Origin of the sequence: Serratia sp. NPDC078593, from assembly GCF_050268245.1 — a bacterium.
Taxonomy (GTDB): Bacteria; Pseudomonadota; Gammaproteobacteria; order Enterobacterales; family Enterobacteriaceae; genus JBNNGK01.
Window position 1 is genome coordinate 1 of record NZ_JBNNGK010000004.1, and the last position, 57671, is coordinate 57671.

Annotated in this window: 51 protein-coding genes (1 of these 51 running past the window's edge); 36 read left to right on the top strand and 15 right to left on the bottom strand. The window is 51.3% G+C overall.

Annotated elements, in window-relative coordinates; genetic code table 11:
* The first annotated feature begins 408 nt into the window (after nucleotides 1-408).
* Both ACQKDS_RS05695 and mdtD read left to right on the top strand, forming a co-directional pair.
* On the top strand, nucleotides 409-1098 hold the full coding sequence (locus tag ACQKDS_RS05695; RefSeq protein ID WP_399667116.1) for a FadR/GntR family transcriptional regulator: 690 nt from the start codon (nucleotides 409-411) through the stop codon (nucleotides 1096-1098).
* A gap of 53 nt (nucleotides 1099-1151) precedes the next feature.
* Nucleotides 1152-2570, top strand: coding sequence for a multidrug transporter subunit MdtD (gene mdtD, locus ACQKDS_RS05700; RefSeq protein ID WP_399667119.1), 1419 nt, complete (start codon nucleotides 1152-1154; stop codon nucleotides 2568-2570).
* Here the strand turns inward: mdtD and rbsR are convergent.
* The 7 genes from rbsR to kup all read right to left on the bottom strand — a co-directional run bounded on the left by rbsR (nucleotide 2567) and on the right by kup (nucleotide 10491).
* Nucleotides 2567-3568 carry a ribose operon transcriptional repressor RbsR gene (rbsR, locus tag ACQKDS_RS05705; protein WP_399667122.1) on the bottom strand — a complete coding sequence of 334 codons (1002 nt, stop codon included), beginning with the start codon at nucleotides 3566-3568 and terminating at the stop codon, nucleotides 2567-2569. The genes mdtD and rbsR overlap by 4 nt on opposite strands.
* Before the next feature lie 5 nt (nucleotides 3569-3573).
* Nucleotides 3574-4500, bottom strand: coding sequence for a ribokinase (rbsK, locus tag ACQKDS_RS05710; protein WP_399667125.1), 927 nt, complete (start codon nucleotides 4498-4500; stop codon nucleotides 3574-3576).
* Between the two features lie 70 nt (nucleotides 4501-4570).
* Nucleotides 4571-5458 (bottom strand): ribose ABC transporter substrate-binding protein RbsB, encoded by an 888-nt coding sequence (gene rbsB, locus ACQKDS_RS05715; protein ID WP_399667128.1) that lies wholly within the window; start codon nucleotides 5456-5458, stop codon nucleotides 4571-4573.
* Nucleotides 5459-5481: 23 nt separating this feature from the next.
* Nucleotides 5482-6450: a ribose ABC transporter permease gene (rbsC, locus tag ACQKDS_RS05720; protein ID WP_399667131.1), complete on the bottom strand. Its 969-nt coding sequence runs from the start codon at nucleotides 6448-6450 to the stop codon at nucleotides 5482-5484.
* Nucleotides 6447-7955 (bottom strand): ribose ABC transporter ATP-binding protein RbsA, encoded by a 1509-nt coding sequence (gene rbsA / locus ACQKDS_RS05725; protein WP_399667134.1) that lies wholly within the window; start codon nucleotides 7953-7955, stop codon nucleotides 6447-6449. The genes rbsC and rbsA overlap by 4 nt, the downstream gene beginning before the upstream one ends.
* Before the next feature lie 7 nt (nucleotides 7956-7962).
* Nucleotides 7963-8382 (bottom strand): D-ribose pyranase, encoded by a 420-nt coding sequence (gene rbsD / locus ACQKDS_RS05730; protein ID WP_399667137.1) that lies wholly within the window; start codon nucleotides 8380-8382, stop codon nucleotides 7963-7965.
* A 240-nt stretch (nucleotides 8383-8622) separates the two neighbouring features.
* Nucleotides 8623-10491, bottom strand: a complete 1869-nt coding sequence (gene kup / locus ACQKDS_RS05735; RefSeq protein WP_399667951.1) for a low affinity potassium transporter Kup — start codon at nucleotides 10489-10491, stop codon at nucleotides 8623-8625.
* Nucleotides 10492-10774: 283 nt separating this feature from the next.
* On the opposite strand from kup, the gene ravA reads away from it, so the two are divergent.
* Together ravA and viaA are read left to right on the top strand one after the other, a co-directional pair.
* On the top strand, nucleotides 10775-12283 hold the full coding sequence (ravA, locus tag ACQKDS_RS05740) for an ATPase RavA (protein WP_399667140.1): 1509 nt from the start codon (nucleotides 10775-10777) through the stop codon (nucleotides 12281-12283).
* 2 nt (nucleotides 12284-12285) lie between these two features.
* A complete protein-coding gene (gene viaA / locus ACQKDS_RS05745) occupies nucleotides 12286-13749 on the top strand; it encodes an ATPase RavA stimulator ViaA (protein WP_399667143.1) in 1464 nt (487 codons plus the stop codon).
* A gap of 3 nt (nucleotides 13750-13752) precedes the next feature.
* Here the strand turns inward: viaA and asnA are convergent, their stop codons facing one another.
* Nucleotides 13753-14745, bottom strand: a complete 993-nt coding sequence (asnA, locus tag ACQKDS_RS05750) for an aspartate--ammonia ligase (protein WP_399667146.1) — start codon at nucleotides 14743-14745, stop codon at nucleotides 13753-13755.
* 154 nt (nucleotides 14746-14899) lie between these two features.
* Between asnA and asnC the strand changes: the two genes are divergently transcribed.
* From asnC to glmS, 15 genes are all read left to right on the top strand, one after another.
* On the top strand, nucleotides 14900-15361 hold the full coding sequence (asnC, locus tag ACQKDS_RS05755; protein WP_399667149.1) for a transcriptional regulator AsnC: 462 nt from the start codon (nucleotides 14900-14902) through the stop codon (nucleotides 15359-15361).
* Between the two features lie 96 nt (nucleotides 15362-15457).
* On the top strand, nucleotides 15458-15898 hold the full coding sequence (mioC, locus tag ACQKDS_RS05760; protein WP_399667152.1) for an FMN-binding protein MioC: 441 nt from the start codon (nucleotides 15458-15460) through the stop codon (nucleotides 15896-15898).
* A gap of 381 nt (nucleotides 15899-16279) precedes the next feature.
* Nucleotides 16280-18169: a tRNA uridine-5-carboxymethylaminomethyl(34) synthesis enzyme MnmG gene (gene mnmG / locus ACQKDS_RS05765; protein ID WP_399667155.1), complete on the top strand. Its 1890-nt coding sequence runs from the start codon at nucleotides 16280-16282 to the stop codon at nucleotides 18167-18169.
* Nucleotides 18170-18306: 137 nt separating this feature from the next.
* Nucleotides 18307-18927, top strand: a complete 621-nt coding sequence (rsmG, locus tag ACQKDS_RS05770; protein WP_399667158.1) for a 16S rRNA (guanine(527)-N(7))-methyltransferase RsmG — start codon at nucleotides 18307-18309, stop codon at nucleotides 18925-18927.
* A 638-nt stretch (nucleotides 18928-19565) separates the two neighbouring features.
* Nucleotides 19566-19949, top strand: a complete 384-nt coding sequence (atpI, locus tag ACQKDS_RS05775; protein WP_399667161.1) for a F0F1 ATP synthase subunit I — start codon at nucleotides 19566-19568, stop codon at nucleotides 19947-19949.
* Between the two features lie 21 nt (nucleotides 19950-19970).
* The gene (gene atpB / locus ACQKDS_RS05780) at nucleotides 19971-20747 is read left to right on the top strand and encodes a F0F1 ATP synthase subunit A (RefSeq protein WP_399667164.1); all 777 of its coding nucleotides are present in this window, start codon (nucleotides 19971-19973) and stop codon (nucleotides 20745-20747) included.
* Between the two features lie 49 nt (nucleotides 20748-20796).
* Complete coding sequence (gene atpE / locus ACQKDS_RS05785; RefSeq protein WP_004093904.1) at nucleotides 20797-21036, top strand: F0F1 ATP synthase subunit C; 240 nt, start codon at nucleotides 20797-20799, stop codon at nucleotides 21034-21036.
* A 57-nt stretch (nucleotides 21037-21093) separates the two neighbouring features.
* On the top strand, nucleotides 21094-21564 hold the full coding sequence (gene atpF / locus ACQKDS_RS05790; protein ID WP_004933804.1) for a F0F1 ATP synthase subunit B: 471 nt from the start codon (nucleotides 21094-21096) through the stop codon (nucleotides 21562-21564).
* Between the two features lie 14 nt (nucleotides 21565-21578).
* The gene (atpH, locus tag ACQKDS_RS05795) at nucleotides 21579-22112 is read left to right on the top strand and encodes a F0F1 ATP synthase subunit delta (RefSeq protein ID WP_399667167.1); all 534 of its coding nucleotides are present in this window, start codon (nucleotides 21579-21581) and stop codon (nucleotides 22110-22112) included.
* 12 nt (nucleotides 22113-22124) lie between these two features.
* Nucleotides 22125-23666 carry a F0F1 ATP synthase subunit alpha gene (gene atpA / locus ACQKDS_RS05800; RefSeq protein ID WP_399667170.1) on the top strand — a complete coding sequence of 514 codons (1542 nt, stop codon included), beginning with the start codon at nucleotides 22125-22127 and terminating at the stop codon, nucleotides 23664-23666.
* Nucleotides 23667-23724: 58 nt separating this feature from the next.
* Nucleotides 23725-24588, top strand: a complete 864-nt coding sequence (gene atpG / locus ACQKDS_RS05805; RefSeq protein WP_399667173.1) for a F0F1 ATP synthase subunit gamma — start codon at nucleotides 23725-23727, stop codon at nucleotides 24586-24588.
* A 96-nt stretch (nucleotides 24589-24684) separates the two neighbouring features.
* Nucleotides 24685-26067: a F0F1 ATP synthase subunit beta gene (atpD, locus tag ACQKDS_RS05810; protein WP_399667175.1), complete on the top strand. Its 1383-nt coding sequence runs from the start codon at nucleotides 24685-24687 to the stop codon at nucleotides 26065-26067.
* A 20-nt stretch (nucleotides 26068-26087) separates the two neighbouring features.
* Nucleotides 26088-26507, top strand: coding sequence for a F0F1 ATP synthase subunit epsilon (locus tag ACQKDS_RS05815; RefSeq protein ID WP_399667178.1), 420 nt, complete (start codon nucleotides 26088-26090; stop codon nucleotides 26505-26507).
* A gap of 277 nt (nucleotides 26508-26784) precedes the next feature.
* Nucleotides 26785-28155 carry a bifunctional UDP-N-acetylglucosamine diphosphorylase/glucosamine-1-phosphate N-acetyltransferase GlmU gene (gene glmU / locus ACQKDS_RS05820; RefSeq protein WP_399667181.1) on the top strand — a complete coding sequence of 457 codons (1371 nt, stop codon included), beginning with the start codon at nucleotides 26785-26787 and terminating at the stop codon, nucleotides 28153-28155.
* A 215-nt stretch (nucleotides 28156-28370) separates the two neighbouring features.
* Nucleotides 28371-30200 carry a glutamine--fructose-6-phosphate transaminase (isomerizing) gene (gene glmS, locus ACQKDS_RS05825; protein ID WP_399667184.1) on the top strand — a complete coding sequence of 610 codons (1830 nt, stop codon included), beginning with the start codon at nucleotides 28371-28373 and terminating at the stop codon, nucleotides 30198-30200.
* A 46-nt stretch (nucleotides 30201-30246) separates the two neighbouring features.
* Here the strand turns inward: glmS and ACQKDS_RS05830 are convergent, their stop codons facing one another.
* Nucleotides 30247-30552, bottom strand: a complete 306-nt coding sequence (locus tag ACQKDS_RS05830; protein ID WP_427622597.1) for a hypothetical protein — start codon at nucleotides 30550-30552, stop codon at nucleotides 30247-30249.
* A 401-nt stretch (nucleotides 30553-30953) separates the two neighbouring features.
* On the opposite strand from ACQKDS_RS05830, the gene ACQKDS_RS05835 reads away from it, so the two are divergent.
* The gene (locus tag ACQKDS_RS05835; RefSeq protein ID WP_399667189.1) at nucleotides 30954-32006 is read left to right on the top strand and encodes a hypothetical protein; all 1053 of its coding nucleotides are present in this window, start codon (nucleotides 30954-30956) and stop codon (nucleotides 32004-32006) included.
* On the opposite strand, the gene ACQKDS_RS05840 is transcribed toward ACQKDS_RS05835, so the two are convergent.
* The 6 genes from ACQKDS_RS05840 to ACQKDS_RS05865 are packed head-to-tail and all read right to left on the bottom strand — an operon-like array spanning nucleotide 31994 to nucleotide 37717.
* Nucleotides 31994-33427 (bottom strand): amidase, encoded by a 1434-nt coding sequence (locus tag ACQKDS_RS05840; RefSeq protein ID WP_399667192.1) that lies wholly within the window; start codon nucleotides 33425-33427, stop codon nucleotides 31994-31996. The two genes, ACQKDS_RS05835 and ACQKDS_RS05840, sit on opposite strands and share 13 nt — an antisense overlap.
* Nucleotides 33420-33629 carry a hypothetical protein gene (locus tag ACQKDS_RS05845; protein WP_399667195.1) on the bottom strand — a complete coding sequence of 70 codons (210 nt, stop codon included), beginning with the start codon at nucleotides 33627-33629 and terminating at the stop codon, nucleotides 33420-33422. The genes ACQKDS_RS05840 and ACQKDS_RS05845 overlap by 8 nt, the downstream gene beginning before the upstream one ends.
* The gene (locus tag ACQKDS_RS05850; RefSeq protein WP_399667198.1) at nucleotides 33619-35253 is read right to left on the bottom strand and encodes a M28 family peptidase; all 1635 of its coding nucleotides are present in this window, start codon (nucleotides 35251-35253) and stop codon (nucleotides 33619-33621) included. The genes ACQKDS_RS05845 and ACQKDS_RS05850 overlap by 11 nt, the downstream gene beginning before the upstream one ends.
* Before the next feature lie 12 nt (nucleotides 35254-35265).
* A complete protein-coding gene (locus ACQKDS_RS05855) occupies nucleotides 35266-36438 on the bottom strand; it encodes an MFS transporter (protein WP_399667201.1) in 1173 nt (390 codons plus the stop codon).
* Nucleotides 36435-36773 carry a hypothetical protein gene (locus ACQKDS_RS05860; protein ID WP_399667204.1) on the bottom strand — a complete coding sequence of 113 codons (339 nt, stop codon included), beginning with the start codon at nucleotides 36771-36773 and terminating at the stop codon, nucleotides 36435-36437. The genes ACQKDS_RS05855 and ACQKDS_RS05860 overlap by 4 nt, the downstream gene beginning before the upstream one ends.
* Complete coding sequence (locus ACQKDS_RS05865; protein ID WP_399667206.1) at nucleotides 36758-37717, bottom strand: hypothetical protein; 960 nt, start codon at nucleotides 37715-37717, stop codon at nucleotides 36758-36760. Before ACQKDS_RS05865 ends, ACQKDS_RS05860 begins: the two co-directional genes overlap by 16 nt.
* An 870-nt stretch (nucleotides 37718-38587) precedes the next feature.
* Here ACQKDS_RS05865 and ACQKDS_RS05870 point away from each other — a divergent pair.
* The 16 genes from ACQKDS_RS05870 to ACQKDS_RS05945 form a co-directional block, all read left to right on the top strand.
* Entirely contained in the window at nucleotides 38588-38797 is a 210-nt protein-coding gene (locus ACQKDS_RS05870) for a hypothetical protein (protein WP_399667209.1), read from the top strand.
* 208 nt (nucleotides 38798-39005) lie between these two features.
* Entirely contained in the window at nucleotides 39006-40274 is a 1269-nt protein-coding gene (locus tag ACQKDS_RS05875; RefSeq protein ID WP_399667212.1) for a hypothetical protein, read from the top strand.
* Nucleotides 40275-40332: 58 nt separating this feature from the next.
* Complete coding sequence (locus ACQKDS_RS05880) at nucleotides 40333-40986, top strand: dTMP kinase (protein ID WP_399667215.1); 654 nt, start codon at nucleotides 40333-40335, stop codon at nucleotides 40984-40986.
* A 53-nt stretch (nucleotides 40987-41039) separates the two neighbouring features.
* Nucleotides 41040-41972: a putative PEP-binding protein gene (locus ACQKDS_RS05885; protein ID WP_399667218.1), complete on the top strand. Its 933-nt coding sequence runs from the start codon at nucleotides 41040-41042 to the stop codon at nucleotides 41970-41972.
* A gap of 23 nt (nucleotides 41973-41995) precedes the next feature.
* A complete protein-coding gene (locus ACQKDS_RS05890; protein ID WP_399667221.1) occupies nucleotides 41996-44143 on the top strand; it encodes an FAD/NAD(P)-binding protein in 2148 nt (715 codons plus the stop codon).
* Entirely contained in the window at nucleotides 44140-45189 is a 1050-nt protein-coding gene (locus ACQKDS_RS05895; protein ID WP_399667224.1) for an alkaline phosphatase family protein, read from the top strand. The genes ACQKDS_RS05890 and ACQKDS_RS05895 overlap by 4 nt, the downstream gene beginning before the upstream one ends.
* Nucleotides 45183-46250 carry an aminotransferase class I/II-fold pyridoxal phosphate-dependent enzyme gene (locus tag ACQKDS_RS05900; protein WP_399667227.1) on the top strand — a complete coding sequence of 356 codons (1068 nt, stop codon included), beginning with the start codon at nucleotides 45183-45185 and terminating at the stop codon, nucleotides 46248-46250. The genes ACQKDS_RS05895 and ACQKDS_RS05900 overlap by 7 nt, the downstream gene beginning before the upstream one ends.
* A gap of 14 nt (nucleotides 46251-46264) precedes the next feature.
* On the top strand, nucleotides 46265-47491 hold the full coding sequence (locus tag ACQKDS_RS05905; protein WP_399667231.1) for a nucleotidyltransferase family protein: 1227 nt from the start codon (nucleotides 46265-46267) through the stop codon (nucleotides 47489-47491).
* Entirely contained in the window at nucleotides 47484-48806 is a 1323-nt protein-coding gene (locus tag ACQKDS_RS05910; RefSeq protein WP_399667233.1) for an LLM class flavin-dependent oxidoreductase, read from the top strand. The genes ACQKDS_RS05905 and ACQKDS_RS05910 overlap by 8 nt, the downstream gene beginning before the upstream one ends.
* Before the next feature lie 45 nt (nucleotides 48807-48851).
* Complete coding sequence (locus ACQKDS_RS05915; RefSeq protein WP_399667236.1) at nucleotides 48852-49517, top strand: O-methyltransferase; 666 nt, start codon at nucleotides 48852-48854, stop codon at nucleotides 49515-49517.
* 271 nt (nucleotides 49518-49788) lie between these two features.
* Nucleotides 49789-50829, top strand: a complete 1041-nt coding sequence (pstS, locus tag ACQKDS_RS05920) for a phosphate ABC transporter substrate-binding protein PstS (RefSeq protein ID WP_399667239.1) — start codon at nucleotides 49789-49791, stop codon at nucleotides 50827-50829.
* An 81-nt stretch (nucleotides 50830-50910) separates the two neighbouring features.
* Entirely contained in the window at nucleotides 50911-51867 is a 957-nt protein-coding gene (gene pstC / locus ACQKDS_RS05925; RefSeq protein ID WP_399667242.1) for a phosphate ABC transporter permease PstC, read from the top strand.
* A gap of 10 nt (nucleotides 51868-51877) precedes the next feature.
* Entirely contained in the window at nucleotides 51878-52759 is an 882-nt protein-coding gene (pstA, locus tag ACQKDS_RS05930) for a phosphate ABC transporter permease PstA (RefSeq protein ID WP_371902056.1), read from the top strand.
* Nucleotides 52760-52813: 54 nt separating this feature from the next.
* The gene (gene pstB / locus ACQKDS_RS05935) at nucleotides 52814-53584 is read left to right on the top strand and encodes a phosphate ABC transporter ATP-binding protein PstB (RefSeq protein WP_399667954.1); all 771 of its coding nucleotides are present in this window, start codon (nucleotides 52814-52816) and stop codon (nucleotides 53582-53584) included.
* A 12-nt stretch (nucleotides 53585-53596) separates the two neighbouring features.
* Nucleotides 53597-54337 (top strand): phosphate signaling complex protein PhoU, encoded by a 741-nt coding sequence (gene phoU / locus ACQKDS_RS05940; protein ID WP_399667245.1) that lies wholly within the window; start codon nucleotides 53597-53599, stop codon nucleotides 54335-54337.
* A 1736-nt stretch (nucleotides 54338-56073) separates the two neighbouring features.
* Nucleotides 56074-57671: the 5' portion of a polyurethane esterase gene (locus ACQKDS_RS05945; protein ID WP_399667248.1), read on the top strand. The gene runs 247 nt beyond the window's last position; only the first 1598 of its 1845 coding nucleotides appear in the window; the start codon lies at nucleotides 56074-56076; its stop codon lies off the right edge, out of view.

Genomic DNA, 57671 nt, shown 5'->3' on the forward strand with positions numbered 1-57671 from the left:
ACTCTTCAAGACTTGATATTTTTTTGCATCCGAGGATGCTGGATATCGTCTTGTGAGTGCCCACACAGATTGTCTGATAAATTGTTAAAGAGCAGCACCGGAGATAAAACTCATCGGTGCGGGCTGCGTATACTACGCTTTTCGCCCTGGGAGTCAAGCGTTTATTTCGCTTTCTTCCCGCTAACCCAGCGACTTGTCAGTCGTTGTTCCCGGTCAGTGGAGGCGCATTATAGGGAGTTCTCAGAACGTCGCAACCCCTAATTTCAAAAAAGTTTTCAACCGCGTTTTTTTTCGACAAAAGCGACAAAAAAGCACGTTTTTCCGTCAATTTTTCCCTGCAATAGCCACTATCGTGGTCACACAGTAGAGTAAAATGACAATAACGATGTAAGCCAAGGATCCGCAGCCATGCAATTTAACGCCCAACAACAGGCCGCCCAGCGTAATCTTTCTTATCTGTTAGCGGAGAAACTCGGCCAACAAATACTTTCAGGCGACTACGCCGCTGGGAGTATCCTACCTGGTGAGATGGAATTGGCGGAGACATTTGGCGTCAGCCGTACCGCAGTGCGTGAAGCAGTGAAGATACTGGCAGCAAAAGGCATGTTGCTCCCCCGCCCCCGAATAGGCACACGGGTGATGCCAAGAAGCCAATGGAACTTCCTCGACCAAGAATTGCTAACGTGGTGGATGACACGCGAAAACTTTGATCACGTCATGCAGCACTTTCTTATCCTACGTACATCATTAGAACCACAAGCCTGTTCATTGGCAGCAGTACATGCAGATGAACAACAGAAGGCACGATTAGAATCATTAATGGCTGAAATGCGTACCTTACATAAAGAATTCGATCGCGAACGCTGGATCATGGTGGATACCCAATTCCACCAACTGATTTATGAAGCCAGCGGTAATCCATTCCTGTCGTCGTTCGCCAATCTGTTCAGTTCGGTGTATCAAAGTTATTTCCGTGCGATTACCGGCAACGAGGTGATTAAGCTGCAACAGCATCAGGCCATTGTAGACGCAATCTTAGCCTGCGAGAGCAATGCCGCATTTACGGCATGCCAGACTTTGTTAAAAGGAAAAGACTAGCCTTCTCTCTATATAGAAGAACAACAATGTCCGATGATTAACCAGGAACCATAATGATAAAATCTGCGCGCAGTATGGCAGGGCTACCTTGGATCGCCGCAATGGCGTTCTTTATGCAGGCGTTGGACGCCACTATTCTTAACACAGCCTTACCGGCAATTGCCCATAGCCTTGATCGTTCACCACTGGCGATGCAATCCGCGGTCATCAGCTACACCTTGACCGTCGCAATGCTGATCCCGGTCAGCGGATGGTTGGCAGACCGCTACGGCACGCGGCGAGTATTCATTTTTGCCGTCTCGTTATTTACTCTCGGCTCATTATTGTGTGCGCTATCCCCAAGTCTAAGTTTCTTGGTGACCTCCCGCGTTGTGCAAGGTATTGGTGGGGCAATGATGATGCCGGTGGCTCGTCTGGCATTGTTACGCGCTTATCCACGCAGTGAACTATTACCGGTACTCAACTTCGTGACCATGCCGGGCTTGGTTGGCCCGATACTAGGGCCACTGCTAGGGGGGTGGTTGGTAACCTACGCCACCTGGCATTGGATATTCCTGATCAACATTCCTATCGGTCTGCTCGGTATCTTTTACGCACGTAAATACATGCCAGACTTCACTACACCGAAGCGGTCTTTCGATTTTTTTGGCTTTATATTGTTTGGCCTCAGTCTGGTATTGATTTCAACTGGGCTCGAGTTATTCGGTGAGCGCGTACTGGCCAGCTACATTTCACTGGGCGTATTGTTGAGCGGGTTTGCAGTACTGTTCGGTTATATCGCCCATGCCCGCCGTCATCCCCAACCGCTGATAGGATTAGATCTGTTCAAAACCCGCACCTTCTCGGTCGGGATTGCCGGAAACGTGGCTTCGCGGCTTGGTACCGGCAGCGTTCCGTTTCTAATGCCGCTAATGCTACAGGTCGGTTTTGGCTATACGGCGATTATTGCGGGCTGCATGATGGCCCCGACAGCTATTGGGGCGATGATGGCAAAATCCACCGTAACGCAGGTACTACGGTGGTTTGGATACCGTAAGACGTTGATCAGTATCACCGTTGTGATCGGTTTACTGATCGCCCAGTTCGCCCTGCAAAGCCCTGGGATGCCACTGTGGTTGATGATTATTCCATTATTTGTGTTAGGGATGGCAATGTCGACCCAGTTTACTGCCATGAATACTATCAGTTTGGCCGATCTGAATGACACCAATGCCAGTTCTGGCAACAGCGTGTTAGCCGTCACTCAGCAACTTTCTATCAGTTTTGGCGTGGCGGTCAGCGCTGCTGTACTGCGTTTCTATGATTCACTGTCGATCGGCACCATGATAGACCACTTCCACTATACCTTTATTACGATGGGCATCATCACTACGGTATCGGCACTGGTGTTCATCTTGCTACGTAAAACTGACGGAAATAATCTGATCAGCGGCAAAGAAAAACGGGCAAAAACAACCCAAAAGACCGGTTAACGCCAGCCGACCGATGCACGATCCACCAGCTCTGGCGTCAGCACTAAGATTTGTGCATCACGTTCCGGGTGTTGTAGGCGATGGATTAACGCATCTATCGCCAGCTCCCCCAATGAATCTTTGGGTTGGTGGATAGTACTCAGCGGCGGTGCCAGATATTTCGCTAGCTCGATATCATCATAGCCCACCACAGCCATATCCTGCGGTACCTTGAGACCCGCCTGGAACAGCGCTTGGTAAACGCCCACGGCAACCGCATCATTACCCGCAAATACGGCATGTGGCGGTTCATCCAGCGCCAAGAGTTGCTGCATCGCACGCACCCCGCCTTCAAACTCAAAATCGCAGTGCACTTCATACCCCGAAGGAATCACTAACCCCGCGCGCTGCATTGCGCGTCGATAACCGTCTAAACGATGCCGTGCGGTGGTTTTATCCTGTGGCCCGGCAATGCAGGCAATATGCCGATAACCGCGCGTAATTAAATGTTCGGTAGCCATTTCGCCACCCAGCAGCGAGTTATCCTGAATAATATCATTGGCCCCTTCAAACGGAGCCCAATCCATCATCACAATCGGCAGTGAAGGGTAACGGCTCAGCGAGTCCTGCGACGGTCGATGATTTTCAGTGCACATCAGCAGTAACCCATCGACACGTTTTTGCAATAGCGTTTCCATACTACGATTCATCCGTGCCGCATCTTCTTCGGTATTGCACAATATCAAACTGTACCCACGCTCATAGCAACTACGCTCAACGCCGCGCACCACTTCCGCGTAAAACGGGTTGTTACTCGCGGTGACCAGCATACCAATGGTGCGCGTTTCCTTTATTTTCAGGCTGCGAGCCAATGCGGAAGGCGCATAGTTGAGTTGTTCAACGGCCGCCATGACTTTGTTACGCACGCTGTCGCTGACAAAACGGTTGTTATTAATGACGTGTGAAACCGTAGAGGTTGAAACACCCGCCAAGCGGGCGACATCTTTCATGGTGGCCAAAAACATTACTCCTGCTGTTGCAAGAAGGCATCGATCTCTTCACGCCAAGGCACCGAAGGCTGTGCACCAGGGCGCGTTACAGCGATGGCCGCTGCCGCATGGGCGAAACGCACCGCTTCGTTCATTACTTTTCCTTCCAACAGCGCCGTCAACAACGCCCCGTTGAAAGTATCGCCCGCCGCGATGGTATCAACCGCTTTGACCTTAAAGCCGGGTACCAATTTGCCTTCACCGTTTTCACTCAGCCAAACCCCACGGCTGCCAAGCGTAATCAGCACCGTTTCGATACCTTTATCATGCAACGTCTTGGCAGCACGGGCGGCATCCGCATCATTATTCACCGCGATGCCGGTTAAACGCTGCGCTTCGGTTTCATTTGGCGTAATCATATTAACCATCGCCAACAGCTCATCCGGTAACGCCCGGGCAGGAGCCGGGTTAAGGATCACTCGGGTATGATGCTGTTTCGCCAACCGCGCAGCGGCGATCACGGTTTCTAACGGCGATTCCAACTGCATTAGCAATGCATCTGCATCGATCACCGTTTGCTGATAGCGCGCCAAATACTGCGGCGTGACCGCCGCGTTGGCACCAGCATCAATACCAATGACGTTCTCCCCGTCACCATTGACGAAAATCAACGCGACACCGGTCGTCGTATTACTGATGGCTTCTATCGAATGGGTATCAATGCGATCGGTGGTCAATTGCTGGCGAATACGCTTGCCAATATCGTCTGCACCTACGCAAGCGATAAAGGCAATATCCGCACCGCTGCGCCCTGCGGCAACAGCCTGGTTAGCACCTTTCCCGCCAAATGCCACCTTATACTGCTTCCCGATCACCGTTTCACCCGGGCGGGGAAATTGTTCAATATTAAGGATGTGGTCAGCATTGATGCTGCCCAAAACCACCAGTTTTCCTGTATCCATCGCATTGTTTCCTACTTTATTAATATCACGCCATGGTAAACGCCCTGTTCCGATGGCGTGAATAACGCGCTTATTGAGTGACCAGTTTCAGGTCTACCGGAATAGTCGCCGCGACATTCTCGCCTTTCAACACCTTATCGGCAGTTTCTACACCGATGACACCGATCTGATCGGGACGCTGCGCTACCGTTGCCGCCAGCTTACCCCTTTCAACCGCTTTCACACCGTCTGCGGTACCATCAAATCCGACCACCACTACGTCATTTTTACCGGCAGTTTGCAAAGCACGCATTGCGCCAAGCGCCATCTCATCATTCTGAGCGAAAACAGCCTGTACATTCGGATGCGCAGTCAGTAAGTTCTGCATCACGTTTAACCCTTTAGTACGATCGAAATCTGCCGGCTGGCTGGCTAACAGCGTGAATTTATTCTGCTCTAGCGACTGTTTGAAGCCTTCACCCCGCTCACGCGCAGCCGACGTGCCGGCAATGCCCTCCAGTTGGATCACTTTGGCATCGGACCCTACCGTTTTAGCGATAAAATCACCGGCCATTTTGCCACCGGCACGGTTGTCGGAAGCAATGTGGCTGATAACCTTACCCTTAGCGGCGATGCGATCTAGGGTGATCACCGGGATGTTAGCCTGGTTAGCCATTTTGATGGCATTACCCACCGCATCGGAATCGGTTGGGTTAATGAGCAACAGTTTTGGAGATTGCACCATCAAATCCTGCACGTTAGCCAACTCTTTAGCCGGGTTGTTCTGAGAATCCAGCACCACCAGGTTATAACCCAGTTTATTGGCTTCCTGCTGCGCGCCCTCTTTCATTGAAACGAAGAACGGATTATTCAGCGTGGAAACCACCAGCGCGATGGTGTCTTTAGCCAACGCATTGGCACTCAGAGTCGCGCTCAGCGCAAACGCGGATGCCAGAACTGCCAGTTTTTTCATTTTCATGGTCGTGATTCCTGTAGGGGAGGTTACTTGTTACTTTTATTGTCTACCAGCACCGCCAGCAGTATGACTACCGCTTTCACGATCATTTGGTAGTAGGAAGAAACACCCATTAAATTCAGGCCGTTATTCAAAAATCCAAGGATTAATGCGCCGATTAGCGTGCCGACGATGCGCCCTTTACCACCCGCCAGACTGGTGCCGCCCAATACTACAGCGGCGATGGCATCTAATTCGTAGCCAGTACCCGCAGTAGGTTGCGCAGAGGACAGGCGTGCCACTTCGATCACGCCAGCCAACGCCGCCAATAGGCCGCACAGCGAATACACGATGATTTTGACACGATCGACGCGAATACCTGACAGACGCGTCGCCGCTTCATTGCCGCCGAGGGCATAAATATAGCGGCCCAAGCGCGTATGGTGCAGCATGTACCACGCGGCAATAAACACGATCGCCATAATCCAGATAGGCGTTGGCACCCCCAAAGGGCGGCCAATGCCGAACCAACCAAAGGTATCAGCCACATCGGTGAAGCCGGTATTGACCGGGCTGCCATTGGTGTAAACCATTGTCACCCCGCGTAGCAACAGCATCATCACCAATGTTGCGATGAACGCCTGTACTTTACCTTTGGCGACAATCACACCGGTGGTAGCACCAATGGCCGCCCCCAATGCCAGCGCAGCCGCTACCGCGACCACCGCATTCACTTCAAAGCCAACGATAGAAGCAGCAACCGCACCGGTTAGCGCCAACAGTGAGCCCACCGACAGATCGATACCGGACGTTAGGATCACCAACGTCATGCCGACCGCCATAATGGCGTTCACCGAGGTTTGTTGCAGAATATTGAACAGGTTATTTACGGTGAAGAAATTGGGGCTCATGGTAGAAACCACGGCAATCAGCACCAGTAGCGCAATCAGCGACTTTTGCTCTAACAGCCATTCTTTACTGAACCAGCGCTTAGCCGCGATAGTGTTTGAACTCATACTGATAACTCCTCACCGTATTGCTTACCGACGGCCGCAGCCATCAACGCTTCCTGAGTGGCCTGTTCAACCGTGAATTCTCCGCTGAGATGGCCTTCATGCATCACCACGATGCGGTCACTCATGCCCATCACCTCTGGCATTTCCGATGACACCAAAATGATGCTGAGCCCTTCCTGTTTGAACTGGTTAATTAACTGGTAAATTTCCTTCTTGGCGCCAACATCCACACCGCGCGTTGGCTCGTCGAGGATCAGCACTTTCGGCCGCGTCATCAACCCACGGGCAATCGCCACTTTTTGCTGATTACCGCCGGAAAGCAGGCCAATAGGCTGATCCATTGATGGGGTTTTTACATTGAATAATCGAATGAAATCGCCCACGGCTAGCTGTTCTGCCGCATGTTTCAATCCTCCGCCAGCGCGGCTGAAATAACGCAGTGCGGTAAGCGACATGTTTTCCTTCACCGACATGCCCAACACCAAGCCATCGCGCTTACGGTCTTCTGAGATATAAACGATGCCATTTGCCAGACCGTCCTGCGGTGAATGTGTCACCACATCACGACCGTCCAGTTTAACGGTGCCGCTGCTACGCGGTGCCGCACCGTACAGAATCTTCATCAGTTCAGTACGTCCAGCGCCCATCAGGCCTGAAACGCCCAGAATTTCACCCCGATATAGGGTAAAACTGACGTCATGCACGCCGGGGCCAGAAACATGGCTCACCTGCAAACGCTTTTCGCCACGCGGCAGATTCAGGCGTGGATACTGCTCTTCCAATTTACGGCCGACCATCATTTCTATCAGCGAATCTTCCTGCAGTTCACTGACTGGCCGCTCAGCAATAAACTGCCCGTCACGAAATACCGTGACATCATCGCAAATCTCAAAAATTTCTTTCAGGCGGTGCGAAATATAGACAATACCGCGCCCTTCCGCTTTCAGTTCATTAATCACTTTAAACAGTGAGGCGGTTTCAGTGTCGGTCAAGGCATCCGTCGGTTCATCCATGATGATGACCTGTGATTCAAAGCTCAGCACCTTCGCGATCTCAACCATTTGCTGATCGCCGATCGACAGTTCACCCACCAGCCGATGGCTGCTGTATCGCAGATTGAGCCGCATCAACAGTTTGTCAGCTTCGGCGTACATTCTCTTCCAGTCGATACGACCAAAGCGGTTAACAAATTCACGACCTAGAAAAATGTTTTCCGCGATAGTTAACTGTGGGATTAAGTTCAACTCTTGGTGAATGATACCGATGCCCGCTTCCTGCGACGCTTTTGGCCCATTGAAAGCCACCTCTTTGCCCAGAAAGTGCTGACTACCGGCGTCTTTATTGTAAATACCGGTGAGTACTTTCATCATGGTGGATTTCCCTGCGCCGTTCTCACCCACCAGCGCCATCACCCTGCCGGGATAAACGCTAAGTGCAGCACCCGACAGCGCTTTAACGCCGGGAAAGGCTTTATCAATTCCTTTCAGTTGCAATAAAGGTTGCATAAGTGCCTCAGAAAGTTACGCCTGCACACAGAATCACGTTCGCGTAAGGCGAACACTCGCCACTGCGGATGACGGCTCGGCTGTGTTCGGTTTGCGCCTTAAATTCACCGTGGCTGATATAGCGCACGCTGATAGTATTTCCCTGGAGTTGGCCAAGTTGAGTCAGTTGAGCCAGCAAGGCGTGATGGAGCGATGGATTTTGTTTGACGATTTCTTCCGCCAAGATCGCGCTTTCTACCTGCATTTCTTGCGTTACCGCGGCCAACACTTGCAAAAATGTCGGTACACCTTGAGTCACCGCCAAGTCGATACGCGGGGTGTTCGCCGGGATAGGTAACCCCGCATCACAAACGGTAATTTGGTCGGTATGGCCAAGCCGGGAAACCAGCGCAGAAATATCAGCATTCAGCAGCACGCCTTTTTTCATTCTTTTTCACTCCATTCGCCACATCAGTAGCGAAACGTTTCGCTACTGGTTGAGTGTAAAAAATCGACAGCGGAAGGCAACGAAGAGATAGTGGAAATGTGATCGCTATCGAAACGTTTCGCTCACATTTAATTAAAGACACAAATAAAAAAGGCCCTGCCATATTGAGCAAAGCCTGTTAGTAGGGAAGGAATGACGATGGTGTAAGCCACCGCAGAGCCGGATAAAACGTTACCGCGGCTATATCTCGACCTGAGTTCCCAATTCGATCACCCTGTTGGGCGGGATTTCGAACTGATCCGGCGCGCGCAGCGCATTCCGGCTCAGCGCAATGAACAGTTTGCCCCGTAACAACAAATACCATGGTCGTTTAGCCAGCATCAGCGATTCATGTGACATAAAGAATGACGTTTCTATCATTCGGCAAGGTAATCCTTCTAAGCCGCAGCGGTGGAAGACTTCCTCTACGTTCGGCGTTTCACGCCAGCCATAGCTGGCCACCACGCGCCAGAAGGTTGGTGACAACTGTTCAATCGTCACCCGGCGCACATTGTGCACATACGGCGCATCCTCCGTACGTAACGTCAGCAACACGACACGCTCATGCAGAACTTTATTGTGCTTAAGGTTATGCAACAGGGCAAAAGGAATCACATTAATGGCGCGGGACATGAACACCGCCGTGCCTGGCACCCGTACCGGAGGCGATTTTTCTAATGACGCGATGAGCGCCTCAAGCGAATTGCCGTGTTCGTGCATTCTGCGCAACAGGCGGAAACGTTCGCTCTTCCAGGTGGTCATCACAATGAACATCAACAGGCCAATGCTGAGCGGCAACCAACCGCCAGAGAACAATTTCAACCCGTTAGCGACAAACATCGGCACATCAATACACAGCAGCAGCGCTAAAATACCGATCGCCAACAGGCGGTTCCAATGCCAGTTTTTTATTGCCACGAAAGTCACCAGAATGCTGGTGATCACCATGGTGCCGGTGACCGCAATGCCATAAGCCGCCGCCAGGTTACTGGAATGTTCAAAACTGATAATCACCAACACCACGGCGATATATAACAACCAGTTAACCACCGGAATATAGATCTGACCGGATTCCATTTCCGAAGTATGAATGATGCGCATCGGTGACAAATATCCCAAACGCACCGCTTGACGCGTCAGTGAGAACACGCCAGAAATCACCGCCTGCGAGGCAATCACCGTCGCCAGCGTCGCCAAAATCAATAATGGCACTAACGCCCAATCCGGTGCCAGCAGGAAAAAGGGGTTCTTGATGGCTTCAGGGTTCTTTAACAACAACGCCCCCTGACCAAAATAGTTCAACACCAATGAAGGCAACACCACGGTGAACCAAGCCAGGCGAATAGGGAATTTACCGAAATGCCCCATATCGGCGTATAACGCCTCCACGCCAGTAATCGACAGCACCACCGCCCCTAAGGCAAAAAATGAGACTTTCTTGTATTCAATAAAGAAATTTAGCGCCCATTGCGGATTCAACGCCTGCAACACTTCTGGGTTGCCGATAATACTGCGAATGCCCAGCAACGCCATGGTGAGGAACCAAATCAACATCACCGGCGCAAACAGTTTTCCGACGCTGCCGGTTCCCTTTTTTTGAATAATGAACAGTAGGGTCAGAACCAATATCGATAAGGGAACAATGAACGGATCCAGCGAGGGTGCGGCTATTTCCAAACCTTCAATCGCCGACATTACCGAAATAGCCGGCGTGATCACCACCTCACCATAAAAGAAGCTGCCACCGATCAGACCGAGTATCACCAAGACAGCGGTGGAACGCGACGATGTATTACGCCCGGCTAACGACATCAGCGTTAAGATTCCGCCTTCGCCCGCGTTATCGGCCCGCATCACATAGGTGAGGTATTTCAGCGAGACGATAATCACCAACATCCAAAAAATCAGCGACAGGAAACCGAACACCACATCAGGGCGGACATCAAAACCATAATGACCAGAGAAACATTCTCGGAGGGTATAAAGCGGGCTGGTGCCAATATCACCATACACTACGCCAATGGCGGCTAATGTCACCGCCGATAGGGATTGCTTACGTTCTGTGCTCATCATTCGTTTCTTTAGCTAGAACAGCCGTTAGCGATGCATCCGCATCAGCCAGAAGATACGGGTTCCAAGATCCGTTACGTCCACTAAAAGGCGCACAGTATGCATGAATTATACGACCTGCCTACTCTTTAATATGCATCGAAAAAAATACAAAATGTAAACGGACAACGCTGTTGAACATAGAAAAATACGACTAATCAATAAGCTATCACTTTAAAAAAAGATGGTTTATTGTCGCCTTCTCAAACAACATTGGCTAACTCTCGGACAACACGGCAAAACTATGGCGTCTTCATCACATTTGGCAGAACGAATTTCCCGTCTCAGCAGTGCGCTGGAGAGCGGCCTTTATGAACGGCAAGAAGCGATTCGCCTGTGCCTGCTGGCCGCGCTCAGCGGCGAGAGCGTATTCCTGCTCGGTCCACCGGGCATCGCCAAGAGTTTAATCGCTCGCCGTTTGAAATTTGCCTTTCGCAACGCGCGATCATTTGAATATTTGATGACACGTTTCTCCACCCCTGAAGAGGTCTTCGGCCCGCTGTCGATCCAAGCGTTAAAAGATGAAGGCCGCTATCAGCGCCTGGTTACCGGTTACTTGCCGGACGCAGAAATCGTGTTTTTAGATGAAATCTGGAAGGCGGGCCCAGCAATCCTCAATACCTTACTAACCGCCATTAATGAACGCCGCTTTCGTAACGGTAACAGCGAAGAGCCGATTCCGCTGCGCCTGCTGGTCACCGCATCCAATGAACTGCCAGAAGATGACAGTAGCCTGGAAGCACTGTATGACCGCATGCTGATCCGTCTGTGGTTGGACAAAGTGCAGGACAAACAAAATTTTCGTTCGCTGCTGACCAACCGTCAGTCTGAAAGCAACAATCCGGTGCCCGAAGCGCTCAGTATCAGCGATGACGAGTTCCATCAGTGGCAATCCCAGATCGACAACGTAGCGCTCCCCGAACACTGCTTTGATCTGATTTTCCAATTGCGCCAACGGTTAGACGCGCTGGAACAGGCACCGTATGTCTCTGACCGACGTTGGAAAAAATCCCTCCGCCTGTTGCAAGCCTGTGCGTTCTTTAGCGGGCGTGATGCCATTGCCCCCATCGATCTGATGCTGTTAAAAGACTGCTTGTGGCATGATTTGACCTCGCTGAAACTGATGCAGCAGCAAGTCGACCAGTTATTAACGGAACAGGCTTACCAGCAGCAAACCCTGTTGCTTCAGCTACAACAAATTCATACCCGCTGGATGCAACACCAACAGCAGCAAAGCGACCGCCAAGCCATTCGTCTGATCAAAAAAGGCGGCATGTTCAACCGTAAACCTCACTATGCGTTAGCCGAACCGCTTAGCGGCGCCACGCAAACGCTATTGCTGCAAAAACCACTGCAACTGCATGATATTCAAGTTAACCATATTAGTATCGACAGCAGCGCTCTGGAAAATTGGTTACAAAAGGGCGGCAATGTACGTGCCAAGCTGAACGGTATCGGCTTTGCTCAACCCATCGATCTGGACGTAGATGAGCAATTGCACCTAGCCGTGTTAGATATTAGCCGTCAACCTTCACTGCTGGCCCTGCCCGGTAAACAGACACACGCCACACCGCCAGAACTGCTCGAGGATATGGAAACGCTGGCACTGCGCTTAGCAGAACAACGGCGGTTATTCAGCCAACATCAGCCGTGTCTATTTACCCCCGCAGCCGGGCTGGCAAAAATTGAGGCCAGCCTGTTACAAGTGGCAGAGCAAATAAAACAGCAACAACAACAGATGCGCGGCCAATAACCATGCTCAGTCTGGAAACGCTCGATCTGTTGCTGGCGATCACCGAAGGTGAGCTGATCGAGGAAATGATCGTCGCCATGTTGGCGGCGCCGCAACTGTCAGTGTTCTTCAAAAAATTCCCGGCCATTCGCCGCGCATTGGATCGCGATCTTCCCCGCTGGAAGCTGCAATTAAAAGAGCGCATCCATCAGGCGATGGTGCCGCCGTCGCTGGCACAGGAGTTTTATCGCTACCAGCAGTGCCAACTGGAAACTAATAGCCAGTTTTACCATAACCTCAATGATACCCTGGAACTACTGAATCAACTGGTTTCCCCCTTCTACGAACAAGCGTGCAAGCTGGTGGACGCAGCCGACTTACCCCACCATCCGCTCGACGACAGTTTCCAGACGTTATTTTTGCAGCGCTGGCGTATCAGCCTGACGCTGCAAGCTACCCTGCTACATCATCAGTTATTAGAACAAGAACGCGAACAGTTGATGGCCGAATTACAGGAGCGTTTAGCCTTAAGCGGCGCGCTGGAGCCGGTGTTGGCTGAAAACGACACGGCGGCTGGACGGTTATGGGACATGAGCAAAGGGCAGTTGCAGCGCGGTGATTATCAACGGCTGGTGGAATACGGCAACTTTCTACAAACGCAGCCAGAGCTAAAAAAGCTGGCGCAACAGTTGGGGCGCAGCTACGAAGCCAAAACGGTGCCGCAGCAGGATGCGGTGCCAGAGCCGTTCCGAGTGATGGTGAAAGTGCCTGCCACCCTGCCAGAAGAGGTCAACGGCGTGCATCAAAGCGATGATATCCTGCGCTTGTTGCCCGCTGAACTGGCGACGCTGGGTATCGACGAATTAGAATTCGAGTTTTATCGCCGTTTATTGGAAAAGCGCTTACTGAGCTACCGTTTGCAAGGCGATGCTTGGCATGAAAAGGTGGTCATACGTCAGGTCACGCATCAACAGCAGGATCAACAGCCGCGCGGGCCGTTTATCGTCTGTGTCGATACCTCCGGTTCGATGGGGGGATTCAACGAACAGTGCGCCAAAGCGTTTTGTTTAGCACTGTTACGCATTGCTCTCGCTGATAATCGACGCTGTTATATCATGCTGTTCGCTAACCAAATCGTGCATTATGAATTGACCGCTGCCAGCGGGATTGAACAGGCGGTACGTTTCCTCGGCCAGCATTTTCGTGGCGGTACCGATCTGGCCGCCTGCCTGAGTGCAACGGTAGGGAAAATGGCTGAAAGCGGCTGGTTTGACGCCGACGCGGTGATTATTTCCGACTTTATTGCCCAGCGGTTGCCCGAAGAGGTGATAAAAAAGGTGAAACAGCAGCAGCAAAGCCACCAACAACGTTTTCATGCAGTGGCAATGTCAGCCTATGGCAAACCCGGCATCATGCGCATTTTCGATCACATCTGGCGTTTTGATACCGGGTTAAAAAGCCGTTTAATGCGCCGCTGGCGGCGCTAGACATTACAGTAAGCCGTCAACCGTCGCGCTTATCTCCGGTGACCATACGCCACATTGCACTTGGCCAATATGCGACAATTGCAGTAACAGCATCACTAAACGCGACTGACCAATGCCGCCACCAATGGTTTGCGGCATTTCACCGCGCAGCAAAGATTGATGCCACTCCAACGTGAGACGCTCCTGATCATCCGTCAGTGCCAATTGGCGTTTCAGCGTATCGGCATCCACGCGAATGCCCATCGAAGAAAGCTCGAAAGCATCTTCCAATACCGGGTTCCACACCACGATATCGCCGTTCAAGCCAAGCAGCCCATCGGCAGCCGGGGTTGTCCAGTCATCATAATCCGGCGCGCGAACATCATGCGCTTTTCCATGTGACAATTTACCGCCAATACCAATCAGGAACACTGCGCCCAGTTCTTTAGCAATTGCCCGTTCACGCCCTTTAGCATCTAACTCAGGGAAACGCTGTAACAGGGCTTCGCTGTGAACAAAATGAATCTGCTCTGGCAGGAACGGTGCCAGACCATATTCACGGCTCACCGCCGCTTCCGTTGCTTTCATCGCGCTATAAATGCTGCGAACGGTGCTTTTCAGGTAGTCCAGGCTACGTTCACCGTCGCCCATCACCCGCTCCCAATCCCATTGATCGACATACACCGAATGGATCGGTGTTAGACGATCTTCATCTGGGCGCAACGCTTTCATATGCGTATACAAACCTTCACCGGCGCTAAAATCGTGGCACCCTAGGGTTTTACGCTTCCATTTTGCCAGTGAGTGCACAACTTCAAACGTCGCGTCGGGCAGGGTTTTTACTTTAACCTGCACCGCTTTTTCGCTGCCAGAGAGGTTATCTTGCGTTCCATCCCCCAAACGACTGAGGATCGGTGCCTGTACTTCTATCAAACCCAGTTGCTGTTCCAACTGGTGGGAAAAGAAGGATTTCACGAAGCTGATTTGTTGTTGTTTTTGGATAAACTGTTTTTTCATTGCCGTATCTCTCAAAACCTGTCTCTGTTGCTGATGATTAAGCAACAAAAACACCGTCGAACTCAATATGTATTCAACAATATTGCCTTTTGAATTTTAATCATTCATTTTTATGCGGTGAAAATTGTATAAAACATAATTAACAGGGGATTATATGGCAGATATTTATCAGATCGACAATCTCGATCGCGGCATCCTCAATGCCTTAATGGCAAATGCACGCACGGCCTATGCCGAATTGGCAAAAACGTTCGCCGTTAGCCCGGGAACCATCCACGTGCGGGTGGAAAAGATGAAACAGGCAGGCATCATCACCGGCGCACGTGTCGACGTGAACCCAAAACGGCTGGGTTACGACGTGTGCTGCTTTATTGGCATTATTTTAAAGAGTGCTAAAGACTATCCTTCCGCCCTGCAAAAGCTCGAAAGCCTGGAAGAAGTGGTCGAGGCCTATTACACCACAGGCCATTACAGCGTGTTCATCAAAGTCATGTGTCGCTCAATAGACGCGTTGCAACAGGTACTTATCAACAAGATCCAAACGATTGATGAAATCCAGTCAACAGAAACGCTGATCTCTCTGCAAAACCCCATCATGCGTACCATCACGCCATAGCGTACTATTTACTATACCCATATTATCCACAGGTAGATCCCAGCCGATTCACAGCGTACAATGCAGCCTCTTTGGAAAGGTTGGGATCATTCATTCATGGCAGACATTACTCTGATCAGTGGCAGTACGCTTGGCAGTGCTGAATATGTAGCTGAACATTTGGCTGAAAAACTGGAAGACGCCGGTTTTTCTACCGACATGCTGCATGGCCCTGAGTTGGATGAATTAACGCTGTCCGGGCGCTGGCTGGTGGTGTGCTCAACCCACGGCGCAGGCGAAGTCCCGGATAATTTACTGCCGCTACTGGAACAAATTAGCGAGCAGCAACCCGATCTCTCCCAAGTACAGTTCGGTGCCGTCGGTTTGGGCAGTTCCGAATACGACACCTTCTGTGGTGCGATCAAACAGGTCGACGATCTTTTCGTGTCTCGTGGCGCTAAAAAGATCGGTGATCGCCTTGAGATCGACGTGACCAAACATGAAATTCCCGAGGATCCGGCAGAAGAATGGGTCAAGAATTGGATTAATTTACTCTAATTCGTACAAAGATCGTGCGAACGATTGTGTATAAGTAGGCTTAAAAGCAGGGTAAAAGCGGTAGTTATCCCAATAACAACGGCTGTACGCTTTTCAGGCTGTGTATAAGTCGCCATTTAGATCCCAGCTTATAAGCATCAGGATCACCGATCATTCACAGCTATCGATCCTTCCTAATTTCCTGATCTCCATCGTGAATAATCACTTATCCACAGAAGATCGCGATCCTAATAAGAGATCTAATAAAGAGATCTTTAAATAAAAAAGATCTTCTTTTAATTACCGACGATCCTCGCCACTTGGTCGATCGTCTAAACTTGAGTAGAATCCCTGACCCCAGGGCAAACACGATCGTTCGCAAGTACTTCGAGGTGAAGTTCCATGTTTTATCCAGAGCAATTTGACGTCATCATCATCGGTGGTGGCCATGCAGGTACCGAAGCCGCTATGGCTGCGGCACGTATGGGGCGTCAGACTTTATTACTGACACACAATATCGATACGCTGGGGCAGATGTCATGTAACCCGGCAATTGGCGGTATTGGTAAAGGGCATCTGGTTAAGGAAATTGATGCACTTGGCGGCCTGATGGCCACGGCGATCGATCATGCCGGCATTCAGTTTAGGATACTAAACGCCAGTAAGGGCCCTGCGGTACGTGCGACTCGCGCTCAAGCTGACCGTGTACTGTATCGCCAAGCGGTACGTACCGCACTGGAAAGCCAACCAAATCTGACTCTCTTCCAACAGCCAGTTGAAGATCTGATCGTCGAAAACGATCGTGTCGTTGGTGCTGTCACCCAAATGGGACTTAAGTTCCGTGCCAAAGCGGTGGTGCTGACCGTAGGAACATTCCTCGATGGCAAGATCCATATTGGTTTAGAAAATTACAGCGGTGGCCGTGCTGGCGATCCCCCTTCAATTTCGTTGTCACAGCGTTTGCGTGAACTGCCGCTACGCGTTAACCGCTTAAAGACCGGTACACCACCGCGGATTGATGCACGAACTATCGATTTTAGCGTATTGGCTGAGCAACACGGTGATACCCCCGTGCCGGTATTCTCGTTCATGGGAAATGCCAGCCAGCACCCGCAGCAAATACCGTGTTACATCACACACACCAATGAAAAAACCCATGATGTAATTCGTAATAATCTCGATCGTAGCCCGATGTATGCCGGGATCATCGAAGGGATCGGCCCACGTTACTGCCCTTCGATCGAAGATAAAGTGATGCGCTTTGCCGATCGTAATGCGCATCAGATCTTCCTGGAGCCGGAAGGTTTGACCAGCAATGAAGTGTATCCAAACGGTATCTCTACCAGTTTGCCGTTTGACGTGCAGATGCAAATCGTCCGTTCGATGGAAGGGATGCAAAATGCACGTATTGTGCGGCCTGGTTACGCTATCGAATATGATTTCTTCGATCCGCGTGATTTGAAACCCACGCTGGAAAGTAAATTCATTCAAGGCTTGTTCTTCGCAGGCCAAATTAACGGCACCACCGGTTATGAAGAAGCCGCCGCACAAGGCTTGTTGGCGGGTCTTAATGCCGGGCGGTATGCCAATGAAGACGAAGGTTGGTCGCCGCGCCGCGATCAGGCCTATCTTGGCGTATTGGTCGACGATCTCAGCACCTTGGGTACCAAAGAGCCGTACCGTATGTTCACTTCACGGGCGGAATACCGCTTGATGCTGCGTGAAGATAATGCCGATCTGCGCTTGACGGAGAAAGGCCGCGAGCTGGGATTGGTGGACGATGTACGTTGGGCGCGTTATAGCGAAAAACTGGAAACGATCGAGCGTGAACGTCAACGTCTGCGTGATATCTGGATGCACCCGAATTCTGACAACGTTGCTCAAGTGAACAGCCTGCTCAAAGCGCCGCTGTCGCGTGAGGCCAATGGTGAGGAACTGTTGCGCCGCCCTGAAATGGACTACGCCTCATTGACCACCGTTGAGGCTTTTTCGCCGCCGCTGGCGGATGTACAAGCAGCCGAACAGGTTGAGATTCAAGTCAAATATGAAGGGTATATCAGCCGTCAGCAAGACGAAATCGACAAGCAACAGCGGAATGAAAATACCGTACTGCCGTTGGATCTGGACTATCGTCAAGTTTCAGGTCTGTCGAACGAAGTGATTGCCAAGCTTAACGATCACAAACCGAATTCAATCGGCCAAGCATCGCGCATTTCCGGCGTTACGCCTGCGGCGATATCCATTTTGTTAGTATGGTTGAAAAAACAGGGATTGCTGCGCCGCAGCGCATAAATCGACATGTTCAGTGGCTGTTTGCCTAACGGATAGACAAATGGCCGCTGACAACATTTTCAGCCTGAACTATCATAGTCACCCCGTTTAGCCAGCCCGAATTGCGGGCTGATTCGCGCCCGTCAGAGGACTCCGTTGTGGATAAAAAGTTAGACTCGCTGCTGGCTGCAGCTGGTATTTCGCTTCCCGATCGCCAAAAGCAGCAGTTGCTGGGCTATGTCGGCATGCTGGACAAGTGGAACAAGGCTTACAACCTGACCTCAGTGCGCGATCCACAACAAATGCTGATCCGCCATATTCTCGACAGCATCGTGGTCAATCCTCACCTGACTGGCCAGCGTTTTATTGATGTGGGTACCGGGCCGGGGTTACCTGGCATTCCCTTAGCCATCGTACGGCCAGAGGCTCACTTTACGCTGCTCGATAGCTTGGGCAAGCGCGTCCGCTTTTTGCGTCAGGTGCAGCACGAGTTGGGGCTGACCAATATTGAGCCCGTACAAAGCCGCGTTGAAGTCTTCCCGGCAGTTCCGCCTTTTGACGGTGTTATTAGCCGCGCCTTTGCATCGCTCCAGGATATGTTGGCCTGGTGCCATCATTTGCCGGCGAAAGGGCAGGGGCGTTTCTATGCGTTGAAGGGCGTGCGCCCAGATGAAGAGTTGGCGCAGTTACCTGATGGCATTACGCTGGAGTCTGTGGTGCGTTTGCAGGTGCCAGAACTGGAAGGCGAGCGTCATTTAGTGGTGCTTAAGGCAAACTAAGTTTGTTTTTGATCAAATAGGCGCTATTTAAATAGTAATAACAATGCAAAAATTAACACGCTAATCAATTGGCTGCTTTTTTTAGTTACATTACTTTTTATTAACACAAATTCGTGTGCTAATTCGCGACAATAGCGTAAATATAACGTGAAATAGTCACGTTGGTTATCATGTGCAAACGATGCAATATTGCTGCAAGTGTTAAATACCTGTAGTTATATTCTTCCCAGGGATGTCAATAAAAGGTTTTTACCCGGTATACGGATTGTTTTTGAACAGTTAACGCGTAATGTTTTGATTTATAATATTTTTTGATCGCTCTATTAGCTAAAGACGCCACAAGTGACGATACGCTATAAATCAATAGTGATCATTATTGTGATCGAAGGCACGTTTCGCGGCGCAACGCTGGAATAATCAGACAATAAATCAGGTCGATTATTCCGACCGTTTTCTTGTGAAAATAGCCCAAAATGGGGAAATTTAAATAATTGTTCACCTTTTCGCTACTTATCGATTGAATTCGTTGTTGTGCACCGTATAATTTGCTCGTTTTTTGCTGCTTGACTCAGCACAGTAAAAACAGTTGTATACGTCACTCAGCATACTCCCTCAGGGGTACGGAGAGAACAAACGTCATGTCTGTGTCCCTTTACAGCGGGAAAGTCGCACGTAAATTACTGTTTTGGCAGTTGATGACTTTTGTTCTGATCGGCGCTGCTTTCCTGTTGAAAAACGTGGAATGGAGCGTGTCGGCATTAATGGGCGGTCTTGCCGCTTGGTTGCCGAGTGCAATGTTTATGCTGTTTGCCTTGCGCCATCAGGCTCAGACGCCAGCGCCCGGACGGGTTGCCTGGTCGTTCGCTATCGGCGAGGGGCTAAAGGTCGTGATCACCATCGTTTTGTTGATTGTGGCGCTTGGGGTGTTCAAAGCGGAGTTTATACCGCTTGGCCTGACCTATTTAGCGGTGTTAGTGGTGCAGATAGTGGCACCCGCCGTGATTAACAGTTACCGAAATTAACTAAATAAGGGTAGAGGCATCATGTCTGCAGAGGGATACAACAGTCCACAGGAGTATATCGGTCACCACCTGACACAGCTTCAGGTCGGGACTGGTTTTTGGTCGATTAACCTCGACTCGATGTTTTTCTCCGTTGTCCTTGGGGTTCTGTTCCTGGCGGTTTTCCGCAGGGTTGCTAAGAACGCCACCAGCGGCGTACCGGGTAAGCTGCAAACCGCAGTGGAACTGGTCGTTGGGTTTGTCGACAGCAGCGTTCGCGATATGTATCACGGCAAGAGCAAAGTGATTGCCCCGTTGGCATTGACCGTGTTCGTCTGGGTATTTCTGATGAACTTGATGGACCTGATCCCGGTAGACTTCCTGCCGTTTATCGGTGCTCAGCTTGGTTTACCTGCGCTTCGTGTGGTACCAACCGCCGACGTGAACGTGACATTATCGATGGCGCTGGGCGTATTTATTCTTATCTTGTTCTACAGCATCAAAATGAAAGGCGTTGGTGGGTTCGTTAAAGAGTTAACCATGCAGCCGTTCAACCATCCGGTATTCATTCCAATCAACCTGATTCTTGAAGGTGTCAGCCTGCTGTCCAAACCTGTTTCTCTGGGTCTGCGACTGTTCGGCAACATGTATGCGGGTGAGTTGATCTTCATCCTGATTGCCGGCCTGTTGCCGTGGTGGTCACAGTGGGTCCTGAGCTTGCCTTGGGCTATCTTCCACATCCTGATCATTACGCTTCAAGCCTTTATTTTCATGGTTCTGACGATTGTCTATCTGTCGATGGCGTCTGAAGAGCACTGATTTTCTTAAAACACTTGCACTTATAAACTGAAACAAACTGGAGACTGTCATGGAAAACCTGAGTATGGATCTGCTGTACATGGCTGCCGCTGTGATGATGGGCTTAGCGGCAATCGGTGCTGCGATCGGTATCGGCATCCTGGGTGGTAAATTCTTGGAAGGCGCTGCACGTCAGCCTGACCTGATTCCTCTGCTGCGTACACAGTTCTTTATCGTTATGGGTCTGGTTGACGCCATCCCGATGATCGCTGTTGGTCTGGGTCTGTACGTGATGTTTGCCGTCGCGTAAGCAGAGAGTTTCTCTGCGACAAACCATACTATTTAACTTTAAAAGAGGCATTGTGCTGTGAATCTTAACGCAACAATCCTCGGCCAGGCCATCGCGTTCGTCTTGTTTGTCTGGTTCTGCATGAAGTACGTATGGCCGCCGATTATGGCTGCCATCGAGAAGCGTCAGAAAGAAATTGCTGATGGTCTCGCTTCCGCAGAACGTGCCAAAAAAGATTTGGACTTAGCGCAAGCCAATGCGACCGACCAGCTGAAAACTGCTAAAGCAGAAGCTCAGGTGATCATCGAGCAAGCAAACAAACGCAAAGCTCAGATCATGGATGAAGCGAAAGCCGAAGCCGAGCAGGAACGTAACAAAATCGTGGCGCAGGCTCAGGCTGAGATCGAAGCCGAACGTAAGCGCGCTCGTGAAGAGTTGCGTAAACAAGTCGCGATGCTGGCAATTGCCGGTGCCGAGAAAATCATCGAACGTTCCGTGGATGAAGCTGCTAACAGCGACATCGTTGATAAACTGGTCGCTGAACTGTAAGGAGGGAGGGGCTGATGTCTGAATTTGTTACTGTAGCTCGCCCCTACGCCAAAGCAGCTTTTGACTTTGCCGTTGAGCATCAAAGCGTAGAACGCTGGCAGCAAATGCTGGCGTTTGCGGCGGTTGTCACCCAAAACGAACAGATTTCCGAACTGCTGTCTGGTGCGGTTGCGCCAGAGACGCTGTCGAAAACGTTCATTGCGGTTTGTGGCGATCAACTCGACGAAAATGGCCAGAACTTTATCCGCGTAATGGCCGAAAATGGACGTTTACTGGTTCTTCCTGCCGTTTTGCAGCAGTTCATTGAACTGCGCGCTGCGCTGGAATCTACCGTCGAAGTTGAGGTGCTCTCATCGAGCGCACTGAATGACGAACAGCAGGCTAAGATAGCCGCTGCGATGGAAAAACGTCTGTCACGCAAAGTTAAGCTGAATTGCAAAATTGACAAGTCTGTACTGGCCGGCGTAATTATCCGCGCTGGTGATATGGTGATTGATGGCAGCGTTCGCGGTCGTCTTGAACGCCTGGCAGACGTCTTGCAGTCTTAAGGGGACTGGAGCATGCAACTGAATTCCACCGAAATCAGCGAACTGATCAAGCAGCGCATTGCTCAGTTCAATGTAGTGAGCGAAGCTCACAATGAAGGTACTATCGTTTCCGTCAGTGACGGGATCATCCGCGTACACGGTCTGGCCGACGTTATGCAGGGCGAAATGATCGCACTGCCAGGCAACCGTTATGCAATCGCATTGAACCTGGAGCGCGACTCCGTCGGTGCCGTGGTAATGGGTCCGTATGCGGATCTGGCCGAAGGCATGAAGGTAAAATGTACTGGCCGTATTCTGGAAGTTCCGGTCGGCCGTGGCCTGCTGGGCCGTGTGGTTAACACCTTGGGTGCACCTATTGACGGTAAAGGCCCGGTTGAGCACGACGGCTTCTCGCCGGTTGAAACTATCGCGCCTGGCGTTATCGAGCGTCAGTCGGTCGATCAACCCGTGCAAACCGGTTACAAATCCGTTGATGCGATGATTCCAATCGGCCGTGGTCAGCGTGAGCTGGTTATCGGTGACCGTCAGACCGGTAAAACGGCGTTGGCGATCGATGCGATCATCAACCAACGTGACTCCGGCATCAAATGCGTTTACGTGGCTATCGGCCAGAAAGCATCCACCATTGCTAACGTGGTGCGCAAACTGGAAGAGCACGGCGCGCTGGCTAACACCATCGTGGTTGTGGCTACGGCATCTGAATCCGCAGCACTGCAATACCTGGCACCTTATGCCGGTTGCGCGATGGGCGAATACTTCCGCGATCGCGGTGAAGATGCGCTGATTGTTTATGATGACCTGTCCAAACAGGCCGTTGCTTACCGTCAGATTTCCCTGCTGCTTCGTCGTCCACCAGGCCGTGAAGCTTACCCAGGTGACGTTTTCTATCTCCACTCTCGTCTGCTGGAACGTGCTGCGCGTGTTAACGCTGAGTACGTTGAAGCGTTCACCAAAGGCGAAGTGAAAGGTAAAACCGGTTCTCTGACCGCACTGCCGATCATCGAAACTCAGGCGGGTGACGTTTCCGCGTTCGTTCCGACCAACGTAATCTCGATTACCGATGGTCAGATCTTCTTGGAATCGAACCTGTTTAACTCCGGTATTCGTCCGGCAGTTAACCCGGGTATCTCTGTATCCCGTGTGGGTGGTGCCGCGCAGACCAAGATCATGAAGAAACTGTCCGGTGGTATTCGTACCGCGTTGGCACAGTATCGTGAGCTGGCTGCGTTCTCCCAGTTCGCTTCCGATCTGGATGATGCGACCCGTAAGCAACTTAATCACGGTCAGAAAGTGACGGAATTGCTGAAGCAGAAACAGTATGCGCCGATGTCCGTCGCACAACAGTCTCTGGTGCTGTTTGCCGCCGAGCGTGGCTATCTGGATGATGTTGAAGTCGCCAAAGTGGTGAGTTTCGAAGCGGCTCTGGTCGCTTACGCTGACCGCGAACACGCTGAGCTGCTGAACCAAATCAACCAAACTGGCAACCTCAATGACGAGATCGAAGGGCAGTTGAAAAACGTCCTCGAGACCTTCAAGAAAACCCAGTCCTGGTAAAGCACAGCGGCCTGCTGTTGAAAGACAGCAGGCCGTCTGGCAATGAGGAGAAGCAGAGATGGCCGGCGCAAAAGAGATACGTAGTAAGATCGCGAGCGTGCAAAACACGCAGAAGATCACTAAAGCGATGGAGATGGTCGCCGCCTCCAAAATGCGTAAATCGCAGGATCGTATGGCGGCCAGCCGTCCTTATGCAGAGACCATGCGCAAAGTGATTGGTCACCTTGCGTTGGGTAATCTGGAATACAAGCACCCCTACCTGGACGAACGTGATGTTAAGCGTGTCGGGTATTTGGTGGTGTCTACTGACCGTGGTCTCTGCGGCGGCTTGAACATCAACCTGTTCAAGAAGCTGTTGGCAGAGATGAAAGCGTGGTCCGAAAAAGGCGTTGAAGCTGATTTGGCGCTGATTGGCTCTAAAGCAGCCTCTTTCTTTGGCTCCGTGGGTGGCAACGTGGTTGCCCAAGTGACTGGCATGGGGGATAACCCTTCCTTGTCGGATCTGATCGGGCCGGTGAAAGTGATGCTGCAAGCTTACGACGAAGGTCGTTTGGACAAGCTTTACATTGTCAGCAATAAATTTGTCAATACGATGTCCCAGGAGCCGCAGGTCATTCAGTTGCTGCCGTTACCGCCTTCCGATGACGGTGAGCTGAAGAAAAAAGCCTGGGATTACCTGTATGAACCCGATCCAAAAGTGCTGCTTGATACCTTGCTGCGCCGCTATGTGGAATCGCAAGTTTATCAGGGCGTCGTGGAAAACCTGGCCAGCGAGCAGGCCGCACGAATGGTCGCGATGAAAGCCGCAACCGATAACGGCGGTAGCCTGATCAAAGAGCTGCAGTTGGTATACAACAAGGCTCGTCAGGCCAGCATCACTCAGGAACTCACCGAGATCGTTTCGGGAGCCTCCGCGGTTTAACCAGGTTATTACCCACACCAGTTCAAATTGCAGGGCAGCGGTTAACGCACCAGCGGTTTGAAAATGCGGGTAAACGAATTACGTAGAGGATTCAAGATGGCTACTGGAAAGATTATCCAGGTAATCGGCGCCGTAGTGGACGTCGAGTTCCCTCAGGATGCCGTACCAAAAGTGTACGACGCCCTTGAGGTAGAAAACGGTACCGAAACTCTGGTACTGGAAGTTCAGCAGCAGTTGGGCGGTGGTGTGGTTCGTTGTATCGCTATGGGTACCTCCGACGGTCTGCGTCGCGGCCTGAAAGTGACCAATCTGGAACACCCGATTGAAGTCCCGGTAGGTAAAGCTACGCTGGGTCGTATCATGAACGTGTTGGGCCAACCAATCGACATGAAGGGCGACATCGGCGAAGAAGAGCGTTGGGCTATTCACCGCGCTGCGCCAAGCTACGAAGAACTGTCCAACTCCCAGGATCTGCTGGAAACCGGTATCAAGGTAATGGACTTGATTTGTCCGTTCGCTAAGGGCGGTAAAGTAGGTCTGTTCGGCGGTGCGGGTGTCGGTAAAACCGTTAACATGATGGAGCTGATCCGTAACATCGCGATCGAGCACTCCGGTTATTCCGTGTTTGCGGGCGTGGGTGAACGTACTCGTGAGGGTAACGACTTCTACCACGAAATGACAGACTCCAACGTATTGGACAAAGTTTCCTTGGTTTACGGCCAGATGAACGAGCCACCAGGTAACCGTCTGCGCGTTGCGCTGACTGGCCTGACCATGGCGGAGAAATTCCGTGATGAAGGCCGTGACGTTCTGCTGTTCGTTGATAACATCTACCGTTATACCTTGGCCGGTACCGAAGTGTCTGCACTTCTGGGCCGTATGCCATCGGCGGTAGGTTATCAGCCAACGCTGGCGGAAGAGATGGGCGTTCTGCAAGAACGTATCACCTCAACCAAAACGGGTTCTATCACCTCTGTACAGGCCGTTTACGTTCCTGCGGATGACTTGACTGACCCGTCACCCGCCACCACCTTTGCGCACTTGGACGCAACCGTGGTACTGAGCCGTAACATCGCTTCTTTGGGTATCTACCCGGCCGTTGACCCGCTGGATTCAACCAGCCGTCAGTTGGATCCGCTGGTAGTTGGCCAAGAGCACTATGACGTTGCGCGTGGCGTGCAGTCTATTCTGCAACGCTATCAGGAACTGAAGGACATCATCGCGATTCTGGGTATGGACGAGCTGTCAGAAGATGACAAACTGGTCGTATCCCGCGCGCGTAAAATCCAGCGCTTCCTGTCTCAGCCGTTCTTCGTGGCCGAAGTCTTTACCGGTTCTCCGGGCAAGTTCGTATCGCTGAAAGATACCATCCGTGGTTTCAAAGGCATTATGGACGGCGACTATGACCACCTGCCGGAGCAGGCGTTCTACATGGTTGGCACCATTGAAGAAGCAGTGGAAAAAGCCAAGAAACTGTAACGCTTTGAGAGGAGGGTGATATGGCTATGACTTACCATCTGGATGTCGTCAGCGCGGAAAAACAGATGTTTTCCGGCCTGGTGCAGAAGATCCAGGTGACAGGTAGCGAAGGCGAACTGGGGATTTTCCCTGGGCATGCGCCGCTGCTGACTGCCATCAAGCCTGGCATGGTGCGTATTGTTAAACAGCACGGTGAAGAAGAGTTCATCTACCTGTCCGGCGGTACCTTAGAGGTACTGCCGAACGTGGTGACCGTGTTGGCGGATACTGCCATCCGTGGAACGGATCTCGACGAAGCGAGAGCGCTGGAAGCGAAGCGTAAAGCTGAAGAGCACATCCGTAGCTCTCATGGCGATGTCGACTATGCTCAGGCATCGGCTGAACTGGCGAAGGCGATCGCAAAATTGCGCGTTATCGAGCTCACCAGAAAAGCGATGTAAGCAATACCGAAATAAAAAAGCGACCTGTATGGTCGCTTTTTTTTTGCTTTAAAATAAGCGTTCACACCCTGCGAGTATTGTGGTGTATTAACGAATACTCGCGCGGAAATATGTCTCCGAACGCCGACAGTTTGTCGGCAGTTGCCTAAGATTGCTACGAACCTCGCCGCGCTTAGCGCCACAAGGCTTACACTGGGTTCGTGAAGAGAAATATGTAGTAATTTCGGCGCTAAACGGTTTTACTTTTGTCTATCAAAATGGAGTTATCAGGTTGCTTATGTCGAACAGCGCAATGAGTGTGGTGATCCTCGCCGCGGGCAAGGGAACACGCATGTATTCCGATCTTCCCAAGGTGTTACACCCGCTAGCGGGCAAGCCGATGGTACAGCACGTTATCGATGCCGCCATGAAGCTAGGGGCAAAAAACCTTCATCTGGTGTACGGTCACGGCGGCGATCTGTTGAAAAATACGCTGACTGACGGCGCACTGAATTGGGTGCTGCAAGCCGAGCAGTTGGGAACCGGCCATGCGATGCAGCAGGCTGCGCCGCATTTTGCCGATGATGAAGATGTGCTGATGCTCTATGGCGACGTACCGCTGATTGCGGTGGATACGCTGACGCGTCTTGTGGCAGCCAAACCGCAGGGCGGCATCGGTTTATTGACGGTGAAACTCGATGATCCAAGTGGTTATGGGCGCATCGTCCGCGAGAACGGTACGGTAGTGGGCATTGTCGAGCATAAAGATGCCAGTGAGCAGCAGCGTGAAATCAATGAAATCAATACCGGCATTTTGGTGGCAAACGGCGGCGATCTGAAGCGTTGGTTGAGCAAGTTAACCAATGACAACGCGCAAGGTGAATATTACATCACCGATATTATTGCGCTGGCGCATGCTGAGGGCAAAAAAATCGAAACGGTGCACCCAGCCCGCCTGAGTGAAGTGGAAGGCGTCAATAACCGTCTACAGCTCGCGACGTTAGAGCGCGTCTATCAGGCTGAACAGGCAGAAAAACTGCTGTTGGCCGGTGTCATGTTACTCGATCCGGCGCGTTTCGATCTGCGTGGTGAACTGACGCATGGCCGTGATGTATCAATTGACACTAATGTGATCGTTGAAGGCCGGGTGAAACTGGGTGATCGGGTGAAAATTGGCGCTGGCTGCGTGCTGAAAAACTGTGTCATCGGTGACGACTGTGAAATCAGCCCATACAGCGTGTTGGAAGATGCCGTACTGGATACTGAGTGTACCGTTGGGCCGTTTGCCCGCCTGCGCCCGGGCGCAGAACTTGCGCAGGGGGCACACGTTGGCAACTTTGTAGAAATGAAAAAGGCGCGTTTGGGCGTGGGCTCCAAAGCGGGGCATCTCAGCTATCTGGGCGACGCCGAAATTGGCGATGACGTAAACATTGGTGCCGGCACCATCACTTGCAATTACGACGGTGCCAATAAGCACAAGACCATTATTGGCGACGGGGTGTTTGTCGGTTCCGATACCCAATTGATAGCGCCGGTTCGCGTAGCAAAAGGGGCAACCATCGCGGCGGGCACCACGGTAACCAAGAATATTGCCGAAAACGAACTGGTATTGAGCCGCGTGGAGCAGGTTCACATCCAAGACTGGCAGCGACCGGTTAAAAAGAAATAACGAGTGTGTTTTGCGTTGGGCTCTGCACAAGAGCCCAATACAAAACATAAAAGTCCTCAATAGATTTTGAGTTGCCGCCCGCAAGGCAGCAGTTCGAAAGATGAAGAGGATAATCCCCATTCTCTACAGGCTCGGGGACGCACGGTAAAAACCGGCAAAATCAGGTCGAGACATCGAAAAACGTCCCGAAAGGCGTTTAATTAGGAATACAACTGATGTGTGGAATTGTAGGCGCAGTAGCGCAACGTGATATTGCAGAGATTCTGTTGGAAGGTTTACGCCGTCTTGAGTACCGCGGTTACGACTCAGCCGGTTTAGCCGTGGTTGACGAACAAGGTAACGTCAACCGCTTACGTCGCGTCGGGAAAGTGCAAAAGCTGGCCGAAGCCGCGGAGCAACACCCTTTGCACGGTGGAACCGGCATCGCACATACCCGCTGGGCAACCCACGGCGAACCGACCGAAGCCAACGCCCACCCGCATATTTCTGATTACATTACCGTGGTGCACAACGGCATTATCGAAAACCATGAACCGTTGCGTGAACTGTTGATTGAACGCGGTTATCGCTTTGCATCTGAAACCGATACTGAGGTGATTGCTCACTTGGTACATTGGGAGCAGCAGCAGGGCGGGAGCTTGCTAGATGTGGTTAAGCGCGTCATCCCACAACTGCGCGGGGCATACGGCACGGTGGTAATGGATAGCCGCGATCCTAGCGTGCTGGTGGCGGCGCGCTCAGGCAGTCCGTTGGTGATTGGCCGCGGCGTCGGTGAAAACTTTATCGCCTCAGATCAACTGGCGTTGCTGCCGGTGACTCGCCGCTTCATCTTCCTGGAAGAAGGAGATTTGGTCGAAATGACCCGCCGCACCGTCAACGTTTACGACAAGCAAGGTAATGCGGTTGAACGGCCGGAGATTGAATCTCAGGTGCAGTATGATGCCGGTGATAAAGGCGCTTACCGCCATTACATGCAGAAAGAAATCTTTGAGCAGCCTTTAGCGCTGAAAAACACGCTGGAAGGGCGCTTCAGTCACGGCCAAATCAACCTGAGCGAATTGGGCGAGCATGCGGATGCGTTGCTGGCGAAAGTCCAGCATGTGCAAATCATCGCCTGTGGCACCTCTTATCACTCTGGCATGGTGGCGCGTTACTGGTTTGAATCACTGGCTGGCGTACCGTGCGACGTTGAGATTGCTTCCGAATTCCGCTACCGCAAGTCTGCGGTGCGCCCTGGAAGCTTAATTATTACACTGTCGCAATCAGGCGAAACCGCCGATACGCTGGCGGCGTTGCGTCTGTCAAAAGAGTTAGGTTATCTGGGGTCGTTGGCGGTCTGTAACGTGGCGGGTTCGTCGCTGGTGCGTGAATCTGACATGGCGCTGATGACGAAAGCGGGCACCGAAATTGGCGTAGCATCAACCAAGGCATTTACCACCCAATTGGCGGTATTATTAATGCTGGTGGCGCGTCTTGGCCGTCTGAAAGGCATGGCGGAAAGCGTTGAACATGACATCGTGCATGCGCTGCAAGCCTTACCAGCCCGTATTGAACAGATGTTGTCGCTGGATAAGCGCATCGAAGCGCTGGCGGAAGGCTTCTCCGACAAACACCACGCGCTGTTCCTTGGCCGTGGCGATCAGTACCCGATCGCGATGGAAGGTGCGCTGAAGCTGAAAGAAATCTCTTACATTCATGCTGAAGCTTACGCTGCCGGGGAGCTGAAACATGGTCCATTGGCGTTGATTGATGCGGATATGCCGGTGATTGTTGTCGCGCCTAACAACGAACTGTTGGAAAAACTCAAATCCAACATCGAAGAGGTGCGCGCACGCGGTGGTCAACTGTACGTGTTCGCCGATCAGGACGCTGGCTTTGTCAGCAGCGAAGGGATGACCATCGTCCCTCTGCCGCATGTGGAAGAGATCGTTGCACCGATCTTCTACACCGTACCGTTGCAGCTGCTGTCTTACCATGTTGCACTCATCAAAGGTACCGATGTGGATCAGCCACGTAACCTGGCGAAATCGGTGACCGTGGAATAAGCGAGCGCAGCATACTAGGAAGCCGGCCTCAGCGCCGGCTCTTTTGTTATTTAACCCTGCTGCTCAGTTCCTGCAGCGAACGTTTTAGCTCGTCGATCTGACGATCCTTATTCCTGTTTTCTTGTTGCAACTGTTCTAGCGCTCTTTCATGCTTTTGTAGTTGAGCGCTAACATCGTCTAAATCGCGCACCGTATATTTGGATGTTCTGTAGCCGTTATTACCTTCGAATAGAATTCGATCGGTGTTAGTGGCGATTGGGAAAATGTCACGTGGAAAGCTATCTGCAGCCATTACGTTGGTAGAAGCCAGCAGAGACAGGCCAAGCGCCGATAAGGTAAATGTTTTTTTCACTTTAGCTCCTTTCATTTAGTACTACCTAATATAGGTCACATTCAAAAGATAGTGTAATCAACATGTTATGCTGGATTATTGTTGAATGTCATATTTCATACATTTCACTTCCTAGATTGCCCCTTATTTTCCCTCCTGCAGCAATACTGACTCAACTGATGCGTATGGCGGTGAACATTCCAAGTCTCAAATCCGATGGTTTCGCTTAAGGATCAGACGCTGGGTGATATTTACCTGACTTGCTAACGGCTAAAGCGCCACTCGTGCGCGGATGTTTCTCCAACTACATGATTTACCGCTAATCTGGGTTGTTGTTGCTATGCTTTTTAAGGCTCTGTGATTTACCTGTCGTCGAGTCAACATCCCCTGTCTATTATTGATATTGCGTAGGAGCACTATGGATGGAGATTAATCGCGAGCATATTTCCCTGCTGTTAACTGAGCCGTCTGATGAGGCAGCGTTGCGGGCCGCTGGTAACGATATTCCGTTGTCACAGCGTCTTTCTTGGTTATATATCATGGCAAACGTGCGGGAAAATCCGCTAGAAGAGCGTTATTTTCAGGCGCTGGACAGCGGCGCGGCGTATAGCGAATATGACGCCTGCTTTGCCGCTGCGCACCGGCATTTGGCCGATTACGGCCTACAGGTGGACCGTCAGGGATTGGCTTCGGACATCATCGCGATGACGCAGCACATTGCCGCAAGCATCACGTGGGACGATCTGCAATTTGATCCGGCGCATCCACATTTTATCCGTTATGAATTTTTAGCTTCGCAGCTTCCAGCAACGATGACGTTGGCGGCGGTGTGTGAGGCGCTCGATATTGTCTGTATCGATTGTGCACGTAATACGGCCACGGTGAAGATTGCGGGATACCCCGTTGAGATAGTGACTGACGATGACAGCTACGCCGATTTGTCGTTGGAAGAGGGGGAGCGACAGGCGTCAATTGCCCTTAACGCCAAGGATTTGCGGCGTCTAACCGTGAGCGAAGCGCTGGAGTTAAGCCATGAGCTTGGTCATTGCCGCCATCACCTGTTGAGCCCGCATCCTTGCGGCGATTACGGTTTACCCTTTTGGGATACCGAGTTGCCTGCATTCAACGAAGAATGGCGTCTGTGTACACGTTTATCGCCAGGGCTGGATACTCGCGCTTGGTCAATAGAAGCCATTAAACAGTCTCTGTTTGCGTTGTTTCCTTTATTAGCGCCGGAACAAGGGGTCGCCGAGGCTTTTCGCAATGCGGTGCAGGTTAACCCTATTTATCACCGTAGTCGTAAGCAGCCAGAGTGGCTGCTGGAGAAAACACCGTTATTTGTCTGGAGCGGTGTACCCTATGTGCATTATTTTTGCAGTCTGTCCCACTTTTTGTTGCAACACCAACCGCAAGATACCGTGTTAGCGCAGGGGTTGATGCGGATCCAAGGGCGTTTTTCACTTTACGCTTCTTGAAAAAGGGCAATATTATTATGGATTGTCATGTCATCTAATGCTGGCATGGCAAGCCATCTTTCCAGCGCTTTTCCTGCAGCCAACAGCGCGGCGTCATCAAATAAGCCACCCACCAGTTGCATCCCCAGCGGTAACCTCTCTGATGATAGAGCTATCGGTATATTCAATGCTGGATTACCCGTGACATTGAAAGGAATGGTCTGCGTCGGGACGACGTTACCTGGTGGCGGCCAGTCGGGGGTAAATTCGTTGAAGTGGGGCGCTGAACGCAGCGTACTGGGAAACAGCAACAGGGAATAATGGGGGAAGAGTTGGCTGTTCAGGCGACCGGTCAGCTCCGCACGTAAGCGCTGAGCGTCGAGCAGTTCCGCTGCGGAGATGGTGGCTCCGGGTAAAATACGCTGATAGGTATAGCGCCCGAACGCCTCAGGGCGATGGCGAATCGCTTTCTGGTGAATAGCAAAGGCTTCAGCGGCCATAATAATGCGGCCGCAGGCGTTGAATAGCGCAAAATCAGGGAAATGAATCTCTTCAACGCTGGCTCCCGCCTCCCGCAATAGTGTCACGCAATGATCCATCGCGGCGATCAGTTCGGGATCGGTATGCGGGTTTTCGGTCAGTAAATGGCGAGGCCATGCAATGCGCATTGCCGCCCAGTGAGGTCGCGGCGCATCAAATGTATAGGGCGTTGGGTGGCTGGATGGATCGCGCTTATCGTACCCGGCCAAGGCTTGCATAACGCATTGACTGTCTATCACGTAGCGCGTTAAGGGGCCGCAGTGATCCAGCGACCAAGAGAGTGGGAAGACGCCTGCACGGGAAACCAACCCGTAGGTGGGTTTAAAACCCACAACGCCGCATAAACAGGCAGGTCCGCGAATTGAACCGCTGGTGTCTGACCCCATCGCTATCGGCGTAAGTCCTGCGGCAACCGCCGCCCCCGCCCCCGATGAGGAGGCACCGGTAAAATGTGCCAGGTTCCAAGGATTACGTGCGGGTGGAAACGGTAATTCAAAACTGGGACCGCCCAATGCGAACTCGTGCGTGGCCAACTTGCCGAGATAGATACCGCCGCTCTGAGCCAGTCGTGTTTCTACCGTGCTGCTGCGCTGGGCAATACTATGCTGCATGATTTTTGAATGGCAGGTGGTTGCTGTACCCGCTACGTCAAAAATATCCTTGAGTGCATAGGGGATACCGTGTAACAGCCCACGATCCTGTCCTGTCGCCAACTCCTTTTCGGCTCGTTTGGCATCCCGGCGGGCGCGCTCGGCATCAACATGAATAAAAGCGTGTAAATGCGGGTTGAAATGGGCGATACGCGTCAGAAAATAATCCGTTAATACTCCGGGGGTAAGCCGACCATCGCGTAAACGCAGCGCCAGCTCGGTCAATGGCAGAGTATGCAATAATTCATCCATGGCGTGCTCGGTAGTATTCAGCAATATTTTTGGCGAAGAAGGTATTGGCTGGTTCGTCTTCAGGTGACTGCACCACCGCCAGCAGTGCCACAGCTTGGCGAATTTCTTGTGTACAGCGAACGGCACCAACGCGGAACGCCGAAGGAACCTGTATATCAAGTACGCTCATATAAGCGTCAAATTGCCGATCTTCATCTGTCATACGGAGTTTCCTGAACCGTTGGTGAGGGCATGCTGAACCAGGGTGAATGTGTCAGCACTTGATAAAACAGACTCTTAACGTCGTCAGGGAGTGGCATCTCCAACTCTTGGCTGGTGGCGGCGAAAATATCTTGCCAGCTGCGCCCGTCGGCGTTGAGTGCGCAATGATGCAAGGCAGCCAGATAGCGTTTATTTTGTGCCAGATAGCCTTCAAGTGATTGCCGCAGCGAAGCGGGCAGTTCTTGGATCAAGCCGCGCAAATTCAAAGGCCCCGGCCAGTGACCGCGTGGCCCGTCTTGCCTCTGGACTGGGGGACGCGGTGGGGCGAGTTGCTCTGGATCATAGTGCTGGAGCGCCAGCAGTAACGGCACCACGATAGCCAGCGTGCGCTTGAGTTCTAGCGGTGACACTTTATCGCGTGTATCAGCGGCACAGTGATTAAAGCGATCGTTAATATGGCAGAGTTGAATCGCAGGGCAGTTTTGCTCTGGGCTGCTGTAATTCATAAACAGTGCGTGATCGGAAAAACCGTGAAATGGCATGCTTAGCCAACGCCCGCCCGCGTTGGCTGTTTGTGTAAAAACTTCGGCTGCAAATGCTTCAGCCAGCGACCCCAAAGGGGAAGACACACCGATCGGTGGGCGTTCAATGCAAAATGGTGATGCGCACAGAGCCTGATCTTCACCGACCATATCCAGATTGATCACTGCCAACGGGGGAGGCCGGTGCTGAAAGGCATGCTGTAAGGCGGCAACACCAAGAAACTCAGGTCCCCAGACCAAGCGTAATACGTAGCGTAATGGCGAAAGTCCCTCTTTTAACAACTGCATCAACAGCGTTGCGGTTTCCAGCAGTGCACTGACGCCAGAGGCGTTGTCATTAGCCCCCGCCCGCGAATGACATAAATGGGCGGTTAGCCATATTTCGCGAGTTTGTGTTGAAGGGGCTGCTGGGAGGCAAGCAGTGACGACGGGCATGGAGGCAGAGCGATCAAGAGAGATAGCTACCGTTGCCGATACGCCTTGTTGTGCGGCAGAGAGTAGGTGTTGCATTTCTTCCGGTAAGACGCTGAAGGCGAAGAGCGGGCATCCGGGGGGTAACTCAAGGCGGCCACGGTATGAAGATGACGTAACAGGGTCATAACGGGCGTAGGCATCGGTAACAAAACCGGCTGCGCCAGCCTGTATTAACACCGCAGGCCAATTGCCGTTTTGAAAATCTTCCGCGGGAATGACGACGATGCAACGTGCCATTTGGGAAGTATGGGTATTCACCAAAGTGTATTGACCATGGGCGGAACAAGAGTACGTCGCTAATGCATAGGCGTGCTGGTGGTGGTCTAGGCACCACTTTGTGGTGTCAAGTTGGAGTGTGGCTTGCAGAGGCGTCCAGGCCAAAGGGGCGTGAAACTGCCACCAACGTTGCTTGCCATCGGCGGTGAAATGATGGGTTTCAACGTTGGACAGCCCACGTTGTTGGGCTACCTGATTGACGTAAGTCGCGGCACGCTCAATGCCTAGTGAAGCCTGATAGCGATCGTGCTCCGCTAACGTATCGATCACCGCCATCAGGCGTTCAGTACAGCCATGTTGTAATACCCAACTGACCCATTCGGCCGCGATCATTTTTCCCCCAATCTAATAATTATCTGAAAGCTTTTCTTTCATTTTTAATAAATTGGAGGCTGCCAGCATGATCGAACCCACCAGAAACAGCCCACCCATAATTCGCAATAGTTCGTTCGTGGTGATGGTGTTGCCCCAGGCGCCATAAGCGGCAAGTGAAATGGGAATAAACATTTTGAAAATACTGCCGGTAATCCCATTAATCTTGCCTAAGTCATGGGTCGGAGCTACAACCAAGCGGTAGGTACGTACACAAACAATGTAGATCGAAAACAGAAAAGACTCACAAAATAGCAGTAATGCCAGAGTCACTGCGTTGATATGAATGCTCGTTAATATATAAACGAGGCCGATAAGCGGAATGGAATAGACTAAGACGCGGATAACGCCGACGTGTTTCTCAACTCGGTCAGAAAACCAAGAGCCGACGATGGCGCCGAATCCACCGGCGGCGAACAGCACACCGACCTGAAAGTCGGAAAAGTGAAGATGTGACTTGGCAAAATACATCACCGCGATTTCAGATACCACGACAATGGCGTTGGCGAAGGCCGTCCACCAAGATAGCACCCATAAGTTACGTAAGGCATATAATGCCTTGAAACCGTAGATAATATCAGGGATAAACGGTTTTTTCTCTGAGGGGGGAGAGGCGCGAAAACTGAACAAACTGATCAGTAGAGCGATAACCAGTAAGGCATAGGACAGGCGTAACGTTTGGGTATAGGTGAGTAACAGTAGGATACCACCAATCAGCGCTGGTCCCGCGCTGTCGAAAACATTAGTCACCATATTATTATATTTGTTATAGGTGATAAGTTTGTTTTCCGGTAGGGCTATTTTTGACTGGACGATAAGTGAATTATTGGCGAAATACGTCATGCCCATCAGTATGAAGACCAGTAAGAACAGCAAACGTTGTGAATCAACGCCATTCCAGCCAAGCAAAATCAACACTACAATTTGCCCGATTGTGCCGCCGAGGAAGCCTTTTCGGCTGCCGATGCGGTCGACGAAAGTACCAATAACAAAGCCCAACACTAAAAATGGCAGATACTCGAAGAGTCTGACATGACTCATGAGATCGTTGGATTGTGTGAGTTGGAATGCCCACAGCGGTAACACAAAGTAGGTAATCTTTTCGGCAATCGCTTTGAGCGCGGTGATCAACAAAAGCAGTGTCATAGTGAGGGATCCATCCGGTTAAAATGGCGTAGAAATGTTTGGTCTTCCAGGTATACTGGTAGATCCTGTGGTTCCAATAGGGCGATCAGTTCCTGCAACCACGGAGTCGGGTGCTGGTGTTTGCTGCAAACCTGTAAAAAAGCCAGAAAGCGCGTTGGGCCTTCCAGCATTAACATACGGCCACGGGTGAGCAACGCCCGCTGTGGATGACTGAGTTCATGACTAATTTCTGGCAATAGCGTCATTTTTCTCCACAGGTTGCGTAAATCCACCCGCGTTTCGTTCCCCATTGCCACGCCCAGACTGACCAGCTTGAACATCATTGATTGGCACATAAGCGGTTCTCCAAGTCATCCTCTTGTTGATAGCTGGCAAAGATCTCTTCTTGCATGTCGTAGTAAAGGAAATTGAGATAGGCCATATCGTCAATAATGTCTTGCTGCTGTTGGTGTGATAAAAACGGTATCTGGGCAAAATAGCGCTGGGTGAAATCCGCGTGTTCCCCTTGCTCGTTGATACGTGCATGGCTCAAGTGACTATCGCGAATTTTGTGGAACTCAGGCGTGTCGGGAATGCGTTCAGAGAACTCGAGCAGATCGCCATCATCCCCTTCATAAAAAAACAAACTGGCAAAGAAAGAGTGCGGACGCCGCAGTGCGACATCTTTGAGAAAATCCATATAAGCTTGGGTTGATGGCAGCGGAGCCGAGGCGTAGAGCTGTTTTTCCTGCCAGTGCGTATCAGAAAATGCTTTCGCCATAATACGTTCGTGAAACAACTCCTCTTTCACAAACTCTTGGGCTAAGCGCTGTAAGGCCGGTGGTAGCGAATCGGCCAGAAAACCGATCAGTGAAGACACTGCCAAGCGAGTGACATGAAAATATTCCAGCGTCCAGCCCAGCAATAATACGCGGTGTTTTTCCGGTGTCAGCATGGCTTGTGCCAGTGCAGTTTCCCCCCGTTCTAACAGCCATTGATTATTGACCAGATTGAAAAGACGATTATAAAAAGCGCTACCGCTGCTCCCTTGCGCATTTTCCGGGGATGAGCTGTCGTCATATTCAAACGCCAAACTGTTCTCCAGCAGATAATCACACAGGTTTTCATCGTGTAATGGGGATTGAGTACCCAACTGTAGCTGTTTGAGTTGATCTAATGCCGTACGATATTTTTCGTCGTTATCAAAGGATAATTCATGCGTTTGTAGAAATACGGTAAGTGAAAGCGTACGTTCATTTTCGTTTTCTGTGATATGAACATAATCCGGTAAAGAAATCATCGCATGTACCTTTTTAATGAAAAGAAGTTGCGGTGAATCGAAGAGGGTAAAAAATATCAATGGCACAGTTGTCTGTGCCATTGATTATTTTGCCGATTACAGAGCTACATTGATGCGACGTACTTTCTTCAGTTTCTTCGCTTTCATGTCGATATCTCCATTAAAAGTAACAAACTTCATTTCAGGTTATGCCGCGCAACTTATCAAATGAAAATTGGCAACGAATAAAGTCTTAGCACGATGTAAATTTTTGTCAATTTAATGTTAACTAAAATTGATGGGGCGGGTGTGGGTAAATATTAACCAAAATCACGGGTTTAGTCAGGTTGATAACAATAATCAAAATTCAATTTATTGTTTTATAAGAATAAAAAAATAAATGTAAATATTTTTTATATTATTTCTATTGAATATAATTCAAATGTCTAACTATTTTTTTGTTATTCATATGAGGTTTTTTAACGTTACTTATAATTGTTTTTTATAAAAAATATAAATATATGCAATTTAAGAATAACAAAACAAAAAAATTTACAAAAGTGATTTTGTTTAATTTATTGAAATTTAATTGTTTTTTATTTTTTGTGGTGCGGTTGTTGTCTGGATTTGTGGATTTAATTCATCACCATGATTAGTAAGGTTTTTTATATTCATAGTATTTTATTATTGTTTTTTTATTTTTGTATAACAATATGTTAGCTATGTTTTTTTGAGGGGGTGTTCTTTTCGTTTTTTAACGAGAATCTTAATGTTTGGTGATTTGACAAAAAGCGAAAGTACTTTAAAACTGGCTTCGTTGCATGTTTGTTTTATTTAAGTTTTGCACATGTAACATACTTAGATAATTCCCACTTTATTGAGGATGTGAGTATGAAAAACGCACTTAAACAAAACCCAAGCAGTAATTTCAATTTGAAAAATGAAACCGTTGATCTAATGAGTCATTCTGCTCATGGACAATATGCGGATGTTAGCGTCAACGAGTTGGAATCAATGCGTGCAGAGCGTGCATTTATTCCAGCATCACGGCATGGCATTGAAACTATTTGCGGTGCAAGCTGCGAAACAGGCGCGCAATAATTTATAGGGCCACGTATCTTCAGTGGCCTAAGAGCCTATCCCATCAGGTTGTTTTTATTTCTATTATGTCTTTTCTGTGCTGCGTATTAGGCGATATGTATTCCTAAACGTCGGCAAAGATCATGCCATTTGATGGGATAGGCTCTTAGAAACGATCGTCTTTTTTTTCATTATTTTAATAAATCAGGATGAATTATAAGGTGAGGATATGTCTACAAAGTCGTTGTTGAATTCTGTAGGGCCTGAAATCTCCGTTGTTACTGCGCATGGCCGGCAACTGCTTGCCAGTCGTCCTGATGAACGCCTGATAGATGTGTTAGGCCGGAATAATGTGCCTTGGTCGGCTGTTTCTATTTACCAGCGGCGAGAAGGTGAAGAGCAGATGCATCTCTGCTCCGGTCTGGAAAAAACCATGGGAGAGTTTGACGCCGACCAACTCCTGCTTTATTTCAACCGCAATGTTAACCCTTTCAAATTTTCACCCGAAAAGTTCCAGATTGTCAGCAGCGCGGAGCAGAATGCGGAATCAACAGAATATATTTATCAGAACCTACAAAATAGTGATGCCAGTGCCCAATCCTTCCTGAAAAAACTTTCGCCGGAAGAATGCCGTGACATTATTGCTGCACGCGTGGCAGAAACCATTAAAGCACATTTACCGCAGGGGGCGGACTTGGTTGTAGGCGTTAGCGGGGGCGGTGACAGCAATGCGTTACTGCATGGGCTAAGTCTGATCCGCGATCATGTCAATGTGCATCCTGTCATCATTATGGGCATTCCTGACTGGGATAAAGGTGTGCCGCGAGCAGTAGAACTGTGTCGCCACTATCAACTGGATTTGAAAATCATTGACGAAGATGAGGTGAAATCATTACTGGGTATTCCTTCGGATGGCGAAGGGTTAATCGATCGCTTCGAACGGACTTTCCAAGGGGATGACTTCGAGTTTTTAGGGACGTTGTTAATCCGCCTGTCGCTGACGCGTTACGCGCGTGAGTTGGGCACAACCTATATCAGCACCGGCCTGAATCTGGAAGATGTGCTGTGTGAGAATCTTTATCGCCTGTCAACCGGGTTGAAACCGGCCTCTTGCCCTGCTCGTCAGATAGGCGACATGACATTAGTGATGCCATTGTGGATGTGCCCGAAGCGTATTATTGACGGCTGTTTCCCGAAATACTCCTTGGATAATTATGAAGCGCGTTATCCCTGCTTCTCTCTGGGGCGTAACCTGTATTACAGCGTGATTTATACCTTGCAATCGAGCTATCCGGGCTTCCCTGAGCAAATGGCGCGCGGGCTGTCCCAGCTGGCAGCGACAGATCCGGTGGAATACCACCTAGATGAGCAACTTGGCTTTTATGTGGAACGTATGGTGCCGCTGGCGCTGCGTCATAAGTTTCAAAAGATGCTCAAGGACTCCCGTGGACAGAGCCTGGATGAACAGTCGGAAGCCATATTGCGTTCTGCTGACTAACGATCACGCCTGAGTTGGTGATGGCTCGGGCAGTGTGACGCCTGTTATCGAGGTTGCCATGTTGATAAATTTGCTCGGTTGCGACGGCGCCGGAAAATCAACCCAGATGAAGTGGCTGATCCCTTGGTTGCAAGAGACTTTGGGAATGCCGTTGCGTACGTTAGCCAAGCGCGATGCCGTGCAGATTGACGGTTATCCAGAGGCGCGTTATTTCGGCTGTGATTATCGCACGCTCATGTACGAAATTTTGCCTGACATGCGCGGCGAAAGCCGCGCATTATTTCTGTTTAACCTGTTTGCTATTTCGCTGTGCCATTGCCCTCCGCAGGAGGATGAAATTGTGTTGCTTGATGGCGGCTGGCAAAAACATATTGCGACGGAAATGGCGTTGGGCCTGGATGAACAATGGCTAACGCAGTTGACGCGAGTCTTCCCCACCCCCGATCTCACTCTATTTCTTGATGTTGACCCCGAAACCATCGTGGGTTGGCGGCGGCACAATGGCGACACCCATGCTCCTTACGAATGCGGTAATCAGCTTGATTGCAGTGATGAACGATTTCTGGCGCAGATGAACCCAGTTTATCGCACCTTGCTGCGACATGCCGATGAACAGGGTTGGCATATTGTTGATGGCCGCCAGCCCCCAGAGCAGGTTTTCCGCGCATTACAGGCCGGGGTCGAACAATTTTTAGCTGTATCGGCACCGTAGGCAACATGGTTAGCCGTTAAAAATCCCTTAATGTGAAATTTTAGGAGAGAGTAATGGAGATTGAAGTATCCCTGAGCGGCGAATTACCCGATCCACGCATCTATCAAGAGGTTTCTGCGGTGGGTCTGCTACGTGGCGAGTACATTTTTCGCCGTGCCGGGAAGTATCTCACCGCCCCGGACGGACGCCAATTGATGACCGAGTACATCGAAAATGTGTTGCGCGTTTTCCCTGACAAAGACGTCTGGTATCGTTTTATCGATGCACCGGCTAACGAAATCAATATGTTAGAAGGTTATGATGAATATGTATTGGAAGAATTCCCGACCATCGGCCTGCGCGGTATGCGCCGGGCGATGGAGCTGACCAACACCTTTGAGATTGAATTTGATGTCGTCACCCAATTGGCGCAGCGGCATAAAAATTTGCACATCATTTTCCCCTACGTTTGTGAGATGGAAGAGATTGAGTTCGGTATGGGCTATGCGCGACGTTTCGCCTTCCCCAACAACATCTCCTGCATGATGGAAACGCCCGCCGCCTTCTGGCATGCACGCGATATTGAAAAGCTGGGGATCGACTATTTTTTGGTGGGCATGAACGATCTCAGTAGCCTGATCGCAGGGGCCAGTCGCGGTAGTGGTTACGATCGCCATAATCATCCGGCACTGTTGGGCATGCTAAAAACGCTGCGTGAAACCCTCAATCATAGCCGTATCAGCATCGCCGGTTACATGAAGCCTGAATTTTATGATTTGGCTAAACAGACCGGCATGGACGCCATAACGGTGCACTACTCATCATTCCCGACGTTCTTCGGAGAGAAATTCAAAGCGTATCAGGATATGGATTTCATGCTGAATTTCAAAAAGCAGGATAACCGTAAGCGGTTGCGACTGTGGGCGCAATCCTTGCTGGATGTGGCCAATGATGATGATTCAATGACGATCCAAGGGTTGCACTGGCACAAAAAGCAGAAAAGCTAATGCCAGCGTACGTGGAGGGCGTAATGGAAAACCGTGTGATTGCGATTGTGGGCGGTGGCCCACGATCGGTCTATGCTCTGGAGCGCCTGTTGGCGTTGTTGCGTACCACGCCGGTATCGGCAACGTTAACAATCCACGTCTTTGAGGCCTGTGGCCGCAGCGGGGCTGGTCAGGCGCACAGCGATGAACAGCCCTACAGCAGTTATCTCAACCGCTGCGTCGATCAAATCTCGTTTGCAGCAGATGAATCTGTGCAGGCGGCAAACGTATTGTTGCCGCCGTCGTTGCGTTTAACCTTTTACCAGTGGTGTCGGCAGCGTTTGTTAAAAACGGGCGATCCGCGTTTTGATGTCGCTGGCCATGATGTGCCACGTCGTTATCTGCATGGCTTGGCTTTACGCGATCGCTTCGATTTGTATGCTGCATTGCTCAGTGCGTTGCCGGGAATCACGGTGTTAACGCACCACGATGAGGTGACCTCTGTACGCCGTATTAGCAACGGGTTCCAACTCTTCACGTTGCATGGCCTAGACTTAGCGGCCAATCATGTGCTGTTCGTCACCGGGCACATGCCCTGTCGGCCTCGTCCCGGCAGTATGGAAGCACGTTTTTCCCGCAGCCGCAGTTATATTGATTACGCGTATCCGTTAGAAGCGCGTTTCTCAGCGCGAACCGTGCGCCCCAGCAGCCGTTTGGCCCTTTTGGGGATGGGGTTGACGGCGATTGATATCTGCTTGTATCTGACAGAAGGACGCGGCGGGCGCTTCGTCGCTGATGCGGCGGGTTCGCTGTGTTATCACGCCAGTGGTCACGAGCCTGCGCAGATTGTGGCGCTGAGCCCGAGTGGGAAAATGTATTCGACAAGACCGATAAATGCCAAGGTGTTACCGGAGCATTTTCACCGTCCGCAGTTCTTTAGCGAACGGGCGGTGGCGCAACTGCGTGTGCATCATGGTCACAGCGTGATGTCGCCGGATGGTGTCTTTCAGCAGCAACTGGATTTTCGTCAGGATATTTTCCCGCTGATCGTCTTGGAAATGGCCTGGCTTTATTACTGTACCTTATTGGGTGAGGGCTGGGGGCAGCGCGCTTTGGCGTCGGTGATGCCGGCATATCAACATTTTCTCTCTCCTGCGGCGCAGCATCACGATAATGGCGTGATTGACCGTCTGTTACAGCCGCTTCAACAACAGTTTGAGCAGGTTACTGCTGAACTTGAGGCATTACTGGCCACTCAAACACCGTACCATCCCCAGTTATCGGCAGTGGCGAGCGCCTTTTACCGGACACTGACCGATGAGATCGTGGAACCGCAGCAGGCGCTGGCACGTTTGCGCGACCTGACGTTTTCACAGGTGAAATGGCTACACCCGTTACGGTTAGTCGATCATCGTTTTGATTGGCAGCGGATATTTGAGCCTTTTGCTGGTCAGGCCGTGCGCGGTACGCGTCAGCGTAAACGCCAAGTGTTGCGTTGGTTGGAAAAGGACTTGGCTGCTGCTCGTCAAGGCAACCTGCATAATCCGCTCAAGGCCGCTTGTGACGGCGTATGGCGAGACTTACGCCCGGTTTTCTCTGCCGTGACGGATTTTGCCGGGCTGAATCCGGCTTCGCAGCGTGAGTTTACGACCCATTGGTTATCGTATTACAACCGCTTGTCCAATGGAGCAGGCGTTGAGGCGATGGACAAAATGGCGGCGTTAATACGGCAAGGACGCGTGATCGTAGCGCCGGCTGGTCTGCGCATCCGTACTGACCGGGCAGGTAAAGGTTTTACGCTGACGGGGGGCGGACGCCGAATGACGGTTGAGCGTTTGGCTTGCGCCCGTTTACATCCCTTCCATGCGCGCTATCAACGGCAACCGCTTTATCCCGGAATGCTGCGTTCAGGGCTGATTCATCTTTGGTGCAATCGTAACGGACAAGATGCCTTTGTGCCCGGCGCGGTGGCATTAAACCCGGCGTATCATCCGGTGGCACCGGACGGAACGGTTGAAGAACGCCTCACTTTCCTTGGTTCACCGGTTGAGGGCGTGCGTTTCTTTCAAAATGCCGCTGCCCGTCCCGGCGCGAATAGTGCGGCGCTGAACGCAGCGCATCAATGGGCCGCGCAGATCCTGCACGAGATGGCCGCTCAGCCTGTTTCGTTGCAAGAGGTCTCACCGGTATGAGCTTCTATGGTGATGACTCACGTCATAGTCTGTGCCAATTTCGCAGCCGTATGCGTGCCCGTATGCAACAGCGGCAAGGCCATCACCAAATCATTTTCGCGGTTGATGGTATCCCTTATACGTTAGCAAAACGCCTTTGGCATCATGCCCATATGGAGTGTTGGCGTTCGGTCTTTCCTTCGACTTCGTCCACCTGCTGGCTCAGTAGCTTAACCGGGATGCGCGTTGAGGAGCACGGTGTGCCCGGTGTGGTGTTTCGACCCGACCCGGCGCAGCCCGTTGTCATTAACGTGTGCGATTATCAGGGCGAGGCAATCACTATTCCTACGGAGAATCTGTTTAGCGATGCGATTCAATGCGGCTATTTCCCGCAGGCGGTTGCCGGCGATTTATTGCCGATTCGCGGAGCCTGGACGCGGGCATTATTGGCGGGGGCTGCTTATATAGATAACAGTCGCTTTTATACGCAGCATTTTTCCGTTCCGCCGGCACAACGACTGATACAACTTGAGGACGCGATCGCGCAGGCGCAGACGCGGGCGGATAATCTGTCTCTGGTATGGTGCTTTATCGATATCGATCACTATATTCACCAGCACGGCTATGACAGTCAGGTTGAACAGTTTCTTTCCGGGCTGGAGTCCTTGGCTCAGCGCTTATGCCAGCAGGGGTGCGATGTCATTGCTTATGCCGACCATGGCTTGGTGCCCACGCGTCATGATGAGGGAATTGCCAAAACCGTTCGCGAAATTGGGCAGGCGTATGGCGCTCAAATGGGCGGTGCCGGGCGCACTCGTTGGTTTTACGTGGCTGACGACAAGCAGATGTCGCTTTGCCAGCGGTTGACCGCCGCGCTGGGCGCTGGAGTCGATGTGTTACCGCGGCAAGCTCTCTTTCCGCAGGGTGGGATGGAGCGGATGGGCAATGTGTTGCTGATCGCGCGTGAGGAACGCTTTATCGCGCCGGAGTCTTACTGCTATGAGCACGGTTCGCTATTGCCGCAGGAAATGACGGTACCCTATGCCGTCTGGGAGGCCAGATGCTGACTCGTGCGATTGATTCATACCAAAACATCGCCACACTGGATGATTCCGCGACCCAACTCAACCTTGCCTGGACCCAAGACGAACGGGAATTCATTCAGCCTGCTATCAGCGACGTCATTCAGCAGCGTTTACAAACCGAAATGGGGGAAGGCCTGCCAGACACTTACCGCTATGCGGTGGATGATCCTTGGGGCGATCTCGTCTTACGGCCTGCCGTGCACCGCTACTTTTCCCTGCGGCACGATGCCTTTTCCCTATCATGCGGCGCTGGCGTGATCGCATTATTGGCGGCGTTAGCCCATCTACCACACGGACAACGGGTGGCGATAGCCGGAGATGTCTACCCAGATTACCCGTGGTGGTTACAGCACGCCGGGCGTCAAGCATGGCGTCTTGATACCGACTCCCCTTGGGGGATGGCCGAAGCGGCGTTGGCCGGCGGTGCTGAACTGGTGTTTATGGAGCGCCCTGGGTTGCTGGCGGATGGCTTTGGCGATTTGGCGATATTACGCACCTTGTGTCAGGCATTAGCTGAGCGGGGAGTGCTGTTACTGATTGATGAGTCCAATGCCAATTATTATCCAGCGGCCTACAGTGCCGTGTCATTGATCCATGAAATGCCGAATCTGATGGTGCTGCGCGGCCTTTCCAAAGCCTGGGGGATGGGGGGATTGCGCGTAGGGTTTTGTCTTTGTTCTCGTGAACTGCAGTCGCGAGTCCGTCAGGCGATACCGCCGTTGTTGAATACCCCGCTAGCGTTGCGCATGGCGGCGGATATTCTGTCTCTGGGGGACTCAACGGCGGCTCTTCGGGCGCAAATTAGCACACATAAACCGCGCATGGTGGCGTTGCTTGGCACACAATCGATGGCGGAGGCGAGTACCGGACTGCCTTATGTTTTCTTACCGGAGTCGCAGGCCGCGATGTTGGCTGAGAAGGGAATTAAAGGCAAGCGTCATGGATGCTGGCAAGGTGATGACACGTTAACCAACCTGATGCGATTCAGTGTGCCGTTACTGCCGGAAAGATTGGCGAATTTTGAGCAACGACTGCGGCGTTAAGTCAGGGGGAAAGGATGGAGAGTGATGAGGTACTGACGGCTTTTCTGTTTGATAGCCAACGTGCGTTGGCACTGAGCCGTAAGCTGTCTGAGGAACAGTGGCAGATCTGCCTGCATGCTGCGGTTGAACACAAGATCCTACCGCGGGCGGTGGCGTTTTATCGCCGTGTCAGCGAACAACCTTTGGCGCCCAATTTTGCGGCGATACTGGACGCTCACCAGCGTGAGCGTCACAGCTGGTTGGCAGCCTGTCGGGCATTGCAGTTTGATGACGGTGAAATGCGCGCGATGCTGATGAAGGGTTTCGGGCATGAAATGTTATACCCAGAGCGCAGTGAGCGCTTCGCCAAGGATTTGGATATTGTGGTGCAAGATCTGGATGCTTTCTGCCGCTTTGCCCGACAGCTTTTTCAGCGGGGATTTTCCTTACCCTTTTTAGCGCGCCTCTATCTTCATCCAACGCAGGGATCATGGTGTGGCCTGGGCCGCTTTATTTTTGATCGTGGTTTGGAAGACGGTGGCGTGGAATTACACATTGGCCAGTTTGCGATTGATTCTCACCATGTGCTGGATTGGCAGGCGATCGCTTCCCATGCTTGCGAATGCCATTTTGCCGGTATCCCGCTTATCGTGCCGGACACGGTGATGAAGCTGAAGGTTTTCTTTATGGAATTGGCGACGCGTCCGGCGTGTATGTTACGCGATCTCTACGACGGCCACTGTCTGTTTGCCGTATTAGAACCCTCGCAGGAAGCGGCATTGAGGGTGCAGTTAGGTGATGCAGGGTTAGCCGACCAGGTGGACAAGCTGTTAGCTGCATTTAAGCGTTATAGGTTAACGCCGCCGGAGGTTTTGTCACGGCTTGCCGATACTTTGCGTGTCTCTGCGCGCCCGCAGCCGCAGCCTGTTACCTGGCAACAGCGATGGCGGCACTGGCTCGATAGCGCTTGTGAAAAAGAGGGGTGGCGACTGCATGTGCTTAGCCTACTCGATCGCGCGTGGTTTACGAACCTGGCTCTGCGGCGCGGTATGACGATTAATGCGCTGTTAATTGATGATACCCCTGCCGAAATGAAACTCACGCGTCAGCGTCATTATTTGCTGCTTACTACGCCTGCTGGCACCTTTTTACTTGGTGTGTGTGGTTTGTTTAGCGACGAGGAAGTGGAACAGTTACAGGCTGCACTGCGCCAGAAGATGCCGCCAGCAGAGCGGTTAGTGGAGGAAAAGCGTGATGCATGAACGACAAGCCATGATGAAGTTGGGGGCGTTCTGGTATCCGACCGGTTACCATATTGCTGCTTGGCGTCATCCGCAGGTGCCAGCCAATGCGGGCATTAACTTTCAACATTGCGCCGAATTTGCCCGTATGGCGGAAAGTGCCGCGTTTGATTTCTTGTTTCTGGCCGACAGCATGGCGGTGAAAGGGGATGATTGGCATGAGCTGAGCCGGGGCGCACATCGCTATGTTGGGCAATTTGAACCGCTGACGTTGCTATCCGCACTGAGTGCAGTGACTGAGCGTATTGGCCTTATCGCATCTGCGACTACGACCTATAGCCATCCTTATACGTTGGCGCGCCAGTTCGCCTCGTTAGCGCATCTCAGCCAGGGGCGTGTGGGATGGAACCTGGTGACCTCGCAAAATCCGTTTGAGGCAAATAATTTCGGTCTTGCACATCATCCAGAACACGATCGCCGCTATCAGCGGGCAGAGGAGTTTTATGAGGTCGTTGCTGGGCTGTGGCGCAGTTGGGAAACGGATGCTTTTTGTTACGATAAGGCCGCTGGGCGCTTTTTTGACCCGTCGAAAATGCAGGTACTGAATCACCAAGGTGAACACTTCAGTGTCAAAGGGCCGCTCAATGTGCCAGCTTGCCCCGGTGGTGCGCCCGTGATGGTTCAGGCTGGGGCATCAGAGGCGGGAAGAAACCTGGCGGCGCGAACCAGTGAAGTCATTTTTTCCGCTCAGCATGACTTTGCCGTTGCGAAAGCGTTTTATCAGGATATACGGCGGCGGGCGGCGTTAGCCAATCGTCCGGCGGGTATGCCATTGGTTATGACCGGCGTGTTTCCATTTGTCGGGCATACGCGGCAGGAAGCACAGGATAAATTCGAGCGTTTGCAGATGTTGATCGACGATCGTGTTGGCTTGGCTTTATTGCAGGTGCAGCTTGGCGGTGTCGATCTCTCCGAATGCGATCTTGACGGACCCTTACCGGATATTCCGCCAAGCAATGCCAGCCAAAGTCGGCGCGAATTGCTGGTGGCGCTGGCGCAGCGGGAAAACTATTCGATTCGTCAACTGTATCGCCATGTGGCGGGGGCGCGGGGACATTGGCAACTGATTGGTACGCCGCAACAGGTGGCCGATGAAATGGAGCAGTGGTTCCTAGGGGGCGCGACCGACGGGTTCAATATCATGGCCCCTTGGCTGCCGGGAGGAATGGCTGACTTTATTACCTTGGTGGTGCCTGAATTACGGCGCCGTGGTTTGTTTCGTCACCACTATCAAGGGCAAACGTTACGCGATCATCTTGGGTTGCCCTGCGTCTGACGCACGTTGGCTATACTGTAATCGGTCAACGATGAGGAAAGCGGTATGCAACAGGCATGGCGGGAAGTAGAGGAATATCTGGAAGATTGTCTGCTACGTGCGGACGATAATCTGGCGCAGACGCTGGCGTTAAATGCTGAACGCGGTCTACCGGCCATCGACGTCTCACCGCTACAAGGGCAATTTTTGATGTTGATGGTGCAAATCAGCGCTGCGCGTCGGGTGTTGGAGATTGGCACCTTGGGCGGTTTCAGCACGCAGTATTTAGCGCGCGGGCTGCCGCCGGAGGGTCGCGTGGTGACGCTGGAAAAAGATCCGGCTAATGCAGCGGTGGCGCGGGAGAATCTGCAGCGTGCCGGTTTGCTGGCGCAGGTGTCGATTATAGAAGGTACCGCGGCACAGACGTTGCCCATGTTGCAGTCGCAACCGCCGTTTGACCTGATTTTTATCGATGCCGATAAACAAAACAGTCTGTTATACCTGCAATGGGCGATAAAGCTAAGTCGTACAGGCAGCGTGATCATTATTGATAACGTGGTGCGCGGCGGCGCGATCGTCGGCGGGCAGCCCGACGTCCATGCGACCGGTATCTGTCAGGCATTGGAGGCGGTAAAAAGTCTGCCGATGCTAACTGGCACCGCATTGCAGACGGTCGGTGAAAAAGGCTGGGACGGTTTCGCGGTGCTACGTGTGGAAAGAACCGCGAGTTGAATGCAGCGATCACGATGACAACGGTTTTATCGTGCGGGAATGTGTTGTTTTTTCAGGTAAATAGAATCTTGTTCAAGGAGTTGACCCTTCTTTTTTGTTTATCTGATTGATTTTAAATTGATTAATTCATATCACCTTTGCACTGTCACATAACTGTCATATTTCATACATTTTTCTGTCACTAAACTGTCCTATTTTTCCTCCTGCAACAATACTTACTCTGATGAAAACGACTCGATGTCGATTTTTGAATATCCCATTAGGAGGGATTATGAAACTGATGCGTACCACCGTCGCCAGTATTGTGGCAGCGACTTTCTCCCTGGCCTCTGTGTCCGCGTTCGCTGCTGCTAGCTTGACCGGAGCAGGTGCGACATTCCCCGCGCCGGTGTATGCCAAGTGGGCAGATTCTTATCAGAAAGAAACCGGTAACAAAGTTAACTATCAGGGGATTGGTTCCTCTGGCGGCGTGAAGCAAATTCTTGCCAATACCGTTGATTTTGGTGCCTCTGATGCGCCGTTGTCCGATGAAAAACTGGCCGCTGACGGATTGTTCCAGTTCCCTACCGTGATTGGCGGTGTGGTGATGGCGGTGAACATCCCTGGTATCAAATCCGGTGATTTGACCCTTGATGGTCAGACGCTGGGTGATATTTACTTGGGTAACATCAAAAAATGGAATGATCCCGCGATCGTGAAGCTGAACCCTGGCGTGAAACTGCCGGATCAGAACATCGCCGTGGTACGTCGTGCTGACGGTTCTGGCACGTCATTCGTTTTCACCAGCTATCTGTCTAAAGTCAACGCGCAGTGGAAAGAGAAAATTGGCGCGGGCTCAACGGTTAACTGGCCAGCAGGTCTGGGCGGTAAAGGCAACGACGGTATCGCCGCATTCGTTCAGCGTCTGCCGGGCTCTATCGGCTATGTTGAATACGCGTATGCGAAGCAAAACAACCTGGCTTATACCAAACTGATCTCTGCCGATGGTAAACCGGTCAGCCCAACGGAAGATGCTTTCAGTGATGCTGCCAAAGGCGCTGACTGGAGCAAGACTTTCGCGCAGGATCTGACGAATCAGAAAGGTGAAAACGCGTGGCCAATTACCTCCACCACCTTCATCTTGGTACACAAAGAGCAGAAGAAACCGGAGCATGGTGTAGAGGTACTGAAGTTCTTCGACTGGGCGTACAAGTCGGGTGGCGATGAAGCCAAAGCCTTGGACTACGCAACGCTACCTGATGAAGTGATCGAGCAAGTGCGTGCTGCGTGGAAAACCAACGTTAAAGACAACACCGGTAAAGCACTGTACTAAGCGGCCAACGCAACATTGTGTGAGTCGTACTGTCGGGCCCGGCAAATCGGGCCCTCCTAGCTTTAAACAGAAGAGTAATCTATGGCTGAGTACAAGCCGACCATTAAGGCACCCAGCAAGAATGGTGACATCCTGTTCAGCGCACTGGTTAAACTGGCTGCGCTGATTACCTTATTGTTACTGGGCGGCATCATTGTTTCGCTGGTGTTTGCCTCCTGGCCAAGCATACAAAAATTTGGTTTCGCCTTCTTGTGGACCAAAGAGTGGAATGCCCCGGCAGAGCAATTTGGTGCGCTGGTGCCGATTTACGGCACCATTGTGACCTCGCTTATCGCTTTGATCATTGCCGTACCGGTGAGTTTTGGTATCGCCTTGTTTCTGACTGAACTGGCACCAAATTGGTTGAAACGCCCGTTAGGCGTGGCGATTGAGTTGCTGGCGGCGATTCCCAGCATTGTTTACGGCATGTGGGGGTTATTCGTCTTTGCCCCACTGTTCGCCGAATATTTCCAGACGCCGGTTGGCAATGTCCTTTCTGGTATCCCCATCGTGGGCGAATTGTTCTCTGGCCCAGCCTTCGGCATTGGCATTTTGGCCGCCGGTGTCATTCTGGCGATCATGATTATTCCTTACATTGCCGCCGTGATGCGTGACGTCTTCGAACAAACGCCGGTGATGATGAAAGAGTCTGCCTATGGTATCGGGTGCACCACGTGGGAAGTGATCTGGCGTATCGTTCTACCCTTTACTAAAAATGGCGTGATTGGCGGTGTGATGCTCGGCTTAGGGCGTGCATTGGGGGAAACCATGGCGGTGACCTTTATCATTGGTAACACCTACCAACTCGACAGTGCTTCACTGTATATGCCGGGTAACAGTATTACCTCTGCGTTGGCAAATGAGTTTGCCGAAGCGGAATCTGGGCTGCATACCGCAGCACTGATGGAACTGGGGCTGATTCTGTTTGTGATCACCTTTATCGTGCTGGCGCTGTCGAAGTTGATGGTGATGCGTCTGGCCAAGAATGAGGGGCGCTAACGTGGCAACGATGGATATGCAACATAATCTGGCGCTGGCAGAAAGCCGCCGCAAAATGCAGGCGTGGCGCCGTCAGAAAAACCGCATCGCGCTGTTCTTGTCGATGGCGACCATGGTGTTTGGTCTGTTTTGGCTGGTGTGGATCCTGTTTTCTACCGTCACCAAAGGCATCGACGGCATGTCGTTGGCGCTGTTCACCGAGATGACCCCGCCGCCGAATACGGCCGGGGGCGGGTTGGCCAATGCCATCGCGGGTAGCGGGCTGTTAATCCTGTGGGCCACCATTTTTGGCACTCCGTTGGGCATTTTGGCGGGTATCTATTTGGCAGAGTACGGCCGCAAATCGTGGCTGGCGGAGGTGATTCGTTTTATTAACGACATTCTGCTGTCGGCACCGTCAATTGTGGTGGGGCTGTTTGTTTACACCATTGTGGTGGCGAAAATGGAGCACTTTTCCGGCTGGGCAGGCATCATCGCACTGGCACTGTTGCAGGTGCCTATTGTGATCCGTACTACCGAGAACATGCTCAAACTGGTGCCCGACACGTTACGTGAGGCAGCCTATGCGCTTGGCACGCCAAAATGGCGCATGATTTCTGCCATTACGCTCAAGGCGTCAGTTTCCGGCATCATAACCGGCGTACTGTTGGCTATTGCCCGTATTGCGGGTGAAACGGCACCGCTGTTGTTCACCTCGTTGTCGAACCAGTTCTGGACCACCGATCTGATGCAGCCGATCGCTAACCTGCCGGTGACCATATTTAAATTCGCCATGAGCCCGTTTGCCGAATGGCAACAGTTGGCTTGGGCCGGGGTGCTATTGATCACCCTGTGCGTACTGTTACTGAATATCCTGGCGCGTGTGATTTTCGCCAAGAAAAAGCATTCATAAAAATTTAAGCGCTGCCGCGGCGGCGCTGTGATAAAGAGAGAAGTCTTGATGAGTATGGTTACTGACGCTTCCAGCAGCAAAATTCAGGTACGCGATCTGAACTTTTACTACGGCAAATTCCATGCGCTGAAAAACATCACGTTGGATATTGCCAAAAACAAAGTGACCGCGTTTATCGGCCCATCCGGCTGTGGTAAATCGACGTTGCTGCGTACCTTTAACAAGATGTACCAGCTGTACCCGGAGCAGCGTGCGGAAGGTGATATTTTGCTGGATGGGCAGAATATCTTGACCGATAACCAGGATATTGCCTTGCTACGTGCCAAGGTGGGCATGGTGTTCCAAAAGCCAACGCCGTTCCCGATGTCGATTTACGATAACATCGCTTTTGGTGTTCGCCTGTTTGAAAAACTGTCACGTGCCGATATGGATGAGCGTGTGCAGTGGGCGTTGAGCAAAGCGGCGCTGTGGAATGAAACCAAAGATAAACTGCATCAGAGTGGTTACAGCTTATCAGGCGGCCAGCAGCAGCGTTTGTGCATCGCACGCGGTATCGCTATTCGTCCGGATGTGTTGTTGCTGGATGAGCCGTGCTCCGCGTTGGACCCGATTTCTACCGGTAAGATTGAAGAGTTAATCAGTGAGCTGAAGTCTGACTACACCGTGGTGATTGTGACCCACAACATGCAGCAGGCCGCGCGTTGTTCGGATTCAACGGCATTTATGTATCTGGGCGAATTGATCGAGTTCAGTGATACTGACACCTTATTCACCGCGCCACAGAAAAAACAGACTGAAGATTACATCACTGGCCGTTATGGTTGATGAGGATGCATCATGGATAACCTGAATTTAAATAAACACATTTCCGGCCAGTTCAACGCTGAACTTGAGCATATCCGCACCCAGGTGTTGACCATGGGCGGGCTGGTGGAACAGCAATTGACGGATGCTATCACCGCGATGCACAACCAGGATGGCGAACTGGCGAAGCGCGTTATCGAAGGTGATAAAAAGGTCAATATGATGGAAGTGGCAATCGATGAAGCCTGTGTGCGCATCATTGCCAAGCGGCAGCCAACCGCCAGCGACCTGCGTCTGGTGATGGCGATCATCAAGACCATTTCCGAGCTGGAACGTATCGGCGATGTGGCGGATAAAATTTGTCGCACCGCGTTGGAAAAGTTCTCGCACCAGCATCAGCCGCTGTTGGTGAGCCTTGAGTCTCTGGGCCGTCACACCGTGCAGATGTTGCATGATGTGCTGGATGCGTTCGCGCGTATGGATCTTGATGAAGCCATTCGTATTTATCGTGAAGATAAGAAGGTCGATCAGGAATATGAGGGCATTGTGCGTCAACTGATGACCTACATGATGGAAGATTCACGCACGATTCCTAGCGTCTTGACCGCGCTGTTCTGCGCCCGTTCGATTGAGCGTATTGGCGATCGTTGCCAAAATATTTGCGAGTTCATTTTCTACTTTGTCAAAGGCCAGGATTTTCGTCATATCGACGGCGATGCGTTGGATAAGTTGTTGGCCGACAATCCACAACCAAAGGCAGATGAAGAGGGATAAATTGATATCCCGATCGCGCACATACGCAGGCTGATGCGTAATGCTTGTCAGTTTACGTTTCTTGTCCGATGTCTAGGTGTTGTGGTTATTTATTAGTAAGTTATCAGATTAACGTACTCACCTCACCTATGCTTACCACGTAGTGGCGTGGCATGCCGCGCCAATTATTATCGCTCTGCGCGTGGTGTAGGGCGAGCATGCTCGCCCCTACGGTTTAGCAATATGCCGATGTGGTGAGCAACGTGCTCACCTCATTCATGCTTACCACGAAGTGGCGTGGCATACCGCGCCAGTCATTATCGCTCTGCGCGTGATGCGGGGCGAACATGTTCGCCCCCTACGGTTCAAATATGCTGATGTGGTGAGCAACGAGCTCACCTCATTCATGCTCATCACGTAGTGGCGTGGCATGCCGCGCCAATTATTATCGCTCTGCGCGTGGTGTAGGGCGAACATGCTCGCCCGCTACGGTTTAGCAATATGCTGATGTGGTGAGCAACGTGTTCACCTCGTTCATGCTCATCACGTAGTGGCGTGGCATGCCGCGCCAATTATTATCGCTCTGCGCGTGGTGTAGGGCGAGCATGCTCGCCCGCTACGGTTCAGCAATATGCCGATGAGGTGAGCAACGTGCTCACCTCATTCATGCTCATCACGTAGTGGCGTGGCATGCCGCGCCAATTATTATCGCTCTGCGCGTGGTGTTGGGCGAGCATGCTCGCCCCCAACGGTTCAGCAATATGCTGATGTGGTGAGCAATGTGCTCACCTCATTCATGCTTACCCCGTAGTGGCGTGGCATGCCGCGCCAGTCATTATCGCTCTGCGCGTGGTGTAGGGCGAGCATGCTCGCCCGCTACGGTTTAGCAATATGCTGATGTGGTGAGCAACGAGCTCACCTCATTCATGCTTACCACGAAGTGGCGTGGCATACCGCGCCAATTATTATCGCTCTGCGCGTGGTGTTGGGCGAACATGCTCGCCCGCTACGGTTCAGCAATATGCCGATGAGGTGAGCAACGAGCTTGCCTCACCTATGTTCACCCCGTAGTGGCGTGGCATGCCGCGCCAATTATTATCGCTCTGTGCGTGGTGTAGGGCGAACATGTTCGCCCCCTACGGTTCAAATATGCTGATGTGGTGAGCAACGTGCTCACCTCATTCATGCTTACCACGAAGTGGCGTGGCATGCCGCGCCAGTTATTATCGCTCTGCGCGTGGTGTAGGGCGAACATGCTCGCCCCCAACGGTTCAGCAATATGCCGATGTGGTGAGCAATGTGCTCACCTCATTCATGCTTACCCCGTAGTGGCGTGGCATGCCGCGCCAATTATTATCGCTCTGCGCGTGGTGTAGGGCGAGCATGCTCGCCCCCTACGGTTCAAATATGCTGATGTGGTGAGCAACGATGCCTATTTCTGAGCGGGCAATAAGGATAGGCCGGTGTGAACAGTAACGATTAAGGTTGAATATAATGACAGATGGATAAACTCTTATGCTTGAAAAAATAAATAAATTAATGTGTTATGAGTGATATATTTTTTGGTTAGTGCTTTTCTTATTTTCTCTTGTATTTTAATCTTAGATATAAATTTCATACAGATAACTCTAAATATTTTACATCGTAGTTGTAGTGAATTACCATTCCCTATGTTTACCTGCCTAATAATAAGCCAGCCAGCAAAAATATATATTAATATATATGCTTAGTGAATATAAATAGCAAAAGGAATTCATATGGGAATTTTTAATTACAAAGGACTCAGTAATTCGGAGTCTCAAGCATTATTTTCCGATGCATTAGCCTTGATGGAATACAGCTATCATAATCTTGATGATGGTTTAGCTGAGGGTTATCACCATACTGGTTTTGGTTTGGGATTACCGTTAACGCTGATAACTGCAGTGCTTGGGAGTTCGCACTCGCAGGGCATTATTCCTGGTTTGCCTTGGAACCCCGATTCTGAACAAAAGGCATTGGAAAAAGTGAACGATGCGGGTTGGCAAGTGATCGGTGCTGAACAACTGGGTTATGAGGGACAAACCGATAAGCTTGGCACCTATTACGGTGAATCATTGATGTATAAAACGGCTCAGGCAGAAGTTCTGGGTAAGTATGATAGCGATGGAAAGTTGATTGAGATCGGTATTTCTTTCCGCGGAACAACGGGCCCACGGGAATCGCTGATTACTGATACCATTGGCGATGCCATCCACGATTTAATCGCGGGTTTGGGGCCGGGTTCGTTCTCTGATAACTTTGCTTATAATGCCTTTGGTCGATTAATCGGTGATGTTGCCAAGTTTGCTACGGCCAATGGTCTGACTGGCGAAGATGTGATTGTCACCGGCCATAGCCTTGGCGGTCTGGCGACAAACAGTATGGCTGCGTTGAGCGAAAGCCATTGGGGTGGTTTTTTCTCAGAGTCGAATTTCCTGGCCTTTGCGTCTCCGACACAATATGAAGTTGGCGATAAAGTGTTAAATATTGGCTATGAAAACGACCCGGTATTTAGGGTGCTCGACGGTACCGACTTTAACTTGTCTACGCTGGGCGTTCATGACAAGCCTCATGAGTCGACGACCGATAATATTGTCAACTTTAATGATTATTATGCCTCCAGCATTTGGAATATCTTACCGACCTCTCTGCTGAATCTTCCGAGCTGGCTCAGCCATATGCCATTTGGTTATGGCGAGGGAATGTCACGCATCGTTAACTCTGAGTTTTATTCGTTAATGAGCCGGGACTCTACCGTTATTGTCTCCACCTTGTCAGATGTTAAACGGGGTAATACCTGGGTTGAAGATTTAAATCATCATGCCAACAAACATACTGGCACTACTTTTATCATCGGTAGTGATGGTCATGATTTAATCGGTGGTGGAAAAGGTAATGATTACCTTGAGGGGGGCGCGGGTAACGATACTTTCCGTGACGACGGGGGGTTTAATTATATTTCTGGTGGCGAAGGTCACGATACGTTGCAGCTGCAACAGGCGATCAATAATACTCAGGTTGCCTATGACGGTGAAAATCTCTATTTGCGTGACAATGCGGGCGGCATCACGATTGCCAACAGCGTTGAGACTCTTCGCACCCAAGAAAGAGGTTTTTTATGGATCAAGAAAAATGTCGATCACAGCGTGACCGATGCTGGGTTGCAGTCCGGTCATTCCCTGCATGCCTATCAGCAGTCCAGCGTGGGCAGTGATGCGGATGATGTGTTACAGGCCAATATCCACGATCGCTGGCTATTTGGGCGTGATGGGGATGACACCTTGATAGGCAGCCGCAATGGTAACCTGACGTTTGTGGGGGGCGAGGGTAACGA

Coding starts and splice junctions, on each gene's coding strand:
- ACQKDS_RS05870 (WP_399667209.1), top strand. CDS start 38,588: ATGAAAAACGCACTTAAACAAAACCCAAGCAGTAATTTCAATTTGAAA.
- rbsB (WP_399667128.1), bottom strand. CDS start 5,458: ATGAAAATGAAAAAACTGGCAGTTCTGGCATCCGCGTTTGCGCTGAGC.
- ACQKDS_RS05910 (WP_399667233.1), top strand. CDS start 47,484: ATGCATGAACGACAAGCCATGATGAAGTTGGGGGCGTTCTGGTATCCG.
- ACQKDS_RS05695 (WP_399667116.1), top strand. CDS start 409: ATGCAATTTAACGCCCAACAACAGGCCGCCCAGCGTAATCTTTCTTAT.
- atpB (WP_399667164.1), top strand. CDS start 19,971: ATGTCTGCAGAGGGATACAACAGTCCACAGGAGTATATCGGTCACCAC.
- mnmG (WP_399667155.1), top strand. CDS start 16,280: ATGTTTTATCCAGAGCAATTTGACGTCATCATCATCGGTGGTGGCCAT.
- ACQKDS_RS05895 (WP_399667224.1), top strand. CDS start 44,140: ATGAGCTTCTATGGTGATGACTCACGTCATAGTCTGTGCCAATTTCGC.
- atpI (WP_399667161.1), top strand. CDS start 19,566: ATGTCTGTGTCCCTTTACAGCGGGAAAGTCGCACGTAAATTACTGTTT.
- atpG (WP_399667173.1), top strand. CDS start 23,725: ATGGCCGGCGCAAAAGAGATACGTAGTAAGATCGCGAGCGTGCAAAAC.
- rbsD (WP_399667137.1), bottom strand. CDS start 8,382: ATGAAAAAAGGCGTGCTGCTGAATGCTGATATTTCTGCGCTGGTTTCC.
- ACQKDS_RS05860 (WP_399667204.1), bottom strand. CDS start 36,773: ATGTGCCAATCAATGATGTTCAAGCTGGTCAGTCTGGGCGTGGCAATG.
- ACQKDS_RS05875 (WP_399667212.1), top strand. CDS start 39,006: ATGTCTACAAAGTCGTTGTTGAATTCTGTAGGGCCTGAAATCTCCGTT.
- ACQKDS_RS05840 (WP_399667192.1), bottom strand. CDS start 33,427: ATGGATGAATTATTGCATACTCTGCCATTGACCGAGCTGGCGCTGCGT.
- pstS (WP_399667239.1), top strand. CDS start 49,789: ATGAAACTGATGCGTACCACCGTCGCCAGTATTGTGGCAGCGACTTTC.
- viaA (WP_399667143.1), top strand. CDS start 12,286: ATGCTCAGTCTGGAAACGCTCGATCTGTTGCTGGCGATCACCGAAGGT.
- kup (WP_399667951.1), bottom strand. CDS start 10,491: ATGAGCACAGAACGTAAGCAATCCCTATCGGCGGTGACATTAGCCGCC.
- glmU (WP_399667181.1), top strand. CDS start 26,785: ATGTCGAACAGCGCAATGAGTGTGGTGATCCTCGCCGCGGGCAAGGGA.
- ACQKDS_RS05855 (WP_399667201.1), bottom strand. CDS start 36,438: ATGACACTGCTTTTGTTGATCACCGCGCTCAAAGCGATTGCCGAAAAG.
- atpH (WP_399667167.1), top strand. CDS start 21,579: ATGTCTGAATTTGTTACTGTAGCTCGCCCCTACGCCAAAGCAGCTTTT.
- ACQKDS_RS05880 (WP_399667215.1), top strand. CDS start 40,333: ATGTTGATAAATTTGCTCGGTTGCGACGGCGCCGGAAAATCAACCCAG.
- mioC (WP_399667152.1), top strand. CDS start 15,458: ATGGCAGACATTACTCTGATCAGTGGCAGTACGCTTGGCAGTGCTGAA.
- pstA (WP_371902056.1), top strand. CDS start 51,878: ATGGATATGCAACATAATCTGGCGCTGGCAGAAAGCCGCCGCAAAATG.
- ACQKDS_RS05915 (WP_399667236.1), top strand. CDS start 48,852: ATGCAACAGGCATGGCGGGAAGTAGAGGAATATCTGGAAGATTGTCTG.
- asnA (WP_399667146.1), bottom strand. CDS start 14,745: ATGAAAAAACAGTTTATCCAAAAACAACAACAAATCAGCTTCGTGAAA.
- asnC (WP_399667149.1), top strand. CDS start 14,900: ATGGCAGATATTTATCAGATCGACAATCTCGATCGCGGCATCCTCAAT.
- atpA (WP_399667170.1), top strand. CDS start 22,125: ATGCAACTGAATTCCACCGAAATCAGCGAACTGATCAAGCAGCGCATT.
- ACQKDS_RS05900 (WP_399667227.1), top strand. CDS start 45,183: ATGCTGACTCGTGCGATTGATTCATACCAAAACATCGCCACACTGGAT.
- rbsC (WP_399667131.1), bottom strand. CDS start 6,450: ATGAGTTCAAACACTATCGCGGCTAAGCGCTGGTTCAGTAAAGAATGG.
- ACQKDS_RS05890 (WP_399667221.1), top strand. CDS start 41,996: ATGGAAAACCGTGTGATTGCGATTGTGGGCGGTGGCCCACGATCGGTC.
- ravA (WP_399667140.1), top strand. CDS start 10,775: ATGGCGTCTTCATCACATTTGGCAGAACGAATTTCCCGTCTCAGCAGT.
- glmS (WP_399667184.1), top strand. CDS start 28,371: ATGTGTGGAATTGTAGGCGCAGTAGCGCAACGTGATATTGCAGAGATT.
- phoU (WP_399667245.1), top strand. CDS start 53,597: ATGGATAACCTGAATTTAAATAAACACATTTCCGGCCAGTTCAACGCT.
- atpD (WP_399667175.1), top strand. CDS start 24,685: ATGGCTACTGGAAAGATTATCCAGGTAATCGGCGCCGTAGTGGACGTC.
- ACQKDS_RS05885 (WP_399667218.1), top strand. CDS start 41,040: ATGGAGATTGAAGTATCCCTGAGCGGCGAATTACCCGATCCACGCATC.
- mdtD (WP_399667119.1), top strand. CDS start 1,152: ATGATAAAATCTGCGCGCAGTATGGCAGGGCTACCTTGGATCGCCGCA.
- ACQKDS_RS05835 (WP_399667189.1), top strand. CDS start 30,954: ATGGAGATTAATCGCGAGCATATTTCCCTGCTGTTAACTGAGCCGTCT.
- ACQKDS_RS05845 (WP_399667195.1), bottom strand. CDS start 33,629: ATGACAGATGAAGATCGGCAATTTGACGCTTATATGAGCGTACTTGAT.
- ACQKDS_RS05850 (WP_399667198.1), bottom strand. CDS start 35,253: ATGATCGCGGCCGAATGGGTCAGTTGGGTATTACAACATGGCTGTACT.
- pstB (WP_399667954.1), top strand. CDS start 52,814: ATGGTTACTGACGCTTCCAGCAGCAAAATTCAGGTACGCGATCTGAAC.
- ACQKDS_RS05815 (WP_399667178.1), top strand. CDS start 26,088: ATGGCTATGACTTACCATCTGGATGTCGTCAGCGCGGAAAAACAGATG.
- atpE (WP_004093904.1), top strand. CDS start 20,797: ATGGAAAACCTGAGTATGGATCTGCTGTACATGGCTGCCGCTGTGATG.
- pstC (WP_399667242.1), top strand. CDS start 50,911: ATGGCTGAGTACAAGCCGACCATTAAGGCACCCAGCAAGAATGGTGAC.
- ACQKDS_RS05905 (WP_399667231.1), top strand. CDS start 46,265: ATGGAGAGTGATGAGGTACTGACGGCTTTTCTGTTTGATAGCCAACGT.
- rbsK (WP_399667125.1), bottom strand. CDS start 4,500: ATGGATACAGGAAAACTGGTGGTTTTGGGCAGCATCAATGCTGACCAC.
- ACQKDS_RS05865 (WP_399667206.1), bottom strand. CDS start 37,717: ATGATTTCTTTACCGGATTATGTTCATATCACAGAAAACGAAAATGAA.
- rbsA (WP_399667134.1), bottom strand. CDS start 7,955: ATGCAACCTTTATTGCAACTGAAAGGAATTGATAAAGCCTTTCCCGGC.